Source organism: Rhodococcus sp. SJ-3 (genome assembly GCF_051918125.1).
In the GTDB taxonomy this organism is placed as follows: Bacteria; Actinomycetota; Actinomycetes; order Mycobacteriales; family Mycobacteriaceae; genus Rhodococcus.
This window is the reverse complement of sequence record NZ_CM123306.1, coordinates 4,120,257-4,177,927: the sequence shown is the minus strand read 5'-3', so window position 1 is coordinate 4,177,927 and position 57,671 is coordinate 4,120,257. Positions and strand designations below refer to the sequence as shown.

Sequence of the window (57,671 nt, the reverse complement as noted above, 5' to 3'; positions counted from 1 at the left end):
ATGGATTCGAGCCAGGTCTTGCTTGCTTCCGCAGTGCCTGCTGCAGCGATCACTCGCGCAGACTCCGCAACCGACCGGGCTTGTTCGATACTCGTGATCCGCGGCGCACCGGGGTGGATATGACGCATTTCCGTTTCGACGGCCCCGACGCGGGAGACGAGGTTGTCGACGATGCCGCGGTCGCGGTCGATGAACGCCAAGGTGCCGACAGCGCGGCTGCGCGACTCGTCGAGCGCAACATCGATACCGAGATCGCGGAGGACGATCCCCGCCACCCGAATCGCTTCGAGCGCGCGCAAGTGTTCCGCAACGATGCGTGCCGTGTGGGCGGTGGTGGCCGCGACGCCGTCGACGGTGGCGACCTCGCCAAGCGCCTCGACTGCAGATTGCTCGTCGCTCCTGCGGAAGCGCGTGAAGCCGCTGCGCCACGTGTCGCCGGCCTCGAGCTTGCGGGCCAGCGCGTCGTACGCCTCCAGCGCGAGCGGTCCTGTCACCGGCGTCTCGACCGAGCTGGCGCCGACGGCGCGGTCGGCGGACTGCGCGGACTGCACGAGTTCTGCGAGTTCAGCGGTCTTTCCCCACAGGTGCTGTGCCTTCCCGGACAGGACGTCGTCGGTCACGCGTTGAATTCGCGCGTCGAGCCGATCTGCGTCTTCCAGGGCGCCCTGTAGCTGTTCGCACAGGTCTCGGATGCGTGCGAGTGCGTCGAGGGGCGCGCCCTCGAGTATTCGCAGCACCTCGTGCAGTGCGTTGCTCCCGATGTCCTTCGGCGCTTGCGCGACTGCAGCGCACGCGTACTGCACCTCCCTCTGGGTGGGGAGGGCCAGGTCGGGGAAGAGTTGGTGCCTGCGCCGTGCACGCTCGACACTCGACCGCTGGTGGAGGCCGTGAAGGGTGACGACCTCCTCGACGGTCAGCGGTGGAGCGTCGGCGAGAAGAGGCGCGGGCAGCCACTCGTATTTCGATTCCTGTGCGCGGACTCGCCGGACGATCGACGCGGCTGTGCCCTCGTAGCCGGCGGCGACGGCGGGTTGCACGACCGTCTCCTCCGCTCTGACCTGCCGGACCTGTTCCACCAACATCGCCCGGCGGCTCAGTGCCTCATCGCGTTGCGTCGTCAGTTCATCGATGCGTTCTTGTGCACGCCGCGCGTTGAATTGCGCTTTGCGCGTGGCGATCTCGCTGACGCTGTGGGTGAGCTCCGCCGAACCGCCCTGCACCGGGTCGGTCACCGATACGCACAGCTCCTGCAGTTCGGGCGGAAGCTTGTCGCGGAGCACGCGCAGCGCCTGGGCCTTCTCACTGGTGACCAGCACCCGCTGGCCGCGAGCGAGCAGCGCGGAGACGATATTGGCGATGGTGTGGGTCTTGCCGGTGCCCGGCGGTCCTTCGACCACGACGCCACTGTCGCCGGTGAGGCGATCGACGATGTCGCGCTGCTCTTCGTTCGCGGGCAGCGGGAACATCGGGTCGCCGGTGAACAGCGCCGGTGGCCTGCCGATGTGGTCGAGCCAGGCCACACGCTCTTCCGGTTCGATCGCCTCGACGAGCTGCGCCAGACCGAGCGGCACCGGCTTCGACTCATCGGCAACGGCCTCGGCCATACGGTTGTAATACTCGATGAGCGCTGAGGCGCCGTGCTTGCGCAGCACCAGCGACGGTGACGGTGTGAGGAACATGTCGGGCGACGAGGCGTCCTCGGCGTGGTCGACGACGTCGACGGGCACGACGAGCGCGCGGTCGGCCCAGCCTTTGAGAAAACCGCGGGCTGCGGGATCCACGGGCGACGCAACCTGGGTAGCAAGGGATTCGTGGAGGTCGCGGGTGCCGGACGGGTCGAACACCTCCAGCCCGGTGAGGAGCTGAGTGTCTTCGAGCGACGGGCCGAGGTCGGGATTCAACCGCACCAGCAGGTCGCCGGTTGCCGCGTGTCGTTCGACGAAGGTGGACTGCGTGATCAGGTGCGTGCGCACCTGCTCCCCCGCGACCTCGGCCGACAGATGCAGCAGCCCCGACGCGAGGACGAGCTCGAGCGATTCGGGTTGAGATTCGAGGTCAAGCATCGCGCGCTGGAGGAAGGTGTAGAGGTGCGAGGCGGGGCGACGCTCACGGTCGACGGCCGCCCACACTCGCCATTCGGTGAGCCAGCTGTCGAAACGTTCGACGGCGTCGGTGGCGGTCGGGTCGAGAGTGGGTTCGACGGCGGAGTCGTCGATGGCTCCCTGCACATACCTCGCGACCGACGCGGGAGGTTGCGGCGGGTCTTCGAGTTGAACACGTCGTGCGCGGAGGACGACGTCGCCTGCTGCGGCGGCGGCGCTCAGTCCGATGTCGAGGTTGCCTTCCTCGAGGGACATCACGGCGCGGTGTTTGCCGAGCACTCGGACGGGGGTGCTGCGCGCTTTGACGAGCTCGGACAGGAAGGTGAGCAGGCGTTGTACTCGATCCCTCAGTTCAGGATCGTTGTCCCTCGACTCCACACCCACTCCCCTCACTCTGCGGACACCACTTCCGCCCGTCGGCGGCGCGGGCACGACCAACCTTAAGAACTCTCCCCGACATGTTCATGCCCACCCCCGCTTCGCGACAGCAGGCGCCCCGCGGATCGCTCCCCGCGACGCCCTGTTTGGACCCCTACCCTTCGGGTACCGCGTGGTCTGGGCAACGGACAGAATCGGGCAACCCTGGGGTACCCGTACCCCGTACGGTCCCGGCGAGCGGTGGCCCACCCGCGTCGATATGCACCTCGCAGAGGGAGTGACCGAAGACGAGGTCGATACGTGGGCGCAGACCGCGACGATCCTGCATTCGAACGGCGACGGGCTGGATCTCGCCGTCAAGGACGGCCGCATCGTCGGGGTGCGCGGCCGCGCTGTGGACAGCGTCAACCACGGCCGCGTCGACCCGAAGGATCTGTACGGATGGCAGGCGAATCACTCGCCCGACCGGCTAACGGCCCCGTTGATCAGGCGCAATGGCGAGCTGGTGGAAACCGACTGGGACACGGCGATGGAGGCCGTCGCCGGCCGTACGAAGGAGTTGCTCGCCGAACGTGGGCCGAGCTCGGTCGGTTTCTACACGACGGGACAGTTGTTTCTTGAGGAGTACTACACGCTCGCGCTGATCGGGCACGGCGGCATCGGCACCAACCACATGGACGGCAACACCCGCCTGTGCACTGCGACTGCCGCGGCTGCGCTGAAGGAGTCGTTCGGGTGCGACGGTCAGCCCGGTTCCTACACCGATATCGACCACGCGGATGTCATCGCCCTATATGGGCACAACATGGCCGAAACCCAGACGGTGCTCTGGATGCGCATCCTCGATCGGCTGGCCGGACCGAATCCGCCTGCGATCATCTGCGTCGACCCGCGGGAAACTCCGGTCGCGCGTGCCGCGACAGTACATCTGGCGCCACGCCCGGGCACCAACGTCATGTTGATGAACGGTCTGCTGCACGAGATCGTCCGCAACGACTGGATCGACCGCGACTACCTCGACCAGCACACCGTCGGCTTCGATGAGCTGAAGAAACAGCTCGAGAACTATCCGGTCGAAGAAGCCGCGCAGGTGTGCGATGTGCCGGTCGAGGATCTTCGCGCCGCTGCGCGCCTGATCGGCACGTCCGAGCGGTTGATGTCGACGGTATTGCAGGGTTTCTACCAGGCACATCAGGCAACTGCGGCGTCGGTTCAGGTCAACAACATTCACCTGCTGCGCGGAATGCTGGGGAAGCCAGGATGCGGCGTGTTGCAGATGAACGGGCAGCCCACCGCCGAGAACACCCGTGAGTGCGGTGCCGACGGGGATCTGCCCGCGTTCCGGAACTGGTCCAACGATGCGCACGTGGAAGAACTGGCGCGGGTGTGGAACATCGATCCGATGCGGATACCGCACTACACAGCGCCGACCCATCTGATGCAGATGATGCGCTACGTCGAGGACGGCTCCATCCGCTTCCTCTACGTCAACGGCACCAACCCGGCCGTCTCACTCCCGGAGCTGACCCGAATCCGGAGCCTGCTCACCCAGAATCGGTTGTTTCTGGTGGTGCAGGACATCTTCATGTCCGAGACGGCCCAACTCGCCGACGTGGTGCTCCCTGCCGCCACCTGGGGGGAGAAGACCGGCACGTTCACCAACACCGATCGCACCGTGCATCTGTCGGAAAAGGCGGTGGAGCCGCCGGGGCAGGCCCGCCCGGATCTGGAGATCTTCCTCGACTACGCCCACCGGCTGGATCTCCGCGACAAGGACGGTGAACCGCTGATCAAATGGTCCACCCCCGAAGGCGCCTTCGAAGGGTGGAAGCAGTGCTCTGCCGGACGCCCCTGCGACTACACCGGTATCACCTACGACAGGCTGCGCGGCGGCAGCGGTATCCAGTGGCCGTGCAACGACGAGCATCCCGACGGCACCGAGCGCCTCTACGCCGACGGCGCGTTCTGGAGTTCGCCCGAGTACTGCGAAAGTTACGGTCGCGACATGGTGACGGGTGCGCCGCTCGAACCGACCGAGTACAAGGCGATGAATCCGTTCGGGAAGGCGATCATCAAGGCCGGTGAGTATCTGCCGTCGCACGAACCCGTCTCCGACGAGTTCCCGTATTTCCTCACCACCGGGCGCACTCTCTATCACTTCCACACGCGCACCAAAACCGGGCGGGCGCCCCAGTTGCAGAATGCCGCTCCGGAAGTGTGGGTGGAGATGTCGGATTCGGATGCGGGCAGGCACGGCTGGTCCGAAGGAGACCTGCTGCGCATCACCACCACGCGTGGGCAGGTCGACGCGAAGCTGCGAGTCTGCAACATTCGTCCCGGGGTGTTGTTCCTCCCCTTCCACTACGGCTACTGGGACACCCCGTCCGGGCACGAGCCCCCGGATTCCGGCGGTAGAGCGGCGAACGAATTGACCGTCACCGACTGGGATCCCGCCTCGAAGCAACCGCTGTTCAAGACCGGCGCCGCCAAGGTCGCACGGATTTGCAGTGGAGACGGCTCTGCGTCCGCAGCCCCCACCACCACCGCATCGAAACCCACAACCGTCGGAGTTCCCGCCACCAGTGGCGGCGCGGACGCAGCGTCCTCGGAGACGTTCGTCGACGCGCGGGAAGGCACATCATGAACAAGGTCGGGCTGGCCATCCGGGAATTGCATCGCTCCGAAAGCGATCTCGCCGACCAGCTGATGCAGATCTCGGATCGCCACAAGGTGGACCACGAGATCTTCTACGTCGCCCGCGACATCGCCCGCTGGTCTGCGCAACACGTCGATGAGCTTGCTCGGGTCGGGAAGGATTACGATCTCGACCTCGACGCCGACGGCAAGGACGACAACTGGATCGTCGCCACCCTGCGCCAGAAAGGAAGCGAACTCATGGGGCGGCATCATGCTCCGTCGCTGTTGCTTCTGCGAGACCTACGCGAGGTCCACCGCATGGCGGCCGGTGTCTCCCTGGACTGGGAAATCCTGGCTCAGACCGCGCAGGCCATGGCCGACCGAGAACTGCTCTCTACCGCGAAGCGCTGTCATCCACAAACACTGCGGCAACTGCATTGGGCCAACGCCAAGCTCAAGGAGATCTCGGCCCAAGCTCTTGTCACCGATTGACCGCAGAACAGCAGCGGACAACGGTGCGCAACCTCGCTTCGGCAGGCTCATTTCTCCCGCATCGCAATGGTTGCGGCATCGCAATCGACTGCGGAAAGATGCAGGACATGAGCGCCACGCAGCGTCCACGATCCGGCCGAGGAAAAGATTTCCCGGCTCAGGTCGATGCCGTGCTGTGGGCGTCGCGTGCGCTGGTGGGAATCGCGGCGGCCTCGGTGGCCGAGGTGGAAGACGTGGTGTCGGTGCCGCACTTGCGGATTCTGGTGATGGTCGACACCTGGGGACCACTGAATCTGGCGGCGGTCGCGCAGGCACTGGAAGTCAATCCGTCCAATGCCAGCCGCGCAGTCGACCGGCTCATCAAGGCGGGCTTGATGGACCGGCGAGATGCACCGGAGGATCGGCGCAACTTGAACCTGACATTGACCGCCGAGGGAAAAGCATTGGTCGAGAAGGTGAGCGCGCATCGACGCGACTCGATCTCAGCGGTTCTGAGGCGCATGACCCCCGAAGACCGCGACTCCCTCACCGTCGCGCTACGCCGCTTCGCAGCCGCTGCGGGTGAACCGCTCGACGGAGACGTGCTCACCCTCCTGTGGCCGCCGAACCGCTGATCTCGCGGTTCCCCCAGCGGGTAGAGGATCACCGCCGGTTTCGTCCGGCGAACACGGCGACGGCGCCTGCCGCGGCCGCAAGACTCGCCGCGACACCGAGGGCACCGTGGTGCTGCGACGCCCACAGTTGTGCGCTGTGGTCGCGGGATCGATCATCGAAGATGCCGTGCGCACCGAAGTCGCGGCCGCCCGCGCCGTCGGCGGGCGTGAAGAGGTTCTCCGGCTGATCGGGATCGCGTGGGGTGTCGGTCTGCTGAGAGGCGTATCCCGTGCGGGCGAGATACCTGTCCAGCACACCGGGCGCAATTGCATTGGCAGCGAGGGTGCCCGCAGTGCTGGCACCCACCCAGTACTCGCGGCGGCGCGGATGATCGGCGGCGTAGAGGACTGCGCGCGCCGCGACCTCGGGCTGGAAGATGGGCGGCACGGGCTGTGCGTGGTGCGGCAACCTCGACCGCACCCAGGAGAACTGCGGGGTGTTGACCGCCGGCATCTGCACCATCGTCACCTGGACACCGCTGCGCTCGTGCAACAGTTCGCAACGCAGCGCTTCGTGAAACCCCTGGATGGCGTGTTTGGAACCGCAGTACGCGCTCTGCAGCGGGATACCGCGATAGGCCAGCGCGGAGCCCACCTGCACGATCACACCGCGATTCCGGGACTTCATCCGCCGCAGTGCCGACAGGGTGGCGTAGACGTAGCCGAGGTAACTCACCTCGGTGACGCGCCGGAATTCGGCGGGGCTGATTTCGCTGACGGGAGCGAAAACGGAGGTGAAAGCCACGTTCACCCAGATGTCGATGGGTCCCAGCGTCTGCTCGGCTTCTGCGGCAGCGGCCTCCACCTGGTCGGGGTCGGCGACGTCGGTGGGGATCGCGAGAGCGCGGCCTCCGGCTGCCTCGACGTCGTCGACCGCGCCCGCAAGCCCCGTCTCTCCGCGGGCGAGCAGCGCCACCTTGGCCCGGCGAGCGCCGTAAGCGCGGGCGACGGCGCGGCCGATCCCGCCCGACGCGCCGGTGACCACGACAACCTGTTCCGAATGCGGTGCATTCATCTCGGCCTCCTTGTCACGAGCGAAGTTGGGACTGTGAGTTGCTTTGGCGTAGAACGTGAGCGATCACGCTATGGCGAGGCGGTGGGCCGATTCGAGCAAGAGTGCATGAACGAACGCTTGCGGTAGATTGCCGCGCAACTGCCGTTCGACGATGTCGAACTCTTCGGTGAACAGGGCCGGCGAACCGCACGCGGCGCGGTTGCGTTCGAACCAGCGCGCTGCCGCGACATGGTGGCCCTGCTGATGTTCGGCCAGCGCCATGACGAAACCGCACAGCAGGAACGCGCCCTCGGCGTCGGCGAGAGGCTGGCCCCGATGCTGGAACCGGTATACGTATCCTTCGCGGCCGAGATCGGCGCGCACGGCATCCAGCGTGAACCGTGTGCGGGGGTCGTCGGCCGCAACACCACCGCGGATCGCAGGCAGAAGCAGCGCCGCGTCCACGCGGTCGTCGCCGGGAGCGCGCTGCCAGCGCCCGCTCGGGTGCAGCGACCGGGCATCGGTGTCGGCGACGAGAGCGTCGGCGAGGGCACCCCAGCGAACAGAGTGCGCGGCCGGAGCGACCGCACTGATGGCGCGCAGACCGGCGGCGCAGGTCAAACGCGAGTGCGCCCACTCGGCGTTGTCGAGCTCCCAGATACCGGCGTCGGGTTCGTTCCAGCGTTGTTCGATGGTTTCGGTCGCGATCTCGACGGCCTTCCAGTGCTCACTGCCGAGGTGGCCGATACGGTCGGCGGCGGCGAAGAGAAGCAGAGCTTCGCCGAACGAGTCGAGTTGGAATTGCTCGTTGACCCAGTTCCCCAGGCGTGCGTCTGCGCCGGGATATCCGGGAAGGTCGAGGGTGGATTCGTCGGGCACTCGCCCTCCACCGACGGTATAGGCGGGTTTCAGTTGCGGACCGTCGTCGAGTAGGCGTTCGGCGATGAAGGCGACGGAGGCGTCCAGAAGCGAGTCGGCGCCCCCTGCGGCAGCCGCATGACCCGCGTAGCACTGGTCGCGGATCCAGCAGTAGCGGTAGTCGTAGTTGCGGCCCTGTTCGGCACGCTCGGGTAGGGCGGTGGTCGCGGCGGCAACCATCCCGCCCGAGCTGCTGGTCATCCCCGTCAGGACCGCGCAGGCGTGGCGGGCGTCGCGGTCGGCGAGCGTCCCGTCCATGTGCGGAACACGTCGGTGCCATTCGTGTTCGGTCTGCCGCCACAGCTGGTCCGGGTCCAGGAGGTGTTCGGGTAACGGCCGGTCGCTGAGTTCGAGGACGAGGTCGTGGTGCTCGCCTTCCCGGAGCTCGAGCGCTGTCTCCAGTTGCCCGTTCCGAAGATGGGCGCCGCGGCCTCCGGTCCACCGCAGGTGGAGCGGTCCGGTGCGCAGCATCCTGACGTCTTCGCGGTGCGCGACCTGATGCATCGGGTGGGCACCGAAGTCTGCGTCGGCAGACAACGAGACCTGAACCCGCGCCTCGCCGTCCACCGCCAGGATCCGGCGAAGCACCACTGCCGTGTGCGGGTCGCCCGGAAACGCGAGTGCTTCACGGCACTCGATGATGCCGGTGGTGGTGACCCACCGGCTGCGCCAGATCAACGTCCCTTCCTCGTAATGCCCGCCCCAGGTGAAGCGCGTGGTCGCGGGGCACACGAGATATCCACCGGGTCCGCCGAGCAGTGAACTGAACACCGCGCCCGAATCCCACCGCGGTGCGCACATCCACGCGAAGTCTCCGCGCGGGCCGATCAGGGCGCCCCGCTCCCCGTCTGCGATCAGGGCGTACTCGCGAAGCACGTGTGGTGGCCAGGAGGCGCCGAAGCCGGACTCGTGGGGCGCCATGAATTTCGCCTCCCTCGGACGAGGTGGTCAATCTTAGGCCCGTATTCGCAATGATTGCGGGGTCGCAACTACATGGGTGGTGGGCAGTGTTCCCGCACGAAGATGGTTCAAACATCGAGATTCGAAATGAGAATTCACGGTTGAATGGCGCGGGGATGGGCATTCGGGCAAAGACGGACAGTCACCGAATCGACGCCGCAGGGACCTTGCGCTACCGCAACGTTTGCGCGTAATGATGGAAGAAAGACGTCTCGCCCCTGCTGCGCGTCGAACACGCACCCTGCTCCGTCACGTCGATGGCATCGTCCGGTGATCGGACAATGCCCGTGAGCCGAGGGAAGGACACAATCCGATGGCCAGTCAGAACGTTGCCGACTACCTGTTGGAACGGTTACGCGCCTGGGAAGTCGAACACGTCTTCGGCTACGCAGGAGACGGCATCAACGGAATCATGGCCGCCTGGGGCCGAGCCGATAATCAACCGCGGTTCATCCAGTCACGGCACGAGGAGATGAGCGCGTTCGAGGCAGTGGGCTACGCGAAGTTCACCGGCCGCGTCGGAGTGTGCATCGCTACCTCCGGCCCCGGCGCGATCCATCTCCTCAACGGCCTCTACGACGCCAAACTCGACCACGTCCCGGTCGTCGCGATCGTGGGGCAGACGAACCGCACCGCGATGGGCGGCTCCTACCAGCAAGAAGTCGATCTGCTCAGCCTCTACAAGGACGTGGCCAGCGACTACGTGCAGATGGTGACCGTGCCCGAGCAACTGCCGAACGTTCTCGACCGGGCGATTCGAGTGGCACTGAGCCAGCGGGCGCCGACCGCGCTGATCATCCCCGCCGATGTCCAGGAACTGGAGTACGCCGCCCCCACCCACGAGTTCAAGATGGTGCCGTCGAGCATCGGTATCGACTGGCCGACCACCACACCCGACGATGCCGCGGTCGCACGGGCCGCCGAGGTCCTCAATGCCGGGAAGAAGGTGGCCCTGCTGGTGGGGCAGGGAGCGCGCGGCGCCGACGAGGAGATCGCTCAGGTCGCGGATCTCCTCGGGGCGGGTGCCGCGAAGGCACTTCTCGGCAAGGACGTGCTCTCGGACGAATTGCCCTGGGTCACCGGTTCGATCGGCCTGCTCGGCACGCGGCCGAGCTACGAGCTGATGATGGGCTGCGACACTCTCCTCACGATCGGCTCGTCGTTCCCGTACACGCAGTTCCTGCCCGAGTACGACCAGGCCCGTGGCGTGCAGATCGACATCGACGGCCGGTTCATCGGCATGCGCTACCCCAATGAGGTCAACCTGGTCGCCGACGCGAAAAGCGCGCTTCGAGCGTTGATTCCGTTGTTGGAACGCAAGACGGACCGTGCGTGGCAGGAGGAGATCGAATCGAACGTGTCGCGGTGGTGGGAGACGATGGCGAAGGAGGCGGAAGTCGCCGCCGATCCCGTCAACCCACTGCGTTTGTTCGCTGAGCTCTCACCCCGGTTGCCCGAGAACGTCATCGTCACCGCCGACTCCGGGTCGGCCGCCAATTGGTATGCCCGTCAACTGAAGTTCCGGCCGGGCATGCGCGGTTCCCTCTCGGGAACGTTGGCCACGATGGGACCGGGTGTGCCGTACGGGATCGGCGCGAAATTCGCTCATCCTTCGCGTCCGGTGATCGTGTTCGCCGGAGACGGGGCCATGCAGATGAACGGGCTCGCCGAGCTGATCACCGTCAAACGGTACTGGCAGGAGTGGGACGACCCGCGGCTGATCATCGCGATTCTGCACAACAACGATCTCAACCAAGTGACCTGGGAGATGCGGGCGATGTCGGGGGCTCCGAAATTCGTGGAATCCCAGATGCTTCCGGATGTCGACTATGCCGGGTTCGCCGCAAGCCTCGGACTGCACGCCGAGACCATCACCGATCCAGGTCAGCTTGCCGGCGCGTGGGACAAGGCATTGTCTGCCGATCGTCCGACCGTCCTCGATGTTCACACCGATCCGAACATGCCGCCCATCCCGCCGCACGCGACCTGGGAGCAGTTCAAGTCCGTCGCTACGGCGGTTCTCTCGGGTGACGAGGACAGCTGGGGATTCACCATGGCGGGTATCAAGACCAAGGCACAGGAGTTCCTGCCGCACAGAAACGGCTGACCGGATGCTCGACGCACCGATACGGGAGGTATCCACCGCCGCCTACACCATCCCCACCGATCTGCCCGAGGCCGACGGCACCCTCGATTGGGATTCGACGACCCTCGTCCTCGTTCAGATCCGCGCAGCCGACCGGGTGGGTACCGGCTGGACCTACGCGCCTGCGGCCTCCGCCGCTGTCGTCGAGTCCGTCCTCGCCGACCGGGTAAGTGGACGCAGCGCGCTGGATATCGCCGGCACCTACGATCGCATGGGCAAGTCGGTCCGCAACGCCGGACGGCCGGGCATCGCTGCGTGCGCGATCTCCGCGGTCGACGTGGCGTTGTGGGATCTGAAAGCACGCATCCTCGACCTGCCGCTGCACCGACTCCTCGGCGCCGTGCACGAGCAGGTGCCGGTCTACGGCTCAGGCGGATTCACCACCTACGACGCCGATCAGCTCACCGCACAACTCGAACACTGGGTGCACGAGCAGTCGATTCCGCGGGTGAAGATCAAGATCGGAGAGTCCTTCGGCGCCGACGAGCACCGCGATCTCGCGCGGATCGAGCAGGCCCGCACCGTGATCGGCGACCACACCGAGCTCTACGTCGACGCCAACGGCGGTTATCAACGCAAGCAGGCCATCCGGATCATCGACCGGGCAGAGCGGTTCGACGTCCGATGGTTCGAAGAACCCGTCTCCTCCGACGACCTCGACGGCCTGCGGCAGGTCCGTGACGCCGTGCGCCCGGACGTCACTGCCGGTGAATACGGCTATGCCCTGCACTATTTCGAGCGCATGTGCTCGGCAGGCGCAGTCGACTGCCTTCAGGCCGACGTCTCCCGCTGCGGCGGTATCACCGCCTTCACCCACGTGGCCGCCGTCGCTGCCGCGCACAATCTCCAGCTGTCCGGACACTGCGCACCCCACCTGCACGCCCATGTCGCGGCAGCGACCGCCAACGTGCGTCACCTGGAATGGTTCCACGACCACGTCCGGATCGAAGGGATGTGCTTCGACGGCACCCTCGACGCCACCGGCGGATCCGTCCGCCCCGACCCCGACGCACCCGGCCACGGCTTGACCTTCCGCCACGCCGACGTCGAACGCTTTCGCGTGCAGTGAGCAGCCAGGAGGAAACGTCGTGACCGAGTCATCCACTGCTGGAACACGCTCTGCGATGTTGTTCGAGACACTCGCCCACTCGCTGCGCGACCGCGTCGACGGAGAAGTCCGGTTCGACGCCGGTTCACGCGCCGCCTACTCCACCGACGCTTCCAACTACCGGCAGATCCCCATCGGTGTCGTCGTACCCAGAACCCCGGAGGCAGCGATCGAGGCGGTGGCGGTGTGCCACGAGAACGACGTGCCCGTCCTCTCCCGCGGCGGCGGCACCAGCCTCGCCGGGCAATGCTGCAACGCGGCGGTGGTGCTGGACTGGAGCAAGTACTGCACCCGGGTCGAAAGCCTCGATGCCGACGCGGGCACGGTGATCGTGCAGCCCGGCGTCGCGCTCGATCAGCTCAACGATCAGCTCGAATCGACGGGCTGGATGGTGGGACCGAAGCCGTCGACACACGTCAGCTGCACGATCGGCGGGATGATCGGCAACAACTCGTGCGGCTCCACCGCACAGGCCTACGGAAAGATGGCCGACTGCGTCCGCCGGCTCGAAGTGCTCACCTACGACGGGCACCGCATGTGGGTACAGGACACCACCGACGACGAATTCGAGCAGATCACCGCCGCTGGTGGGTGGCGTGCCGACATCTACCGGGCACTGCGGCAATTGCGGGACGACTATACCGACGAGATCCGCGACCACTACCCGAACATTCCGCGGCGAGTGTCCGGGTACAATCTCGACGAGCTGCTGCCGGAGAACGACTTCAACATCGCCCGGCTGCTCGTCGGTTCGGAAAGCACACTGGTGACAGTGCTGCGTGCGGAAGTGTCGCTGGTGCGCGTCCCGGCGGCAAAGTCGTTGGCCCTGCTCGGATTCGACGACATCTGTGCTGCCGCCGACGCCGTCCCCCAGGCGTTGGAACACAAACCCGCCGCATTGGAAGGCATCGACCACCGGCTGGTGCAGCTCGAACACAGTCAGCATCTCGCCGCCGCAGCACTGAAGGAACTACCCGACGGCACCGCATGGCTGATGGTGCAGTTCAACGGAGACACCGAAGAAGAGGCCGACCGTAAAGCAGCCGCGATGATCGACGACCTCCACGCGCTGACACCGCACGCGCGGATCCTCGACGACCCCGATCACGAGAAGCAGGTGTGGGCCGCCCGGGAGGCCGGTCTCGGAGCAACCGCCTATCCGCCCAACGACCCCGAAACCCATGAGGGCTGGGAAGACGCCGCCGTCCCCCCGTCTCGTCTCGGCGACTATCTACGGGACTTCCGCAGGTTGCTGGACAAGTACGACTACGGGACAGCGTCGCTGTACGGGCACTTCGGACACGGCTGCGTCCACACCCGCATCCCCTTCGACCTACGCACCGCCGAGGGGATCGCCCGCTATCGCTCGTTCGCGCAGGAAGCCGCTCGTCTGGTCGTGTCGTACGGCGGGTCGCTGTCCGGTGAGCACGGCGACGGACAGTCCAAGGCCGAGTTGTTGCCGATCATGTTCGGCGAGAAGATCATCACCGCGTTCGAGGCACTCAAGGCGATCTTCGACCCGGCGGATCGGATGAATCCGGGGAAGATCGTCCATCCGTACCGCCTGGACCAGAATCTGCGCCAGGGAACCCACTATCTTCCGATCGAGCCGGCCGTCCACTTCGCCTATGCAGACGACGACCATCGGTTCAGCCGGGCTGCGGCCCGCTGCGTCGGGGTCGGCAAATGCCGCGGCCACGAATCGGGTGTGATGTGCCCGTCCTACCGCGCCACCGGTGAGGAGGAACATTCGACCCGTGGCCGCGCTCGCCTGTTGTTCGAGATGCTCGAGGGCGATGTCATCACCGACGGCTGGAAATCCACCGCTGTGCGCGACGCCCTCGATCTGTGCCTGGCCTGCAAAGGGTGCCGATCCGATTGCCCGGTGAACGTCGACATGGCCACGTACAAGGCCGAATTCCTCTCGCACCACTACCGTCACCGGCTCCGGCCGCCGTCGCATTACTCGATGGGCTGGCTCCCGCTCTGGGCACGTATGGCTTCCACCGCCCCCACCGTGATCAACGCCCTCACCCACACGCCCGGCCTGTCGGGCATGATCAAGACGGCCGGGGGTGTCGACCGGCGGCGGCCTTTCCCGCGCTTCGCCGAGCAACGATTCACCGACGGGTGGCGACGGCAACCTCCCCACCGTCAGCAGGCCGCGCATCGCGGCACCGTGCTGCTCTGGCCCGACACCTTCACCAACAACTTCGAACCCGGCATCGCGTGCGACGCCGTCGCCGTCCTCGAAGCAGCCGGATTCACCGTGCAAGTCCCGGACGGCACGCTGTGCTGCGGACTCACCTGGATCTCCACCGGCCAGCTGAACGTCGCCCGGCGCGTACTACGCCGCACCCTGCACGCCCTGCAACCCGCTCTGCGTGCAGGCACCCCGATCGTGGTCCTCGAACCGAGCTGCGCTGCGGTCTTCCGCGCGGATCTTCCCGAGCTCATGCACGGCAACGAAGATGCACACCGCCTCGCCGGCCAGACCTACACCCTCGGAGAGCTATTGCAGAAGGAGGCACCCGACTGGCATCCCCAGCACGAGGGCACCGTGAACGCCATCGTTCAGCCGCACTGCCACCACCACGCCGTCCTGCAGTACAAGGCAGATCACGAAGTACTCGACAAGGCGGGGGTGGATGCGAACGTCCTCGACGCAGGCTGTTGCGGGCTGGCCGGGAACTTCGGGTTCGAGCGCGGGCACTACGACGTCTCCGTCGCGTGCGCTGAAGACAAACTGCTGCCCGCCCTCCGGGAGAAAGCCGACGACACGGTCGTGCTGGCCGACGGATTCAGCTGCCGCACACAGATTCGCGACCTCGAACCCGGGGCGAGGTCGCTGCATGCGGCTCAGATTCTGGCCACCCAGGTCCGTGGCAACACCACCGACCACTGAGACGACGTTCCCCCAACCGCCTGCGAAGACCGCGGCGGTCCGTGTAAGCAGGCTGAAGAGGACGTACACGGGCAGAGGAGGTACCGATGCTTCGGTTCTTGTCGGTGGGGGCACTCGCCGCGGCGGTGATCGTCACCGGACTCGCCGCGGTTGTCGGAGGGTGGGCATGGATTCTGGTACTGGTCCTGCTTGCCTGCCTGCTCCTCGTCGGCGTCCACGACCTGGTGCAACGCCGACACTCGGTGCTACGTAACTACCCCATCCTCGGCCACCTCCGGTATCTGCTGGAAAGCCTGCGTCCGGAATTGCAGCAGTACTTCATCGAGCGCAATTTCGACGGGCGGCCGTACGACCGCGACGTGCGCACCATCATCTACGAACGTGCCAAGGGCATCCACGGTGAACTGTCCTTCGGTACCGAACGCGACATCGAGGAAGTCGGCTACGAGTATCTGGTCCATTCCACCGCTCCCGTCCCCGAGCCGGACGAGCCGCCACGGGTGATGATCGGTGGGCCCGAGTGCTCACAGCCGTATTCGATGTCGTTGCTCAATGTGTCGTCGATGAGCTTCGGTGCTCTCTCCGGTAATGCGCTGCGGGCGCTCAACAAGGGAGCGGCCATGGGCGGGTTCGCTCACGACACCGGCGAGGGCGGGCTCACCCCGTACCATCTCGAAGGCGGAGGCGACTTGGTGTGGGAGGTCGGATCGGGCTACTTCGGTACCCGGACGAAGGAGGGCCGGTTCGATCCCGACCAGTTCGCCGATCAGGCAGCCCACCACCAGGTCAAGGCCATCTCACTCAAGCTCAGCCAGGGTGCCAAACCGGGGGTCGGGGGTGTCCTGCCTGCCGCGAAGGTGAGCGATGAAATCGCCCGGTATCGCGGCGTGCCTGCTCACGAGAAATGCGTCAGCCCCGCGGCGCATTCCGCGTTCCATACTCCCCGTGAACTGATTCAGTTCATCTCGACGATGCGTGAACTGTCCGGCGGGAAGCCGATCGGGTTCAAACTGTGCGTCGGGTCGCGGGTTGAGGTCCTCGCGCTGTGCAAGGCGATGCTCGATCAAGGCACCGCGCCCGATTTCATCATCGTCGACGGAGCCGAAGGCGGCACCGCGGCAGCACCTTTGGAATACGAGGATCACGTCGGGCTTCCGTTGACCAGCGGATTGATCACCGTCCACAATGCGCTCGTCGGAACCGGTCTGCGCGATAAGGTCAAAATCGGCGCCAGCGGTAAGGTCGCGCTCGGAAACGACATCGTCAAACGCCTCATCCAGGGAGCCGACTACACCAACGCCGCCCGCGCAATGATGATGGCGGTGGGCTGCATCCAGGCCCAGCGGTGCCATACCAATACCTGCCCGGTCGGGGTCACGACGCAGGATCCCAAACGTGCTCGCGCCCTCGACGTCGAAGACAAGAGTGTGCGCGCGTATCGCTATCAGGACGCCACCGTACGCCAGGCCGTGCAGATCATGGCCTCGCTGGGTGTATCCGATCCCAGTGGATTGACACCGCATATGCTCCACAAGAAGCTGGGTCCCACGGAGATCCGGTCGTACGCCGATCTCTACGAGTGGTTGGCGCCGGGCGAGCTCCTGGCCGACCCTCCGCAGGAGTGGGCAGGCGACTGGGCGGCAGCGAATCCCGATACGTTCCGCCCCGTCATGCGCCGATGAGTCAGGTCGTGTCGTGGACGCACGACAGCAAAGGATCTCAGAACGGTCCTCGCAGCCTGGGTGTCGCCCGCGCCGCGTCCGCCACCCGCCGCTCGTACCACCCCTCGACAAATGCCGCATATGCTTCACGGGCCAGGTCGACGGTGCGGTCGCGGAACTCCATGAGTTCGGCACTCACCGCCGCCTGAACCCCGCGGAGGTCTCGCGGCCCGAGATTCCATGGCTCCGGCAGGATCTCCGCGGCGACCTCGTCGAGAATCCCGCGCCGATCAGCACCGTCGCCGACTACGAAATGTGCTAGCACACCGACACTTTCCGACACCAGCACCACGTCAGGAGAGTGCGGCGAACTCAACACCGCGTATGCGATCAGCCAACTCTCGTCCAGCGCACCGGACTGCGCGAGTTCGACGATCGAGTCGACGACGAATCTCGCGTTGACTTCGACCGCATCGGCCAGCGCCGCAACATGCCTCGCCGGAAGTGTGGGGAGCACTGCGCAACGCGCTTTCGCAGCCACGATGCACACCGCCAGACCCGCTAGCACGTCATCCGGCAGATCTGCTTCGTAGTGTCGGGCATAGTCGGTGATCGTCGGCAGACCGTATCGGCCGAGATCCGCATCCAGTTCCTGCTCGGTGATCCCGTCCCAGCTGTTTCTCAACCGAATCAACGCCCATGCCCCGGCAAGTGCGTCGTGATGTGGATCTTCCTGCCAGGGAGCGACAACGGCGTGATCCAGCAGGTTCAGGATATGCCGGGCAAGCAATTCGACGTCGGCACACCAGGGTTCGCACACCACCGCATCCTGGAGGAAACGCGGCGCAACCACACTCGGATATGCCTGGACCATCCGACGCCACTGGGCTGCAGTCCACCGCTGTGCGGCGACGACATCATCCAACCCAGGAATCACGCCCGAGCCTTCGCTGAGTTCGTAGAAGGCGCGCCACAGAGCGACGACTGCCAGCTCACTTCGGACCCGCGCACCTTCTCCCCGCTCGGCGAGGGCGAAGACACCTTCGGCGATGATCACGCTCAGCGTGGTGTTCACCAAGGACGGGTCTGAAGCGAAGTCGTCGAAGGTCGGCACGTCGGCCACGTTGCTGGCGATGAAGGCCAAGACGGACGGTTCGAGCCGGGATCCGAGCGGGCGGCCGACGAAGTCGAAGTGGCCGATCACGGCTGGCTGCAGATAGTCCATGCACGTCGATCGTCCGACCGGGCCTACCTCCGCGACGAGCTGCGGACCCCGAGCGTCGTCACACAGCACCGGGACCACCGCCAGTTCGAGGATCTCGCGGACGAGCTCGTCGCCGAGATCGCTCATGAGATCGGCACGGACGATCGCATCGATCGCCTGGAGCGCCGAGACCGCCACCTCTTCGATCTCGTAAGCCGTATACAGCCGGCTGCGCAGAGAGCGGAGAAGACGATCGGCTTCCGTCACCAGTTCAGGTGTCCGATCGCAGTATTCGAGTAGTGCACGATGTGCTGGGTCCGCGTTCCGGAACCACGCGCGATCGTAGAACACCCGGAACGCGAATACTCGAGCTGCAAGGGTGCACACCACGGGCGCCAACCGGCCGGCTGCGTGCCACGCACTGAAGACGCGGGCAGCCTGCGATGCCGTATCCCCGAAACTGCTGTCCACCACGTCCACGATCAACGACGCGAACTCCGACTCCATCACCGTGTCGGGGCTTTGTTCCAGCAGGACGGTCGTCGCCTCGGCCAACGAGTCGTGCAGGTCGCTGTCCGCCACCACCGCCATCGCCAACGGCCACATCGGGGACAGGTGCTCGTCGCCCGCTTTCCTCGCGATCTCGTCCTGATGCTCGAGCGTACGGGCGGCAACCGATTCGTCGACGAGGACGATCTGCGCCAACCGTGACCAGGGAGTTACCGGCACCATGTCGCCGTTGTCGACGCAATGTGGTTCTCCATCGAGTGCGCCGAGGATCGGCGATTCGTTCTCACCGAACACCACGCACCCCGGTGTGTCACCCGGAAGATCTTCGAGGGGTACCGCCACCAGATGCGCGCCGCGCGCAACGGTGTCGTCGACTGTGTGCAACCTGTCGAAGGTCGACCATCCGAAGCGCCTGCTCGTTCCCGGCGACATGAAGTGGGAAACTGCGGCGATCCATCCCGCTGCACTGTCCGAATCCGCGCAGCCGAGGACAACGGGTGACCCGCCGCGGAAGGCCTGCGCAACCGCGTCGAGCAGGACGCTGAAGATACCGATGCGCGACGTATCCGGGTCGAGGAGAAAGTCCACCGCTGCGGCACGTGACGCGACACCACTGGGACTGGGTTCCGGGGACGAGAGGATTGCGGCAGCGACGTCGCTGGGCCCGTACGGCGTGAGCCACTCGGCCGAGTACCATCGTTCGATCGGCCGCAGGGTTCCTGCCTCATCGGTGCGCCGGTCGAGAAGTGCGTGAGCGAAAACGTTCTCGATCCGACCGGAAGCGTCCATACCGGCCTGAACCGTGTGCCAATACAGGCCTGAGTTTGCTGGCCCGGGTGCGTACACCAGCCGGCGGGGACGATTCTCCACTTCCTCGGCTGTGACGAATCGGGGAAACGGCCGGACCGATTCGAACTGCGTCACGACGCCCGCGAGTAACCGTTCCTCTTCTTCCGCATCGACATCGCCGGTCGTCTGCTTGATCTGCCAATCATCGCCGCCGGCGTTGCCGGGGCGACCGAAGAACGTGTAGGTGAGTTGACCGAATCTGGGGCGCTCGGCAACGGTGGTCACGTCACTCCGTCCCCTCGCCGATCCGAACCCCGTCGAGCATCAACCGCAAGCGGATTGTGGGTCACAATGGACGACACCAGCATGACGTGCGCCGATTCTCGGACGGAACCGGGCAGGCCGAGAGTGTGTGCTTCCAAGTGCGCCCGATCGAGACCTTCCCAGGTGCGGTTTCGGTGGGATCCATGACAACCAATAGTAGTCAGCGCGAATGCGCACCACAGCCGGACCGGTCAGTCACTCCCTTCCACTTCCACCCCGTATCGCACCGCGAGCGCTGCAAGATCGTCGTCGTATCCCTGCCCCACAGCCCTCAACCGCCATTTTCCGGACCGCCGGTAGATCTCGGCCAGCACCATCGTGCGCTCGGTTGTACCTGCGTCGAGGACCGCGGTGGCGGCGGTGCCCGATTCGCTGTCCACGCTGATGGAAATCGCGCCGAGGTCGCCGAACGTGCGGTCCCCGTCGATCGCCGCCGCAATCGCGATGCGCTCGCACTCAGCCGGAATGGATGCCAGGTCGACGCGGACGGACTGCTCACTGCTGCCGTCGATGGTCAGCTCGACAACACCATCGTCGTATGCAGGGTTGTTGTAGAAGACGAAATCGACGTCGGTGTCGACTCTTTCATTACCGTCGAGTAGGAATGCGACGACATCGACGTCGAACTCGTCTCCGGTCGCTTCGGCCTTCCACGCGACATTGACCGACCACCGCGTGGTCTTTGCGGGTAGATCGATCACTTCCCCCTGCGAGAGCACCGGCGCGCTCAGGCGGGATTCGGTGCGCATGTGCGCGGGGACAACACCCTTCTCTATCGCGGCATTCACGTCGTCCGGGGTCAGCACCGGTAGTCGACGGCCTCTGACGCGCGACAATCGCTTGTCGGCATCGGCGCCTTCCAGAAGCAGGGCGTCGGTGACTGCCGCCGTGAAGTTGAGGGAAGGCCGGGCACCGAGCTGCGCTATGCGCGAGCGCATCAGGACCGCTTCGAGGTGCGTGCCGCCCAGCAGGAGGACACGACGCCCCGACCACAACTTGGGCTTCATTCCCTGGAGCGCCCAGTTCTGCGGCTCCGGCGTAGGTGCTGCCGTCACCGGGGTTTCCTGCTGCGGAACGACATCGATCACTGTTGCCGCTTTGGACTCCCCCGGAGCCACCCGCACCAGGAGTGCTTCGAGCTGCTGTTCGGTGATCACGGGGATGCCCTCGGCCATGGCTTTGCGCACCTTGGCAGTCTGCACACCTGGGTCGTTGCAGACGACAACGCTGGTCTGGCGACTTGCGCTGTTGAGTACGTCGAGTCCGGCGTCCGTCATGCGCCGGGCCAAGGTCAGTCGCGGCGTAGTGGTGGCACCACTGATCACGACCTTCATGCCCTGTACCAGCCCCGCCTCGGTGAGACGGCCGGGATTCTTCCACTGGCACGGCACCCGCTGCACCGAGTCTGGGTACACGGACTTCCGGCTGAGGCAGTTCACCACGGGCAAGGGCAGCTGCAGGCTTTCTGCCATGGTGGCACTGCGCACGAACACCTCGGAGAGCACGCGTGCGTCGTCGTACGCGTCGTGTGCTTTCAACTGCTGAACCTGCCAGTGCTGGGCGAGGGTGGACAGCTGGTAGTTGGGTACATCGAGTTCCAGGCGCCGCGACAACGCCAGAGTGCAGAGCCTCTGCTGGGCGGGGATGGGCCTGCCTGCACGCCGGAACTCGGCGTCGAGGAACCCGTAGTCGAATGACGCGTTGTGTGCAACGAGGGTTCCGCCGTCGAGGATGTCGGCAAGCTCGCCGGCGATATCCGTGAATCGGGGTGCGTCGGCGAGGCGATCGCGTGTGAGGTTGTGGATATGCACGGGCCCTGGATCGCAGTCGGCATTGACGAGCGTGGAGAATTCGCGTTCGATGGAGCCGTCTTCACGCAACACCAACGCAGCGACACTGAGCACGCGGTGCGCATTCGGACGCAGCCCTGAAGTCTCGACGTCGACCACCACCCAGCGGTGGCCTCCGGGCAGTGCCCTTGGCCCGCTCGTGTGCACGCGTGTATCGATCACGCCAACCTCCCGCTGTACCGCCGACCAGGACAACCCCGACATTCTTACCGCACGTCACCGACATGTCGGTATGCAGGTCCGAACCGAATCGAGGTGTGTAACACCGCTGCCAGCACTGCCGATAACCAGGGTCTTCCACAGCCACACGCCGGAATGGCAGTCGCTCACCGTCGACAACCGGTCGGTGACAAAGATGGTCGAGTGCGCAGTTGTTGTCGCGAATGTCGAGTACAGCCGACAACAACTGCACACCCGATGATGCTTCTCACTTCCCGACCCCTCGACGTCCACCTGAACCGCTGACACACCCGCGCCGTCGTCAACCGATGTCGCGCTGACGACGTCATCCGAGTCCCGTGAGACGCAGAATTTCACCCATCGTTTTAACCCCCCTCCGCCACCGAGAGGATCTATCCGCCGACAAAGAGTGATAGACATTTGGAAGACGTTCGAGGAGGAATTTCCAACCGATATGGGACGAAAGTCCCAAGCCAACCGTTTCCCTATCACATACGGAAATGCCATCGACGAAATAACGCGCCGGACCTCGTCGATATGCAGCAGTTGCGGAAATCGACCTGCCCTGGAAAGGCTGATAAATGTGCACTCGAGTCGTCTGGAACGAACCCTCAGGTAGCGTGCTCGTCGGCCGCAATATGGACTATCACCGCGATACCGGAACGAATCTGTGGTCGTTGCCGCGGGGCATCGAACGCAGCGACGGGGTCGGTGGAAACCTGACCTGGACCGCGAAGTACGGCAGTGTCGTGGCAGGAGCCTACGACATGATGACCGTCGACGGAATGAATGAGGCAGGATTGGCAGGACACATCCTGTGGCTCACCGAATCCACCTACGGCACATACGACAAGAGCAAACCCGCGCTCAGCATGGCCGTCTGGATGCAGTACTTCCTCGACAACTTCGCGACCGTCGACGAAGCCGTGGCGTGGATCGATCGCACGGGCGTGCAAGTAGTGCCCCTGGGTGATCCCGCCACCGGTGAGGTCCCTGCCGTGCACTTGGCGCTGGACGACGCAACCGGAGACTCTGCGGTCATCGAATACCTCGACGGCAAGGCCATCGTCTGGCACAGCCGCGACCACGTCGTCATGACCAACTCCCCCACCTACGACAAACAGATCGAGCTACTGAAGCAGATCGAGGGCTTCGGGGGCGACAAGCCGATCCCCGGCACCGACTCTGCATCAGACAGGTTCGCCCGCGCTGCACATTACGTCGGTCGCCTGCCGGAGCCGGGGAACCCTGTCGATGCCGTCGCCGGAATGTTCAGCGTCATCCGCAACACCGCGCAACCCTTCCGAACTCCAGCTCCTGGCAAACCGTATGCCTCGCAGACGATATGGCAAATCGTTGCCGATCTGACCAACAAGCGGTACGTGTTCGAGTCGACCACCCGACCCAACATCGTGTGGGTCGACCTCGACGATCTGAACTTCGACGAAGGCGCACCAGCTCGGAAGCTGGACCTGCTCGGCGACACAGCGCTCGAGGGTGGTCTCGTCGGCGAGGTGTCGAACCGCTTCGAGGAAAGCAGCCCGCTGCAATTCCTCACGCTTCCGTCGTGAGCGGTCAGGTTGAAACCGGCGCCGCCAGATTGCGCCTGACCTGGTGACGGGTACCCATCCGCGCGCATCCCCGCCATCCGCGCGTGGGATTGCTGCCGCGAACAGCTGAGATCGTCGCGGGAATCATGCCGCGGCCCGCTGTGCTACCGTCGACCCGATTTACCAGCGGATCGGGGGGTCGCGTGAGCGGGTGGGGACGTGCAGCACTGGCTGCTGCAGTGGTCGCGGGTGTATCGGCTTGCGGACCGGCGCCGGCAACAGAGGTCGACAACAGCACCACCGCGGCAGCAACCTCGACAACCCGCGCACCACGCATCACCGACGACTCGGGCCGCCCCGACGTGACCTTCGACCCCTGCCTCGACCTACCCGACGACGTCATGACCGAAGCGGGATACGACGCGGCACACAAAGAGTTCGCGGACATGCCCATGGGGTGGTACACGTTCCTGGGATGTGAATACACCAAGACTGACCGTGTCCCCGGTGTCAGGCGCGGCTACGGACTCAATGTCCTCTCCGGAAACGTCACTCTCGACGAAGAACTCGACAAGAACGGTCATATCGCGACGACGACACAAATCAACGGTCGTCCCGCGCTACGCGAGCTCGGCCCCACTGGAGATGACGAATGCACGTACGCGCTACAGACGAGCTTCGGGTTGGTCTTCTTCAATCGGCTCTACAACAAGGACCACACGGGGCCAGTACCCGAAAGCGAATGGTGCGCAGGGATGGAGGCCTTCCTCGTCACGGTCGAGCCTTATATCACCGACTGAATTCGATATACCGGTCCGCAACGTCCAGGAGACTCATGTCCGAATTCGTACGACTCGAACCGCAGGTCATCGACGAGATCGTGGCAATCTGCGAGGTGGTACTGGACGAGCTCGACAACGCTCGCAAGATCGCCGGCAGATTGGGCACAGCAGAAGGCTTCGGCGATTTCGAATCCGCCAAACAACTCGCCGCCGGCTACGCACGCAAAGGCGCAGGCACACCCGAGTCTGCCCGCGAACGCGTCGACCAGTTCATCGCAGCCTTCACCCACCTCCGCGACGCCTTCGCCACCGGCGGCGAAGCTTTCCTCGAAGCCGAGTTCGACTGGGTACGGCAGCTTCAGTCGATCGACGTCGACACGTAACCGGCCCACCCTTCCCGCGCGAACGCCGGTTTCCCACAGCAGCAATTGCTGCTGTGGGAAACCGACACCCTCGCGGGAATCATGTTGTGCTGATAACTATCCGGAAGGTCAGGTGTTGCGACCACCGTTCACGCCGATGATCTGACCGGTGATGTATCCCGCCTCCTCCGAACAGAGGAAGGAGCACGCCGCTGCGATGTCTTCGGGCTTGCCGGGTCGCCGGACGGGGGTTCGATCGGCGTGTTCGTCGACGCTGCCGCCGAGCAGGCCGTCGCGTTCCGAGCCTCGCAGCATCGGGGTGTCCACGAATCCGGGTGGGATGGTGTTGACGGTGATGCCCTCCGGGCCGAGTTCCAAAGCCAGCGACTTCGTGAACCCGACGAGCCCGGCCTTCGACGCCACATAATGCGTCATGAACTGCTGGCCGCCCTGGGCGCTGGAGGACGAGATGTTGACGATCCTCCCCCACCCCGCCTTCGCCATGTCGGGCACCACGGCCTGGCACGCGTAGAACGGGCCGGACAGGTTGGTCGCGAGGGTGCGTTCCCACACCTCGTCGGTGATGTGGCCGAACTTCTTGAAGCCGGTGATGCCCGCGTTGTTGACGAGAACGGACGGTGGGCCGAACGTCTCCCGAACAGCCTCGACCGCAGCATTCACCTGCGAGCGAACCGACACATCTACATCACCGAACGCTGCTGCAGTGTGGCCCTTCTCGAGGATCTCCTCCACAACCGTCTTTGCCGATGCGGCATTCAGATCGAGGACAGCCACCGAAAAGCCATCCGCGGCGAGCCGGTGGGAGATGGCTCGGCCGATTCCCGAGCCACCGCCCGTCACGAGTGCAACCTCGGTGGTCATTGCACAACCTCCTCACCGACAAGTGATGTACGGAGCATCAGCCGCGCCGACTGCTCGCCGTACGGGCACGCGCGATGCAGCATGCCCGTGTTGTCCCAGATGACGACATCGCCCACCCGCCACTTGTGCCGGAGAGTGAAGCGATCCTGCGTCGACCACTCCAATAGCCGCGTCAACAGGTCTTTGCTTTCGTCCTCCGATCTGCCGACGACCCGCTCGGCGGTGGACCCGAGCACCATTGATTTCTTCCCGGACCCTCGAGTCCAGACCAGCGGATGCTCGCGCGAGGGATTGCGGTCCCACGCCGCGCGTTCCTTCGGATCGGGATCGGGGTACACGAGCAGCTGAGATGCCGCGAAGCTGTGCACGACGCGCACACCCTCGAGCTTCGCCTTGTCGTCGCTCGGCAGTTCCTCGTATGCGGCGTAGGTGTTTGCGAATTCGGTGTCGCCGGTGTCGTCGTCGGACACCTGCCGTGCCATCAGAACCGTCGCTTTGTCAGGAATCTCGGCGGTGGTGCCGTCGATGTGCCAGAAGAACGTGCCTTCCCGGTAGGCGGCGAGTTTGCTCTTCGACGCGTCGCGGGTGACCTTCTGGATCTCCGGATGCTCCGAGTCGCCGCCCATCGGGAGCTCCGCCACCTTCCCGAGCAGCCGGCTGAACGCGACGAGGTCGTCATCACTCAGATTCGCCTCACGGAACACCACTACACCGCGTCGGTTCAGTGCATCCAATGCGACGTCGGCGACACCTTGATCCACGAGTTGGGCTCCGGACAAGCCGCTGATCTCGACACCCGTTGTGGGTCCGATATCGGTGACGGTGTAGGCCATGGCGTCAGACCTCGGGTTCGACGACGGTGTCGAAGAACGCAGCACCGGAATCGGGGATCTTCGGCTGACGGAAAACGTTGACCGGGTACGAGACCATGACCAGCGAATACATCAGGTGCAACAGTGTGGTCTCGGCCTCGGGCAGATCCTCGAGGTCGAACCCGTTGAGGTAGTCGATCGCCTCTTCTGCCCGCGGCGCGATCGCGTCGTAGAAGGCGTCGAGTTGATCGATCGTCCGGGCCATACGGGTGTCGTAGCGCTCCGCGCGGGTAGCCAGCGCCCACTCGTCGACAAAGGGTTCGAGGTCCCGGAATGCTTCCGGCAGAGTCGAAGTCGTCATGGGATCCGTCCTTACTTGGAGCTGAGGTTCTGGTGGGTGGTGACCGTGTCCCGGACCACCTTGTGGAAGTTGCGGATCATCAGTTCCTGATCCGACAGGTGGAACTCCCGGTTGGCCCCCGTCGCCAGGGCCGAATGTGTCGCTTCGACGGTGTTCGAGTCCTGCATCGCGAACTCGATTGTCGTCTGCGCGGTCATCTCCTGTGCGAGACGCTCGGCAGCATTGCGCGGCGGCGGGAAGTAGATGTCGAGCTCGTAGCTGTGCTCGTCGACCGCTTCGGGCCAGTACTGGTAGGTGATGTAGAAGTTGCGGGCCCAGATCTGCACCGAGAAGTTCGGGAACAGCCAGTAGGCGTCGTTACCCCAGGACTTGATGTTGCCCGGGTTGAGCACGTCGGGCAACGGGCCGATGTCCTGCACGTCGTCGGGCCCGAACAGGCCGGCGCGCAGCAACTTGTAGATCCAACGCTGATTGCGCTGGGCAGGGCCGAGTTCACCGGGCTTGCGCGGCGGCAGCTGCGGCGGTCCGGGCACCGAATTGAGCATGTGTGAGGTGAACAGGTCGTAGTAGTAGGAGTCCGGCGGCGGCACCAGCTTCTCGGCCTTCGACACGTCACGATCGATGAACCGGCCGTGCACGTACGGCGGGTGGTACCACTCGAGGATGGTGTCGATCGAGAGCTTCCAGTTGCCCTTGACCCTGGTCTTGTAGCCGTAGTGCTCCGTCATCTTCTCGAACGGGTAACTCTCGACCGCGGTGAATTTCTCCCCGAGGAACGAACGCAACGGCTGAGCGTGCTCGTCGAAGTTGACGAAGATGAAGCCGGCCCACGTGTCGCAGTGCAGCTCCGGCATGCCGAGGCTGCCCTTGTCGAGGTCGAAGAACTGTTCCTCGTTGGTGACGTGGTCGACCTTGCCGTCGAGTCCGTAGCGCCAGCCGTGATACTTGCAGGTGAATGCCTTGCAGGAGCCCTTGGTCTCCTCGGCGGGATGCTCCTGCCAGACCACTTTGTTGCCGCGGTGGGCACACACGTTGTGCAACGCCTTGACGGTGCCGTCGGCCTGCTTGACGACAACGATCGAACCGAGACCGACGAGTTCACGGGTGAAATAGCTGCCCACGCGCGGCAACTGGTCGACGCGCCCGACCTTGAGCCACGACCGCTTGAACACCGCTTCGCGCTCGGCGAGGAAGAACTCTTCGGAGACAGCGTCGTCGTAGCTGACAGGCCCTGTTCCCAGTTCCGGATATCTCGGGGTGAACTTCCCCTGCCCGGTGGCCAACTTCTCTTGGATTGCCATGGTGTGGCGCCTTTCTTCTTACAGGTTGAGTGAGTCAGATGACGCCATCTGCGCGCAGTGCCGCGATGTCGTCCGAGGTTCGAGCCAGAAGATCGTGCAGAACGGAGTCCGTATCCGCACCGAGTTCCTTTCCCAGCCAGCGGATCTCACCTGGAGTGTCGGATAGGAGCGGAATGACGTTGGGGACGGCGAGCGGACCGATTCGCGACTCGGTTGTCGCGATGGTGCCCCGGTGTCGATACTGCGGGTCTTCGACGATGTCGGCGATCGAGTACAACGGTCCCGCAGGCACATCCGCAGCGACGCATCGTTCGATCACCTCATCACGGGTGAGCGACCGGACCCACTCCGAGACCAGGGCGTTCACTTCGTCGCGTGCCGCCAGGCGCGAAGCTTTCGTGCCGAAGCGGTCGGGACTTGCCAGATCGGGATCGCCCATGGCCTTTGCAAGCCTGGCGAACATGTCGTCGTGAGAGCAGGCGATCGCGACCCACCCGCCGTCGGAGGCTTCATAGTGGCTGTGCGGCGTGACGTTGACGGTGTCGGCGCCCATCCGCTCGCGCACGAATCCGAACTGCTGGAACGCCGGGGCCAGCTCGTCGAGAGCACGAAAGATGGTTTCGTACAGCGCCAGGTCGACGACCTGCCCGCGCCCTGTGCGTTCGCGCGCCTGCAACGCAGTGAGCACCCCTATCACTCCGTACAGGCCGGTCATGTAGTCGGCGAGGGACGTCGATCCCGGCGTGACGGGTGGCCCGTCCGGTTCGCCTGCGAGCAATGCCAGGCCGGAGAAGGCGTGGGCCACCCGAGCAAAGCCGGGCAGATCGCGGTTGGGGCCGCTCTGACCGTATGCAGACACCCGCAGCATGATGGTGCGCGGGTTGAGAGCGTGGATCTCGTCGAATCCGAACCCGAAGCGCTCCATCACGCCGGGTCGGAAGTTCTCGATGACGATATCGGCCTCGGCGATCAACTCCCGCAGAATCTGTTGCCCCCGGGGGTCTGTCAGGTCCAGTGTCACCGACCGTTTGTTGCGGGCTTCGCTGAGCCACACGAGGGTGTCCCCGCAGTCGGTCTCGGTGCCGAATCGGCGCAGGTGGTCGCCCACGCCGGGGCGCTCGATCTTGATGATCTCCGCCCCGAACTCGCCGAGCACCGTCGCGCAGAACGGGCCGGCGATGAAGGTGCCCAGATCGAGGACCTTGAGTCCTTCGAGCGCGTGCATGTCTCAGTTCTCCGCGGGACCGTCGGCGCTGTCGTCCCGGTTCGTCCAGGGCTTGTCGTCCCAGGCACGATCCAGCGGCTGCATGTAGCCGCCGACCGGGAAGAACGCGCGCTGAGCGTAGGTCTCGTAGCCGATGCCCTGGTTCATCTGATCGAGGAAGGCGCGCTTGAGCTGGTGGGTGAAGAGCTGGCGGGTGTAACGGAGGGTCAGCGGTGGCTTCCGGACGAGTTCGTGGGCCAGATCCCAGGCGCGGTCGAGTAGCTTGTCCTTCGGCAGGACCTCGGCGACCACACCCCATTCCTTGGCTTCTTCCGCCGACAGCTTCTTGCCGGTGAGCAGCAGGTAGCGGCCGCGATTGTGACCGGCCAGGAAGTTCCAGATCACGTGCTGGCCGTCGCCCGGGACCTGTCCGCGCGGGAAGTGCGAGACGTCCTGGAACCAGGCGGTATCCGAGGCCAGGACGATGTCTCCCATCAGGGGCACTTCGGAGTGGATGTTGCACGGTCCATTGACAGCACTGATCATCGGGACGTCCACGTCGAGGACGTTGAACATGAGATTTCGGTTGTACCAGGCCTTCTCATCGAGCTTCCACAATCCCCGGTCGCCGGGCATCGCCTGGTAGATCGGTGTGTCGATAGGTGAGCCGTCGGGCATGTAGCCCCAGTCGGCGTTGTAGTTCTCGCCGGTGCCGGTATGGATCAGGCACTTGATCTCGCGGTCGCCCGCGACGTCGGCGAAGGCATCTGCCATGTCGTCGTGCGATTTCCAGTCCCACACGAGCGACCCGCCGTTGGTGTGGCATTGCATGAACAGAATGCCGTCTTCGGTGAGCTCGAACTTGTAGTTCGCGTACCGATCCTTGTATTCACTGAAGCGTGATCTCTTGGTCATATCGTTCCTTACTTCTAGAGCCCGGCGAGTCGTTGCGCGACGGGCGCGAACCCCTCGAAATTGTTCTGCTGGACGGAGATGTAGTTGGCGCCGAAGGTCTCACGACGTTTCAGCAGCTGGTCGGCGACTTCGTCGACATTGCCGACCAGCACGTTCGGGTGGTCTGCGAGCCCATCTGCACTGATCCGCAGACGCGACGCGATCTTGGACAGCGCCGTGTGCGGGTCGTCGGTGATCTTGACGAAGAACGGGGAGCTTTCGATGTCGAGGTCCGGGAAGCGATCGCCCGCCGCGTCGCGCACGAACTGCAGCCGCTTGATCGCCTCCTGCTGCGCGGTGCGTCCCTGCGCGTTGACCTGCTCGAACGACACGGTGCTGATGCTGGCGATGTCGGCTTCGCGTCCGGCGAGCGACAGCACCCGCTTGCGGCTTCCACCGATGATGATGGGGGGATGCGGCTTCTGCACCGGCAGGGGCAGACCCGCGTAGTCGCGGGCGGTGACGTGGCCGCCGTCCAGATCGAGTGGCTCACCCGTGCAGTGCGCCTTGTACAGCGCGACGACCTCTTCGAGTTTGGACACGCGTTCGGGGGCAGGTGCAAACGGGATACCCATGGCGTCGTACTCGGCTTCGCTCCAGCCGCAGCCGATTCCGAATTCGAATCGTCCGTCGGAGAGCATGTCGAGTGTCGCAGCTTCCTTGATGAGCACACCGGGCACGTGATAGTCGGTGCAGAACACCCGGCATCCCACGCGCAGAGTGGTGGTGACGGCCGCCGCAACGGACATCGCCGCGATCGGTGCGAGATACTGCGGTGGCCAACCCGACTTCTGCTGTGCGGGGCCTGCCCCCAGGTAGTGGTCGGACAGGAAGAGCGTGGAGTAGCCGAGATCCTCGATACGGCGGGCGGTGTCGCGCCATTCGGTGGCGGTGGTGGCGCTCGTCGCCTGGACGGCGAAGCGAAATGGTCGTGTCATTGCTGTCCGTTCATCATTCGAGTCGGGCAGGTCAGCGTGCGACGTAGCCGCCGTCCACCGGGATCGCGGTCCCGGTGACGAACGACGATTCGTCGCTGGCGAGGAACAATGCAGCGTTGGCCAATTCCAGGGGAACTCCCCACCGCTTCATGGGCTGGGGTGGCACCTTGCCTTCTCCGGTGGGCGGGGAAACGTGTCCGTCGGCAGCGGCACCGGCAAGTCCGGTCCAGGTCATTCCCGGGCAGATCGCGTTGACGCGGACACCGCTGGTTGCGTAGTCGAGGGCCGCCGACTTCGTGAGCTGGACGAGGCCCCCTTTCGCCGCGGAATACGCTGCGATGTCCTTCCAGCCGACCAGCGCCGACGCCGACGCCGTGCTGATCACCGAACCGCCGCCCGTCTCGATCATGGCTGGGATCGCGTACTTCATACCGAGGAAGGCGCCCTTGAGGTTGATGGCGACGACCATGTCGAATGCGTCCTCGTCGAGTTCGGCGATGGGTCCGCGAGGGCCACTGAGGCCGGCATTGTTGAACAGAACGTCGAGGCGACCGAAGGTATCGAGCGCGGTGGCCACCATGTTCTCGACGTCCGAGGACTGTACGACGTCGACCCGCACCGCGACCGCGGCATTGCCGATCTCGTCGGCGGTCTCCTTCTCCTGACCGCTGATGTCGGCGCACACCACCTTGGCACCTTCGCGCGCGAACAGATTGGCGCTGGCTCGTCCGATGCCGGAGCCGGCGCCGGTGATGATGGCAACCTTGCCGTCGAGACGCCCCGTCATCAGGCGGCCCCGCTGTCGGCGAGTGCGAGTTCTGCTTTTGCCAGGACATTCTCAGCGAGACGAAGGTGCCCGGCGTCGACGAGCTGGCCGCCCTGGCCGATAGCGCCGACGCCACCGGTCTGGGCCGCGCGGTAGCCGTCGACCAGGTCTCGGGCGTGCGCGATCTCCTCAGGTGTGGGTGTGAAGACCTCGTTGGCGATCGGCACCTGGCTGGGATGGATCGCCCATTTGCCGTCGAATCCGAGCATCGCGGCGTGCTGGGCGTCGGTGCGATACCCGTCCGCGTCGGCATAGTCGGGGTAGGGGGAATCGATCGCGTCGACACCCGCTGCGCGGGCTGCGGCGAGGACCTGTGCCCGTGCGTAATGCCAGAAATCTCCGGGGTAGGTCCCCGCCTCGGGCCGGAAGTTGCCGCCCACGCGGGCGTGCAGTGAGGCCGAGAGATCGCCCACGCCGAAGATGATTGCCTCGACCCGGGGGCTTGCCTTCGCGATCTCCTGGGCGTTGAGCAGGCCTTCTGCTTCTTCGATCAGTACCTCGAGGCCGATCGGCTTCGCGAGACCGAGCTTCGACTCGAGCTGGGTGAGCATGACGTCGACCCACCACACATCTTGTGCGGTGCGGGCTTTGGGCACGATGATCACGTCGAGCGTGTCGCGGGCACCGGTGACGACCTCGATCAGGTCGTCGTGGCACCAGGGTGTGTCCAGGCCGTTGATCCGGACCGCGCGGGTGGTGCGACCCCACTCCAGTTCGGTGAATGCCTTCACCGCGATGCCGCGCGCGGACTCTTTCATCGACGGCGCACAGGCGTCCTCGAGGTCGAGGAAGACCAGGTCGGCGTCGGAGCGGGCCGCGGCCGCGCACATCGATTCGTTGCTTGCCGGCGTTGCCAGCTCGGAGCGTCGTGCCCGTGTCACTTCGCATCTCCGTTCAAGTGTGAGTGCAGATGAATAGCGTTGGTGCACAGCAATATTTCAGCTTCCCGGGATCGTCGGGGATTCGCCGGGGCTGTGGCGATCGATCGACCCTCGTGCAGTTCACGTATTAGTCATATGTTTAACACTCGATTTCGATCAAGGTCAAGGGATGCCGAGGAATGCGAGTATCGATACTGGTTTTACCTGCAAATACTCGAAACATCCTCCATTGCCTCAGCATCCCATGACTCTTAATTAGGCGATCGATCAACTCAGGGGAGGACCGTGGCCAGCGACTTGAGCTCGAGGAACTCCGCCAGGCCGGCCTCACCCATTTCTCGACCGATACCGGACTGCTTGTAGCCACCGAACGGGACGTCCGGCTGAAAGTAGTTGCCACCGTTGATACCCAGCGTGCCCGTGCGGATCCTGCGCGCGACGTTCAACGCCCGCTGCTCATCGCCGCTGAACACCGCACCCGACAATCCGTACGCAGAGTTGTTGGCGATACGTACGGCGTCGTCCTCGTCGTCGTACGGAATCACCGCGAGGACCGGGCCGAAAACCTCCTCTTGAGCGATCTCACTGTCGGGATCCACACCGGCCAGCAGCGTCGGTGCGTAGAAGAAGCCCGGATCGACCTTCTCGCCACCTGTCACGAGCGTGGCACCGGCAGCAACGGCCCGCTCGACCATGCCGTGCACCTTGTCGCGCTGCTTCTCGCTGATCAGCGGACCCATATAGGTCTTCTTCTCGCGAGGATCTCCGTAGCGAACCCGCGCCATCATGGCCGCGACAGCCTCGACGATGCTGTCGTGATCTTTCCGCGGCACCAGGAGCCGTGAGTTGAGGGCACACGCCTGACCTGCATGCATCGTGATACCGAATGCTGCGAACGGCGCAATCTTTGCGTAGTCGGCGTCGTCGAGCACGATCGCCGCCGACTTGCCACCGAGCTCGAGGAACACTCGCTTCAACGTGTCGCCCGCTGCCTTCATGATCTTGCGCCCGACCACGCTGGAACCGGTGAAGGTGACGACATCGACGTCGGGATGGGTCGTCATCAACTCACCCACGGCAACGTCGGTCGACGACAGGACGTTGACGACGCCTGCCGGAATGTCGGTGTGCCGGGCGATCAGCTCTGCGATGAACAGGGTGACCAGCGGAGCTTCCGGCGCTGCCTTGAGCACCACCGTGCAGCCCGCGGCCAAGGCCGGAGCCAGCTTGGCGAGGGCCAGCTGATTGGGGAAGTTGTAGGCGACGATGGCCGAGACAACCCCTGCGGCCTCCTTCTCCACCCAACGACGATGCTGTTGGCCGAGGTATTCGACAGAGCCGAGTTCTTCACTGAAGTCGTAGGTCTTCAGCAGATCGGCGTAGTAGCGGACGATGTCGAGCGGTCCCTCGAGCTGCGCTTCCTTCGTGAGCGCGACGGTGGCGCCGACCTCCGTGATCGTCAGTTCTCGCAGTTCCTCAAGGTGGTCGAGCAATGCTCGGTGGAGCTGGTCGAGGCACCTCTGCCGCAGCGCGACGTCGGTGGCCCAGGCAGTGGTTTCGAACGCGCGGCGAGCTGCGGCGATGGCCGCGTCAGCGTCTTCGAGGGAGGCATCGGGCGCGTATCCGAACACTTCGCCGGTCGCCGGGTTGACGGACGGGTACGCGCTAGCGGCGTCGAGCAGTTCGCCGCCGATCAGCAGTTGCTGGTCGATCACTGCACCTTCGGGGACTTCTTGTTCAACAGAGGACATTCATCTACTCCTTCGTGGTTCGAATGGGGAGAGCGATGCGCATACGAGGCCGGGAGAGCACACTGCGAGTACGTGTCGGTACGAATAGGCCAGCGCTACTGAGGGTTACGTCGAGATCTACGGGCACGTTCATGCATCGAGATCGGTGCGCCGACGAGAGAGCAGGGTCGATCAGGGCACCGCATCCGGCAGCTTGTTGAGCGATCGCCTAATGATAAGCTGCGTCACATGGATAGCACCGGAATGATCAGTGCGTCAAGGTTCGGACGCGCCGGGGATACGACATGAGCGCTCCCCGCAAGCGTCGCCGCGAGGGCAGCAACGAGACGCGCGACCTCTTGATCGAAGCCACCGGCGACATCATGCTCGAAGAGGGTTACGCTGCCGCGACCTCGAGGCGCGTCGCAGCAAAAGCAGGCGTCAATCCTGCCCTCGTGTACTACTACTTCCCCACCATGGACGAGCTGTTCGTCGCCGTCCTCCGCAGGGGTGCCGAGGCGAATCTCGAGAGGCAACGCAAAGCGCTCACCTCCGAGACACCCCTACGCGCACTGTGGGAGGTGGCCACCGAGCCACGCGGGGCCGCCCTACTGATGGAATTCATGGCCCTGGCGAATCATCGCAAAGAGATCCGCGCCGAAATGTCGTCGTACGCGGAGCGGTACCGCGAGAGTCAGGTCGCCGCCCTGACCGTGATCCTCCGCAGCCGGGGTGTCGACCTCGACGCACTGCCCCCGACATTGATGTCGGTGATGATCTCGAGCCTCGGGGCAACGCTCGCCAACGAATCGACACTTGGGATCACCCTGGGCCACAAAGATCTGGCGGAGTTCGCCGAAGACTTCGTGCGAGTCTTCGAAGGGAGCCCGTGGACCCGCACACTCGGAATTCCGGAAGTCGAGGACAGCTCCGTGTAGGCACTTGCCGACCGGGTAGACCGAGCCGCGGATGCGGGGTCCGGCACCCCCTCCGTCCGGGGACTTTCGTGATGCTTCGTTGTCGCAGACTGCACACTCGAATCCGAATGCGTTGTCGGGGAACAGTTTCAGGATTTCTTCCCCAGCAGGGCCACCACCCGCTGGGCAACCGCAGCGAGTTTGACGTTTTCGCGTTGGGACGCCTCGACCAGGGTCTGGAAAGCCGCGTCCTCGTCGATCCCTCGCGAGAACATCAGGGCACCTTTGGCCTGTTCGATGACGGCACGGCTTTCCATGGCCGTCCGGAGCCCGGCAACGTCGCGACGGGCCTGGTCCAGGTCACGGGACAGATCGATGATGGTTTCCCCGACTGTGGTATAGATCTTGAGCAGCGCCGCGTCGAGGTCGCTGAAACCGTCGCCGTCAACGCTGTAGAGGTTGAGAGATCCGACGTGGTCGCCGGCCAGACGAAGGGGGGCGCAGAGATAGCTGTGCACGCCGAGACGACGGAGTGCCGCGGTGAAGCCGGGCCAGCGATCGGGAAACTCATCGAGTAGAACCCGGACTACCGTGTGGGCGGAGGCAGCCTCGAGGCAGGGCCCCTGTCCGGTCCGATATTGGTCGACGCCGATCTCCGCCACCCGCGGGTCGGTGTAGGCAGGGGTGGTCGCCGTTCCATCCGGATCGACGAGTGTGATGCCGGCCATGTGGGCACCCGGGATGGTGTCGACAGTCCACCCGCACAACTGCTCGAGAAACGCAATGGTGCTGGGTTGTCCTGCGCCGAAACGCCCTCGCAACTGGTCCAGAGCCCCCGCAACGGCGTCGACTCTGGCGATCACATCGAGATCGTCAAGCGAGGGGTTGTTGGGCATCGGCGGGCTCTTTCTCGAGGGTGCGCGCAGGCACACCTCACCTGCCGCGAAGGGGGCAGGGTTCTCTACCGCAATACTCGCGTTGATCTTACCCACGTGGTCGTCTTCGACAGACGCCGGGGAGGAGGGCTCGGTGCCATACCGCGACCATGTATGGTGCCGCTTGCCCGGGCGACCCGGAGCGCCCCGTCGAGATCAGGTCCTACTCGCTACGCGATGAACACACCTGTCGGACAGAAGCACTCACGTCGACGTCCGTTCCACACGCCGATATCGGCAGGCGGCGCGCACACGCAGCAACGTGAGCGTAGGACGGCATTGGCAACCGCAGGTTTCCGGTGTGCCGCTCCCGCCATGGGGTACACCCGGAACATGACCCTTCCAGCACACGACAGACTCGCCATCGTCACGGGCGCAGACTCCGGTATGGGCAAGGCCGCCGCCGAACTGCTCGCCTCCGACGGATACGACGTGGGCATCACATTCCATACCGATTCAGAAGGCGCCGACGACACCCGGGCTGCAGTCGAGCAACGCGGACAACGTTGCTTCGTCGCTCGCCAGGACCTGGCGACACCGGACGCCGCCGAGGCAATCGACACCCTCGCACGACAGCTCGGTGGGCTCGGCGTGCTGGTGAACAATGCCGGCACCGCAGCCATCCGAGTCGCACAGACCAACGTGGTGCTGTAGAAAGAACTCACTACCGGTGATGTGCATCACAACTGACAGCACGCGGTCTGCGCTACGAAAGGACGATCCGATGACTCTCAACGTCGCCCTGTTGCTGCTCGTTCTCCTGGTCGGACTCAGCTCCGTCGGTGTCATGCAGGCCGCATTCCATCACCCCACCGGCCCATCCGGCCATGAGCCCAGAAATCTCTGACACGGAACAGAGCAGCAACCCGCTCACCGCTCCGAGAGCCTTCCGTCCGGGCCTGCGCCTGAGGCTCCCACACCGATGAGCCTTTCTCCCAGCTCGACGCAGCGGGCTGCGAGTTCCGGAGGCTCGAGGACGTCGAACTCGTGCCCCAGCATGAGCACGTACCACAGGACGATGTCGAGATCATCTGCCCCACTGACCACTTCGCATGAATGATGGTCGCGGGGCTTCACCATCGCAGCCGACGACGAGATCTGCCTGCGTACGACATCGGCGGGTGCACGGATGAGAAAGCGCGCCTGCTTCCGATATGCCCTGCTCGCGACTCCCTCTTGCACGTACGCTGCAGCATCGGGTGCCGGTCGCGGACGGAATCGCCACGTCCGTGCCGTCACCGCAGACATCCGGTCGACGCGGAAACTGCGCCAGTCGTCGCGCGCGAGGTCGTACGCCAGCAGGTACCAGCGGCGATCCGAGGCGACGAGGCGGTAGGGCTCGATCCGTCGCGAAGCCGAGCGATACTCGAATCCGATCTCCACCTCATCCCGGCATGCGCGCGCGAGCATCATGAGCACCTCGGAGTCGACGGGGTCGCGGCCTCCACCGAATGACTCCACCGAACCCGACAAGGCGCGCACCTCGTGTCGTAACCGCGCGGGAAGCACCTGGTCGAGCTTGGTCAGGGCCCGGAGCGCCGCGTCGCCGCCGCTCGCGAGCGCGCCTCCCGCGCCGGCGAGCAGAGCGACCGCGGTGACGATGGCTTCTTCGTCGTCGAACAGCAACGGCGGCAGATCCTGGCCGGATCCGAGTTGGTAGCCGCCACCGAGGCCCCTACCGGCACGCACCGGATATCCGAGGTTGCGCAGCCGCTCGACGTCGCGCCGGACGGTGCGGGGTGTGACGCCGAGCCGCTCGGCGAGTTCGGGGCCTGACCAGACCTGCCGCTGCTGCAGGAGGCCGAGCAGGGTCAGGACTCGTTCCGTCGTGTCGTCCACAAGTTTCAGCATGCCGCACACAGCGGACAGATCCTGTCCTCTTGTGGTGCCACAGTAGGTCCATGTCCACAGAATTCGACTTGAACCACTCGCTGCTGGAGCAGTGGGAATGGCACTGGAACAATCAGATCCGGAGCCGACTCCAAGGCATGACCGACGACGAGTACTTCTTCTCACCCGTGCCGAACCCGTGGAGTGTACGGCCACGCGGTACGTCGACCGCCCCCATGCAGGCCGGCACAGGCGATTTCACCATCGAATTCGCTTTCCCACAGCCGGAGCCCGCGCCGTTCACGACGATCGCGTGGCGGCTCGGGCACGTGATCGTCGGCGTACTGGCCGCGCGCAACGCAGCGCACTTCGGCGCGTCTCCGGCGTCGTACGAATCCTGGGAGTATGCGGGCACCGCACGAGAAGCGCTCGACCAGCTCGAAACCCAGCTCGACGTGTGGGTCGAGGGTGTCCGGGGCCTGAGCCACACAGAGCTGATCACTGCGGTCGGCGACAAAGAGCCCTACCCCGAGCTTGCAATGGCCGACCTCGTGCTGCACATACACCGTGAACTGATCCACCACCTGTCCGAGGTCTCGCTTCTGCGTGACCTGTACGCACACACCCGGGGAGAATCATGATCACCCTCATCGATCCCGACGAGCTCGCCTACAGTCCCGCATTCGCCCAGGGGGTGATCGCGCCCGCAGGCAAGATGGTCTACGTCGGCGGTCAGCTCGGCACCGACAGCTCCGGCGCCATGCTCGAGGGCATCGAAGCGCAAACCGTGCGGGCCATGAAGAACGTTTTCGCTGTGCTGGCGGCTGCCGGGTCGAGCCCGGATCTCGTCGTCAAACTCAACATCTACATGGTCGACGGGGTCGATGCACAGGTCGGGTACGCGGCGTCGCGGTCGGTCTGGGGCGACCGCCGCACGGCCATCACCGTCGTGACCACCGCCGGGCACGCCCGGCCGGGTGCGCTGGTCGAGATCGACGCGATCGCGGTAGTCCCCGAGTAGACCGCTCGGAGCGATAGTCTGCTGCCGACGCCGATTTCGGAGGAGCAGCATGACAGATCTCGCCCGCACACTGTCCGAGTTGACGCTCGAGGAGAAAGCAGGCCTGACCAGCGGGTTGAACTTCTGGTTCACGAAACCCGTTTCGCGGGTGGATATTCCATCGATAATGCTGACCGATGGCCCCCACGGTATCCGCAAACAGGTCGAGGGTGGCGATCACCTCGGTCTCGCCGACTCGGTGCCCGCCACCTGCTTTCCGCCTGCCGTTGCGATGGGATGCTCGTTCGACCCCGAACTGCTCGAACGGGTCGGTGCCGCGCTCGGTGTCGAGGCCCGTGCGTCGCAGGTGAGTGTGCTGCTCGGCCCCGGAATCAACATCAAGCGGTCGCCGCTGTGTGGACGCAATTTCGAGTATCTCTCCGAGGATCCGTTGGTGTCGGGTGTCCTCGGGGCTGCGCTCGTCCGCGGGGTCCAGTCACAGGGCGTCGGCGCGTCCCTGAAGCATTTCGCCGCCAACAACCAGGAAACCGACCGGATGCGGGTCTCCGCGGACATCGACCCGCGTCCACTACGGGAGATCTACCTGCGCGGGTTCCAGCGAGTGGTCGAGGACGCTCGGCCGTGGACGGTGATGTGCTCGTACAACCGGATCAACGGCGTGTACGCGTCGCAGAATCGTTGGCTGCTCACCGACGTCCTGAGGGGCGAGTGGGGGTACGACGGAGTGGTCGTCAGCGACTGGGGTGCTGTGTCCGACCGCGTCGCAGCGCTGGAGGCAGGCCTCGACCTGGAGATGCCGTCCACGGGTGGACGGACCGATCAGGAAATCGTCGACGCGGTGCGGGCGGGAAAACTCGACGAGTCCGTGGTCGATATCGCCGCGGGGCGGGTGACCGATCTCGTCGGCAAGGCGGCGCTCGACCCCGACGCCGTATTCGATGCCGATGAACACCACGCGCTTGCCCGCCGGGTCGCCGCGGAGTGCGTGGTGCTGTTGAAGAACGACGAGGTCCTGCCGCTTGCCAGCGAGGCGAGGGTTGCCGTGATCGGTGAGCTGGCCCGCACCCCGCGGTATCAGGGTGCCGGGTCGTCACGGATCAACCCGACGCGTCTCGACAACGCCCTCGACGAGATCCGGACCTTGGCCGCGGGGGACGTCGCATTCGCTCCGGGCTACCTCGAAGACGGCACCATCACCGAGGAGCTGTGTGCCGCGGCCGTCGGCGCGGCACGGTCCGCCGAGGTCACGGTGGTCTTCCTCGGGGTACCCGCTGCGCTCGAATCCGAAGGCTTCGATCGTGCGGATATGGAACTGCCCGGCTCTCAGTTGGAGTTGCTCGACGCGGTGGTCGCGGCGAATCCGACCACCGTGGTCGTGCTGTCGAACGGCGGGGTCGTGCGTGTGTCCGGTTTCGCCGATCGTGTGCCTGCGCTGATCGAGGGCTGGCTCCTCGGGCAAGCAGGTGGAGGTGCGGTCGCCGACGTGCTGTACGGACTGGCCGATCCTGCGGGCCGGCTCGCAGAGAGCATCCCTGTGCGCCTCGAGGACACACCGTCGTACACCGATTTTCCGGGCGAGCACGGACATGTCCGCTACGGCGAAGGCCTGTTCGTCGGATACCGCGGTTTCGATGCCAGAGAAACCGACGTGTCGTTTCCCTTCGGACACGGCCTGTCGTATACGACATTCGAGTACTCAGGCGCATCTGTGACCGTCGGTGACGACCTGGCCGTGGCGGTGACCGTCACCAACACCGGTGAACGGCCGGGTTCCGACGTGGTACAGGTGTACATCGGGTTGCCCGACTCCGCCGTAGCCCGCGCGCCCCGTGAGTTGAAGGGATTCGCGAAGGTGCGTCTCGATGCCGGAGAATCACGAAAGGTCGAGGTAGCTGTTCGCCGCACAGACCTCGCGTACTGGGATACCCGCGTCGATCAGTGGGTGGTCGAAGGTGGCACCTACCGCGTCGACATCGGTGCTTCGAGTCGCGACATCCGAGCCACGTGCACCGTCGGCGTCGACGGCGACGACGTTTCCGTCCCGTTGACCCTGGAGTCGTCGATAGGCGAGATTCTCTCCAACCCTGAGGCAGCAGAAGTTCTTTCGAAGATCTTTGCCGCATCCGACGGCCAGGCTCCTGCCCTCGACCCGGCGGTCCTCGAGATGGCGGCGTCGATGCCGCTCGGGAGAGTGCTGAGCTTCGGGAACTTCGGGATCGGCGTCGAGGAGATCCAGCAGCAGCTGGATGCCGTGAACGGACGGTCGAAATGACCATGCGCATCGCAACATTCAACATCAACGGAATTCGTGCGGCCCAGCGCCGCGGATTCGAGGATTGGCTCCGCGAACGGGAACCCGACGTGGTCGCGTTGCAGGAGGTTCGTGCCCCCGCATCGGCGATTCCGGACGGCGTGTTCGGTGATCACCACGTCACCTACGAAGAGGGGACGCTGCCGGGACGCAACGGCGTCGCCGTCCTGACCCGCAAGGAGCCTACCGCGGTGCGCACGTGGAGCGGCACGGCGCTGTTGCGCCATCCGGGCGACGACCACATCGAGACGGTGGCCGCCGAACCCACTCCCCTTGCCCGGGGCCTGCGCGAATTCGCTGTCGAAGGACGGTATGTCGAAGTCGACCTCGCGGACGCGCCGATCACGGTGGCGTCGCTGTATCTGCCGAAAGGTGGCTTGCCCGCCCACCTGCAGAAACCCGGACGGATGCGGGAGGCACCGGACGGTGGTGCACGCTACGACCGCAAGATGCGCTTCCTCGACGCGTTCGCTCGTCAGCTCACCAGATCACGGCGCACAGCCCTCTCGGCGGGTCGTGAGTTGCTGTTGATGGGCGACCTCAACATCGCGCACACCCGGTACGACGTCCGGAACTGGCGCCGCAGCAATCAGGCCGAGGGTTTCCTCCCCGAGGAACGCGAGTGGTTCGATTCGATCCTTTCTCCGCGCACCCTCGTCGACGTGGTGCGCAGACATCATCCGGACGTCGACGGCCCGTATTCGTGGTGGTCGTGGCTCGGCCGGTCGTTTGCGAACGATGTGGGATGGCGTATCGATTACCACCTCGCCACTCCCGCGCTGGCGCGTTCGGCGGTGTCGGCGGCGACCGATCGCGATCCGGCTCCCGATCGCCGGATCAGCGACCACGCGCCCGTCGTCGTCGACTACGACCTTGCGGCCTTGGACAACACCCCGGGGACGCAACGCTGAGGTGACGCTCGCACCGCTGGTGGTTCACCATTGGCGTTGCGAGCCTCACCTTTGCGTTGCGGGCCTCTGGAACCTGCTCGACGCGGGCGCTCTGACCGAGTGGCATCGGGTCGATCACGCCTCGCGTGTCATCACCGAGGACAACGACATTCTCATGGCAGGCTCATCTGCATGCATGCGTACGACGAAGGGTTCGAGCCCCCGACAGCCTGTGCCGACTGGTGCCGCCTTCGCATGTACGACCTGCAGGTACTCGACGACGGCGTGACCGTCGATCTGAAGTGGTGGAACGACCATCTCAGGGACGCCGGACACGACATTCGGCTGCGTGGACGCAATCTCGACGGGCGCGTCGTCGCCAGCGGCAAGGCCGTCGTCCCCCGCAGCGATCTGCGTCTGGGCAGTGAGCTCGTCCAGAGCGATCACGACGGTCTGGGGCTGTTGTTCCTGTGCGCGGCCTGGCGCAGCGCGCACCCGCGCCGGCGCTCGGCGCGCCGACTCCCGAACGTCTTCGACGCCCATGCCCCGTCCGGACGCGACCCGCTCGCCAAGATCAAGGGCGTCCTCGACTACTGCGCGAAGACGAAGAAACTGCCCGACAACTCCCGACTCACCTGGTTGGGATGGCCCGATACTCCCGGCGTGGGAGTTCCGTTGTTCGCGACGTATCTGTGGGCCGTCGGCGTCCACACCGACACCGGTCCCGCGCAGCTGCTCGATCAGCACGGTGTCTCGACTCTCGTGCACGAGGGCTGGCTGGAGGATCCGTCGGTCGCCGATTTCACGTTGCGCCGGTACCTCCGCTACGTGGGACTCCTGCGCGGGTGGGCCGAGAAGATCCAGACCAGGCCGGAGCTGGTGGAGATGTGGCTCGTCGAACGCTGGGATGCCCGTATGACCGAGGTGCGCGACGGCTCACACGCGACCCCGCGCCTGTTCTGAGGTTGTCCACAGGGGCGCATTTCATCCACAGATTCGGCAGTATCGCGACTTTCACCGCCACACACGGCTCGTCGAGCGGGAGTATCCGCTCATGTACGAACCACGGGGACTCACCAGGAAAACACTCGCCGCGTCGGGTATGTCCGAACACCATATCGGTAAGGCGTTGCGGTCGGGCGAGCTTGTCACCATCGCTCACGGACTGTATCTGTGGCGCAAGGACTTCGATGCGATCGGGCCGGTGGGACGCCACCGCGTGCATGCACGCCATGTCGCTTCCGGCCTGGTCACCGGCGAGGCCATCAGCCATATCTCGGCCGCGGCACTCCACGGCATCGACGTCTGGGACGTTCCGCTACGTCGCGTCCACGTCTCGCGCCCTCCCCACCGCAGCGGGCGGGTGACGTCGGGCTTGCACGCACACACCACGAACTGGGACGACGGCGAGATCACACACGTGCTCGGGGTTCCGGTGACGTCGGTGGCGCGCACCGTCGTCGACCTCGCCCGTACTCTCCCCCGCGACCAGGCCATCGTCGTCGGAGATGCGGCATTACGTTTCGACCCGAGCGCAGCAACGCAGATACCCCGCGTGCTCGAGGCATCGCGCTGTCGCTACGGGCTGGTGTCGGCGTCGTCGGTATTGCAGTTCCTGGACGGCCGTAGCGAGAGCATCGGCGAGTCGCTGTCGAGGATCCGGATACACGAGTACGGCCTGCCCGCCCCCGACCTCCGACGCGAACTCGTCACTTTCGACGGACGACGTGTTCGCGTCGATTTCTACTGGGAAGACCTGGGGGTTGTCGGAGAGTTCGACGGCAACGAGAAGTTCACCGAGCCACAAGACCTCATCGAGGAAAGGCTCTGGGAGGACGGGCTGCGCGACCTGGGTCTCGAGGTTGTCCGCTGGGATGCGGAGGAGCTGGAGACCTTCGAGGTGGTTGCGCGACGGTTCGAACGTGCCGTGGCCCGGGTCCGGATGCGGGCACTCGATCGAGCGTTGTAGTGCGACCGTCCCGGCCTATGCGCTCCGGGTCATGCGAAGTCGAACATCGGTGGAACCGCGACGACCACCAGCGCGGCCCAGGCTCCGTATACGGGCAGATATTGCATCTGCCATCGTTCGACGGGGCCGAATCCGCACCGCCCACGGACGAACCGGATACCGAGCCACGCGGCGCCACACAGGTTGACCAGCAGGACCAGATTCAACCCGAGCGCAGTGATCTTGTTCGCCGTGAAACCGAACTCCACGATGCGCGTGAGCATGGCGACGAGCATCAGGACGTTGACGGCCAGCGCTGCCACCACGAGGACCATCTGAGCCACGTCGAACACATCGGGCACCGCGTGGGGATCGCGAGCGGAGATGGCATACAGCAGTAGTCCCAGAACGAGAACCAGGATCAGGTCCATGAGGATGAGCAGGTCCCGGTCGACGTCGAGAACGCTCCGAGACGAGACGAACGCGACGACGAATGCTGCGAACAACGCGAGCAGCATGAGGATCGTCAGCGGCGTGAAGACCCGGGTGAGCACGGGCGCGATGTTCTCGATCACCGCTTGCTTCGCCTCGACGAGCCACGCTGCCACCACCATCGCTCCCACCGGCGCGAACGGGAGGACCCATGCTTCGAAGAACCATTCGATGTCGACGTTCAGCGCCGCGAACGTTCCCGCCGTGAGACCCATGAGCGCTCCCCCACCGAGCGCGAGCAGCACCATGTAGACGATCCATTCGCCGGTGAAGCGTACGAAGTCCATGCGTCGGCGGTCCGAGCGCCAATCACCACCGACGTATGCAGCACCGACCACGAGCCACAACACGATCGGGACGTGGATCGCCGCGATGATCTCGGTGTCTCCCCCATCGCCGAAGGGGTAGACATTGAGCACGAGGGCAGCTGCCACGAACGGAACTGCGAGGGCCGCGATGCCCGGAAGGGTCATGCTTCGCTTCCACGCGAAGTACGCAACGAGGAACGGCAGCACCAGAATGCTCAGGCTGCGCACGAGGACCTGTTCGGGTAGCCATTCGGCGCCCGCCTTGACGACCAGCCCTGCGGCAACGGCGAGAGCGAGAACCGCACCGAGTTCACGGGGCCTGCGCCTGACACCACCGAGGGGATCGGCGGAGACCAGGACGAGTTGCTTCCACAGTCGGTCGGAGTGTTCTCGCGCGAATTCGCGGGAGATGTCGTCGACGCTGCCCATCCGCCCCACCGCGACGAGGAATGCTTCACTCGACGTGAGTCCCGCGGTGGACAGATCCGAAACCTGTTCGCGCAGGTGCTCTTCCAGTTCGTCGATATCGGCCGGTGAGATCACCCGATGCCCCGAGACATACCCTCGCCACTGCGCGATCTGAGATTCGAGCTGTGCGTCGATGTCCATCACGCCCACCCCTGGGCAGCCGGTGGCAGCACGGCGGATTCCCACACACGGTGCAGGGCATCGGCGACGACCGACCACTGGGCGGCGCGCTCGGCGAGCATCTTCCTGCCTGTGTCGGTGATCGTGTAATGCTTCCGTCGACGCCCGTTCTCGCCAGTGGACCAGGACGCCGAGACGCAGCCGGCGCGCTCGAGCCGATGCAGCAGCGGATACAGCATTCCGTCGGTCCATTGCATGCGACCGTCCGACAGTTCGTTGACACGTTTGATGATCGCGTAGCCGTACGACTCGCCCTCGGCGAGAATCCCGAGAACCAAGGGCGTGGCCGATGCGGCCACGAGGTCCTTGTCGATGAACATGACCCTCCTATACCTAGCACTTCTAGGCGTCGCACATGACCCTAGCAGATCTAGGTACATAGCTCCGCAAGGTATGCAGGCTCGGTTCAGCGCAAGCGTTCGCGACGTCCGACGGTGCTACGGAGCCCTTCGGCCGCTGCGCGCACAGCGGCGACGTGAGCCTCCGGAGTGAATCGGCCGGTCGGGCCGGTGACACTGATCGCCGCAACGACTTCGTCGTCGATCCCGAACACCGGCGCCGCCACACACGTGATGCCCAGCGCCGATTCCTCCCGCTCGAATGCGACACCGGTTTCGACGACCCGTTCGAGTTGCATGCGCAGAATGCCTGGGGCGACGATCGTGTGCGGTGTGCGCCGGACCTTGGGCATCGCCAGTGCCTCGTGGACGAGTTCGGCGTCCGCGTGCGCCAGCAGCGCTTTGCCGATTGCGGTGCAGTACCACGGATTTCGACCACCGGTCCGTGACGGCGACTTCGCCTGGCGGTGGCCGCCCAGCTTCACCACGTAGACGACGTCGAGTCCGTCGCGCACCCCCAGATGCACAGTCTCGTGAGTGCGTTCGTAGAGATCCTGCAGGAACGGCATCGCCATCTCGAGCAGGCTGCGCTCGACGGAGGCCCGCATCCCCAGTTCGAACAATCCCCCGCTGAGGCGATATCCGCCGTCGACCCGATCGAGCAATCGGTTCGCGACCAGTTCCCCGGCGAGGCGGTGCACGGTCGCCTTGTGGAGGTGAGTGCGCCGGACGATCTCGGCCAGCGCGAGCACATTGTCGTCGGGGCGGAAGGCACGAAGGATCGTCACCGCCTTGCCGAGCACGGTGTCCAGATTCGGCGTCACGAGAAACAGCGTATCGCTCAGTGAGACGAACCATTGTTGCCCGAGGCCTCGACGCAGGACAGTAGAGGTCATGAGCAACCCCACGAACACCACCGCGGTCAGCGACGCGGATATCGCCGCCGCAGCAGACCGCCTCGTGTCCGCTGCCGCGAGCGGCGCCCCGACCGCCCCGATCCGCGACCTGATCGGCGAGAGCGATCTCGTCGCGGCCTACGCGGTACAGCAGCGCTTCAACGACGGCCGCACGCAGGCCGGCGCCGTCGTCGTGGGCCGCAAGATCGGCCTGACGTCCAAGGCCGTGCAGGAACAGCTCGGCGTCGGCCAGCCCGACCTCGGGGTCCTGTTCGACAGCATGGCGTTCGACAACGGTGCCGACATCCCGATGGACCTGCTCATCCAGCCGAAGGTCGAGGGGGAGGTCGGGTTCGTGCTCGGCGCCGACCTGATCGACGGCCCGCTCGACACCGCCCAGGTGCGCGACGCCATCGAGTACGCTGTCGCCGCTCTCGAAATTTGCGACAGCCGGATCGCCAACTGGGACATCAAGTTCGGCGACACCGTCGCCGACAACGCCTCCTCCGGCGTGTACGTCCTCGGCACCGAGCGCCGCACCCTCGACGAGGTCGAACCCGTCGAGGTCACCATGTCGATGGAAATCGACGGCACCGTGGTCTCCACCGGCAACGGCGCCGCCTGCCTCGGCGACCCGATCCAAGCCGTCGTCTGGCTCGCACAGACCGCCCGCGAACTCGGCCAGCCGCTGAAGGCCGGCCAGGTCATCCTCTCGGGCGCTCTCGGCCCGATGGCGTCCGTCTCCGCAGGCAGCACCGTCTCCGTCACCGTGTCCGGCCTGGGCACCGTGACAGCCCGTTTCGTGGAAGGAAAGCAAGCATGAGCAAGACCAAGGTTGCGATCATCGGATCGGGCAATATCGGCACCGATCTCATGATCAAGGTTCTGCGCACCTCCGAGGTTCTCGAGATGGGTGCCATGGTCGGTATCGACCCCGAGTCGGACGGCCTCGCCCGGGCAGCGCGCCTGAAGGTGCCCACCACCGCAGAAGGCGTCGAAGGCCTCGTGAACCTGCCGAACTTCGACGAGATCGAGATCGTGTTCGACGCGACCTCCGCGAAGGCGCACGTCGCGAACAACGAGCGTCTCGCTCCGCTGGGCAAGCGACTGATCGATCTCACGCCCGCCGCAATCGGACCGTTCGTGGTTCCCGCCGTCAACGGCGACGAGCACCTCGATGCGCAGAACGTGAACATGGTGACGTGCGGCGGCCAGGCCACCATCCCGATGGTTGCCGCCGTGTCCCGCGTCGTGCCCGTCGCGTACGCCGAGATCGTGGCATCGATCGCGTCGAAGTCGGCCGGTCCCGGCACTCGCGCGAACATCGACGAGTTCACCGAGACCACGTCGTCGGCGATCGAGACGGTCGGTGGCGCTCGTCGCGGCAAGGCCATCATCATCCTGAACCCGGCCGAGCCGCCCCTGATCATGCGCGACACGGTGTTCTGCCTCGTGGATGCGCCGGATCCGGCCACCCACGACGAGATCCGTCAGTCGATCGAGAAGATGGTCGGCGACGTCGCGGCGTATGTGCCGGGCTACCGCCTCAAGCAGCAGGTGCAGATCACCGAGATCCCCGAGGATCAGCCGGTCGAAACACTGCTCGTCGACGGCAACCGCCCGACCCACCAGGTCTCGATCTTCCTCGAGGTGGAGGGCGCTGCCCATTACCTGCCCGCCTACGCAGGCAACCTCGACATCATGACCTCCGCCGGACTCCAGATCGCTGAGCGGATCGCACAGAAGAAGGACAACGCCTGATGAGCAACACCACCGTCTTCGTTCAGGACGTCACCCTCCGCGACGGCATGCACGCGGTGCGTCACCGGATCACCCCCGCCGACGTCAAGCGCATCGTTTCCGCACTGGAGGACGCGGGCGTCGACGCTATCGAGGTCGCCCACGGCGACGGCCTCGCCGGCGGTTCCGTGAACTACGGCCCCGGCTCGAACACCGACTGGGAGTGGATCGAGGCCGCAGCCGAGGTGCTGCAGAACGCCCGCCTGACCACACTGCTGCTGCCCGGTGTCGGTACCGTCCACGATCTGCAGCGCGCCTGGGATCTCGGTGTGCGCTCGGTGCGCATCGCGACGCACTGCACCGAAGCCGACGTCTCCGCGCAGCACATCGCGACCGCCCGCGAAATCGGCATGGATGTCTCGGGCTTCCTGATGATGAGCCATATGGCCCCGGCCGAGGAGCTCGCCAAGCAGGCCAAGATGATGGAATCGTATGGCGCCCACTGCGTCTACGTCACCGATTCCGGCGGACGCCTCACCCTCGGTGGTGTGCGCGACCGCGTCCGCGCCTACCGCGAGATCCTGAACGACGGCACCGAGATCGGTATCCACGCACACGAGAATCTGTCACTGTCGGTGGCGAACAGTGTCATCGCCGTGGAGGAGGGCGTCTACCGCGTCGATGCGTCGCTCGCCGGGCACGGCGCGGGTGCGGGCAACTGCCCGATCGAGGCGTTCATCGCGGTCGCAGACCTGTACGAGTGGAAGCACGGCTGCGATGTGTTCAAGCTGCAGGACGCAGCCGACGACATCGTCCGTCCGCTGCAGGACCGTCCGGTGCGGGTCGACCGCGAAACCCTCACCCTCGGTTACGCCGGTGTGTACTCGAGCTTCCTGCGTCACGCGGAGGCGGCGTCGGCGCGCTACGACATCGACGTGCGCACCCTGCTGCTCGAGGCGGGCAAGCGCAAGCTGGTCGGTGGTCAGGAAGACATGATCGTCGACATCGCGCTCAACCTCGTCGCCGAGCGCGAGGCCGCCAGCGCCTGACACTCCAGACATCCGTGCGCGGTTCCGGTGATCCTGACTACCGGAACCGCGCACGAGTCGTCTGCGGCCTAGACCGACAGCGGGACCTTCACCGGCTCGCTCACAGGAACGGTGGCGTCCGGAGCCGGTTGTGGCATCGGTCGGCGCACCATCGCAACACTGACGTACACCACGAGTGACATGATCGCTGCGAGAAACGTCGTCCACCCGTCGACGTCCACGGACACCAGGTCGTTGGGGATGTACAGCAAGGTGTTGTCGACGCCGTAAATGCTGGGCGTGAGGACGAAGAAACCGACGCGCACTCCGATCCCGACGATCGCAGCCGCAGCGACAGCCACTCCGTCACCGCGCGCCCAGAACAGGCCGAGGATGAACGGCACCACCAGCGACGCGAGCAGCAGGTCGAAGGTGAGAGTGAGCAGAATGCCGGTCTGCGGGACTCGCAGTGCCACGATCGCCCCGAGCGCCGCCATCGGGAGCATCGCCCAGCGAGTCGCCTTCATGACGTCCGACGACAGTGCAGCGTGCTCGCCACCTACCCCGAAAATGTTGCGCACCAGCACAGTTGCGGTGGACAGCAGGATTCCGCTGATCGTGGTCAGCGAAGCGGTGACCAGACCCGACAGGACGAGGATCGACAGCCACTTCGGCGTGTACTCGCCGAGTAGCACGTACAGGATCGGGGCATCGGCTGCACTGTCCCCCACGATGGAGACCGCGGCGAGTGCGACGAACGACAGCGGCACGCACAGCAGCAGGATGCCCGTCGCTGCGGAGAAGCAGGCGCGCTGTGCGGCATGCGGCGACTTGGCGGAGAACACGCGCTGCATCAGGTCGATCGCGACGAGGTTGCCGAGGCCGAGCGCGACGATCGTCGCCCAGTTGATCGCTGCGCCCTGCGCGGGATCGGTGAGCTGACCCAGATTTTCGATACCGAGCCCCTCGGGGCTGGAGAACCCGGGGCCGGCCACGACCCATACCAGGAGCGAGATGATTCCCACGACCATGACGCCGAACTGCACCATGCCGGTGTAGACGCTGGCGAACATTCCGCCTGCCATGGTGTAGGCGAGCACGAATGGGATGATCACCAGCACTGCGATCGTGTAGTTCAGGCCCAGGAAGTATTCGAGCAGGTAGCCCAGCGCGACCAGGTTGCCCGCAAGCAGGATCCCGAAGCTCACGACCGTCAGGACCGACGCGGTGATCTCGGTGCTGCGCCCGAACCGCTGACCGAAGTATTCGGGAAGGGTCACCACCCCGGTGGCGCGTAGCTTCTTCGCGAAGAACAGGCCCACGAGGAGCACGCTCACTGCAATGCCAAGGGGCATCGCGGCACCGGCCCAGAATCCGAATGCGGCGGACAGGTCTGCACTGCCGAGGGTTGCGTTGGAGTCGATGACCTGCGACATCAGCAGGACCGCGATGACGGGCGCGCCGAGTGAGCGGCCGGCCAGGAGGAAGTTCCCGGTATCTCCGCGAACTTTACGAGTGGAATAGAATCCGGCCCCGAGCAGAACTACGAGGCACACGGCAACACCGGTGATGATCATGACAGCTCCATCGAGAGGGTCAGACGGCAGGAGCGCTGCGTTGGGCTTCGCGTCCGAGCGAGTAGAGAGGGCGTGCATTGCCGGGAAGAGCGATCTCGCCATCGGCGAGACGGCGGCGGAGGTAGACGAAACTCTGGGCGGTCTGTGCGAACAAGTGCTCGCCCGCTCGCACACCGTCGTACCGCGGACCGTCTTCACCGACGAATCGATCCAGGGGTTCGACCCACGTGTCGTAGTCGACATTGAAGAAGAGCGGGAACGAGTACCGCTCTTCGGCTACCTTACGCACCCGATGTGACGTCGCTGTAAAGATTCCGTTGGTCCAAATCTCCAGTAGATCACCGATGTTCAGCACGAACGCGTCGTCGCGGTACGGAACGTCGATCCAGGTGCCCTCGGCGTTGACGACCTGCAGTCCCGGCGCTGTGGGCAGCAGGAGCGTGAACACCTCGTAGTCGGTGTGGGCACCGATACCCGGCCGGTCGTCGGCGCTCGGGTCGTGCGGATAGTGGATCATCCGCAGCTGTGCGGGCGGGGTGATGACATATCGATCGAAGAGATCCGGCGGCTCGCCCAAGGTTTCGGCGAAGGCGCGCAGGACGACTCGGCCCAGACCGAAGATCGCGTCGTAGTAAGCGGTGACGGGGCCGGCGAAGTTGTCGAGCGCGGGCCACTGATTGGGTCCGAGCAACGGATTGCCCGCGAGATAGTCCGGGTCGTCGGCCGGGAGATCGATCGAAAGGTCGTAGGCCTCTTTGTGGTCGGGGGTGGCTCCCGCGAACACTTCCTCCCCTGCCGGGACGTATCCGCGGTGGTTGGTGGAATTACCGATGTACACGGACATTTTCGTGCCGTCCGGTTCCGCGAAGAAGCGCTCGGCTGCGTCCTTCAGTTCGTCGATCAGGGTGCGATCGATTCCGTGACCGATGATCTGAGCGAAGCCCACCTCGCGTGCTGCTCGGCCGAGTTCGTCGACCACGGCCTCGCGTCCATCCGCGCCGACGATGAGAGCGGTGACGTCGATGACCGGGATACTGGTGAAGGTCACGTGATTCTCCTGGAGTCGGGGTCGAGTCGCTGCCAGCTCCGTACGACGGGATTCCCGTCGACGTCGTGGTCGCAAGTGACGATCCGGTCGCGGAACACCGGATCAAGGTGTGCGCCTGACCGATACGGGAGACTGGAGGCGGTGATGATCCACTGCTCGCCGCGCACAACGCCGAGCGCGATCTCACAGTCGAAGAGGTCTTGTGCCGCGCGCAGGCCGGCGGCTCCGCGGATCTGCTCGAGCAAGGGACCGTCGAGCACATGGGTACGGCCCCGGGCGAATGCGAAGTCACCGCCCACGCGCACGAGGACTCCGGGTGCACCGGTGTCGAGGTCCTCGAGCAGGTACTCGTCGATGTCCTGTGAGTTGGCCGCGATCCGCCAGTGTTCGATGTAGTCCTCGAACATGCCTTGCTCGACGAGGGTGACGTGATCGAGCGCATTCAGAGCACCGGCGTCCGGTGTCGCTCCTACCGGGTGCAGCGCGACCGTGCGGCCCCATTCGACGTGGTCGCCGTTGTCGAACAGTGGGCCGGCGAATCCGTCCTGCTCGGCCAGCACGAGGAGGTCTTCGATACCCAGGGCGCGAAGCGCGGGTGCCTCGATCTTCGGTAGCGCAGCGGGCTGTCGGAGATCGCAGTACAGTGCGCGTCCTTGTAGCCAGGTGACACGAGTCGTCGTATCGTCGGAATGCTCCGGTCTCCTCAGGAGGGTGCGCTCGAAACGGGTTCCCGACAGCGACGTAGCGACGGTCACGCGCCGCCTTCCTTCCACCGTGCACGCTCCTGCGCGAACGCCACGGACTGGATGCGCTGGAAAGTGTCGATCGACTCGGTGTTGTCCACCAGGAACTTACGGTGTTCGGCGAGGGAGAAAGTCCCGTCGGTGATCTCCACTCCCCCACCGCGACCCGCGGCGAGGTCGGCGCGCAGGTCGAGCAGTTCCTCGGGATCGACGGGGTACCAGGAGATCCGGTCGAAGAAGCGCAGAAGCCACGGTGTGCCGTCCTCGAACGGACCGGCTTGTTGTGGATGCCGGTGGTTCCACACCTGTGTGGTGCGTCCGACGAATTGGTAGCCGCCCGGGCCTTCCATTCCGTAGATGCACAGATACGCGCCGCCGATCCCGACCGCGTTCTCCGGAGTCCAGGTACGTGCGGGGTTGTACTTCGTGGTGACGAGTCGGTGCCGCGGGTCGAGCGGGGTCGCGACCGGCGCACCGAGGTAGACGTCGCCGAGCCCGAGCACCATGTACTCGGCGGCGAAGACGGTGTCGAACACGTCGGCAACACCATCGAGGCCGTTCATGCGGCGGATGAACTCGATGTTCCACGGGCACCACGGCGCATCGGAACGCACCCCGTGCATGTAGCGCTGGATGGCTTCGCGCGTCGCAGGATCGTCCCACGACAGCGGCAGCCGCACGTGCCTGCTGGGTACCTCGAGTTCATCGCTGTCGCCGAGGGTGTCCTCGACGTCCGCGAGGTGCCGGAGCAAGGCCTTCACGGGCAGCACATCAGGGTCGACCTTGACCTGCAGCGATCGGATGCCCGGGGTGAGTTCGAGCAGGCCGCGGGGGCGGTCGGCATCGAGCCGCTGGTGCAGCGCATGGATGCGGGCACGCAGACCCAGGTCGAGGGCCATGTCGCCGTATTCGACGAGCACGTTGTCGTCGCCGCTGCGCCGGTAGGTGACGGCGGTGTGGCCGTCGCGGCGGGCGAGCACGCCGTCGTCGCCATCTCCGCCACTGGAGGTGACCAGCGACAACCCTGCGCGACGCGCGGTTCCGAGTGCACGGCGCGATGCGACGCGCTCCGCCCGCACCGGCACGAACCGGATCGTGTTGCCGGGGGCGAGCTGGCCGAGCTTCCAACGGTCGGCGGACGCCACGGTCACCGGGCACACGAAGCCGCCGAGGCTCGGGCCGTCGGGCCCGAGGAGGATCGGGGTGTCACCGGTGAAATCCAGTGCACCGACGGAGTAGGCGTTGTCGTGGATGTTCGAGGGGTGCAATCCGGCCTCACCGCCGTCGGTGCGGGCCCATTCCGGTACCGGGCCGACGAGCCGGACGCCGGTGCGGTCGGAGTTGAAGTGCACCTCATAGTCGGTGGCGTAGAGGGTGTCGATGTCGGCACGGGTGAAGAACTCGGGTGCGCCGTGCGGGCCCTCCGTGACGGCGATCCGCCAGCGCGTCGCGAGGGCCGGGATGTGCTCGGAGGGCACTGCGGCGCTCTGGGCCGACGGGATGTCACCGACGACCAGCACGTCTCCGTCGCGGAGTGCGCGACCCTCGTGACCACCGAAGGTCCCGAGGGTGAAGGTAGCTGTGCTGCCGAGGAACTCGGGGACATCGAGGCCGCCGGCCACGAGTACGTAGACACGCAGGCCCGGCCCCTCGATCGTTCCGACGTCGAGCAATCCGCCCGCCGGAACCGTGACGGGCCGCCACTGTGGCACGATCTCACCGTCGATGCGCACCGTGACCGGAGCACCCGTCACGCACACCACGGTGTCCTCGGTGAAGCGCAGGGCCGGACCGGCCATTGCGGATTCGAGGCCGGATGTGCCCTCGTCGTTTCCGAGAGCGGTGTTGCCGAGGCGGAACGACAGGTCGTCCATCGGTCCGGAGGGCGGCACACCGATCTGCCAGTAGCCGGCGCGACCCGGGTAGTCCTGGACGGTGGTGAGCATTCCGGGGCGCTCGACAGTGATCTTCGTGGTCATGGCTCACACCCCCTGTGGTCGCGTGACGATCATCCGGACGGGTGTGGGATCGAAACCGTTGCACGGGTTGTTGATCTGCGGGCAGTTGGAGACGAGCACCAGCACGTCGCGGTCGGCCCTGATGGCGAGACGCTTGCCGGGGGCGGACAGGCCGTCGACGATGCCGAGCGTGCCATCTGCTTCCACCGGAACATTCATGAAGAAGTTGATGTTGGAGACCAGATCTCGCTTGCCGAGGCCCCACTCGGCGCCTTCGATCAGGAAGTTCTCGACACACGCGTGCTGATGCTTGGTGTGGTGCCCGTAGCGGAGTGTGTTGGATTCCTGCGAGCAGGCACCGCCGACGGTGTCGTGGTTGCCGACCTCGTCGCCGACGAGAGTCATGAGCGGTTCGCCCTCGGCGTCACGGAGTACCGATCCGGTGGTGAGGAACAGGTTGCCCTGCCCCGCAACGGTTGCGGCGGCGCTGTACCGCGAGGCGGTGTCGTGAGCGTCGTAGATGAGGGTGTCGACGGCCTGGTTGCCGAGGAGATCGACGATGGTCAGCACGTCACCTGCGGCAACAACCGTCGACCATGGGCCACGGAGCGCGACGGTCTCGTCGAGCACAACGCTTCCGGGGATGAGCGCAGCAGTATCGTCGGTGGTGGTCATGGGTCAGTTCTCCATTTCGGAATGAGCCGCGGCCCAGGCGTCTTCGGTGTTGAGCACCGCGCGGTGGTACTCGGGTTCGGCTGTGTCGACCGAGTCGAGTTCGCCGGCGGCGCGCCATGCGGTCACTTCGAGTGGGGTCGTGACGAACTCGGGGTTCGGGTCGAGCGGGTGTGCGGTGTTGGCGATGAGCACGACAACCGGGAGGTGGACGAGCAGGTCGACATACGCACCGGCGCCGGCGGTTCCGGTGCTGGTGAGCCCACCGTCGTCCTCGACACGGATGCCGTGGAAGAACGACAGCGACGGTGGAAGATCTCGGGGCTGCAGGTCGTGCTTGGCTGCGGCGACCTTGAACAGTTCACGTCCTGCGGGTGACGACGAATGCAGCGCCCCGGCGCCGTATCGCGCGGTGTTTCCCGCCGCGTGGCTTGTACCGCACAGTGCGTCGTGGTGTCCGGACGAGTCGGCGACGACGGTCGCGAGTACGCGTCCCTGATCCGAGAGCAGTGGATGCCCGGTGCCGAGGTAGGCCTGCCACGGCACCTTGACGGTATCGGCGACGTTGAGCCTCTCGTGGGGTGCGTCGGCACGGAAGAGCAGTAGATGAGCACATGCGGCGCCATCGAGATCACGCAGACGCAGGCGGGTGCCGCGGGCAACGACCTTGCTCGTGTAGCGGCCGCCCGGCACGGTCTCGGCCCAGGTCATCGATACACGTCGCCCGTTGGGCGGGGTGGGCCACGCCGACGCTGGCACAACAGGCATGCCGTCGGAGACGGTTCCGGCCTGAGCGCGTGCATGGGTTCGGGCGGCGTGCGTCGTGGCTGTCGCGAGGGTCTCGGTCATGGCGCTCCGATTCGTGGCGGACGGGGTAACTGTCGGTTGACAGTTTTCAAGGCCCGCATCTTCGGAGGATGTCCCCGACGTAACGAGTATGTGGCCGATGTTTCGGCTGGATGACGTAATGTTCACACACCGATCGGGTTGGGTGGCAACGTCACTCGCTGTGCCATGGTGGTGATGTGACCAGAGCAGGGCCGGGCCGACCCCGGCTGACAAACGCCAGGCGTCCCGGCAACACTGCCCGCGCAGAAATCCTCGACGCCGCCGCAGAGCTGTTCAGTACGCGAGGTTTCGCAACCACCACGACGCGACAGATCGCCGATGCCGTCGGAATGAGACAGGCCTCGCTCTACAACCATTTCGCGACGAAGAACGACATCCTCGCCACGCTCCTCGATGCCACGATTGCTCCGACCGTCGAGTTCGACGAGAGCCTCGACGACTCCACGCCGGCCGCAGTGCTGTTGTGCGCACTCGCATGGTTCGACGCCGCGCAGCTGTGCGCTGGACGGTGGAATCTCGGCGCGCTGTACATGCTTCCGGAGGTCCGCAGCGAAGTGTTCGAGACCTTCCGGCAGAGCCGTCTACGACTTGCACGTCGCTATCGCGACCTCGCCGTCGAGGTGCTGGGCGGAGGAGCTGACGTTGCCTGCGATCCACGCGCCGAGCTACCGTTCCGGCTCGTGGAGTCGGTCATCGACATCCGCGCCGACCGGCAGATGGACACGGCGATCGACGCTCAGCTTCCCGAAACTCTGGCGATCGCGGCGCTGACCGTGCTCGGGCAGCGCCCCGAGGACGTGGTGGATCAGGCGTGGGCGCTCATGATCGGTGTCGCTGCCGACTCGTTCGGCACGTGGAGTCTCCGGGAATAGCTCACTGCCGGTTGGACGAGGTGTCGGGCGGTGTGCGATCGGCGCCCTCGAGCACCGTCACGTTGTGTTTCTGCGAACCCGGACCGACATGGGACTCCGCCCGCATGCGATCCGACATGTGCGGGTAGTGCAGCTCGAACGCCGGGCGTTCCGACCGGATACGCGGCAGTTCCGTGAAGTTGTGGCGCGGCGGCGGGCACGTGGTGGCCCATTCGAGTGAATTGCCGTAACCCCACGGGTCGTCGACGGTGACGAC

The 57,671-nt window shown here is 65.2% G+C and carries 50 protein-coding genes (2 of these 50 cut by a window edge); 23 read left to right on the top strand and 27 right to left on the bottom strand.

The features are described 5' to 3' along the window. Positions 1–2,486 carry the 5' portion of an AAA domain-containing protein gene (locus ACTDXD_RS19455; RefSeq protein WP_440123908.1) on the bottom strand. Its footprint begins 1,852 nt before the window's first position, so only the first 2,486 of its 4,338 coding nucleotides appear in the window; it begins with the start codon at positions 2,484–2,486; its stop codon lies beyond the left edge, outside the window. Positions 2,487–2,739: 253 nt separating this feature from the next. On the opposite strand from ACTDXD_RS19455, the gene ACTDXD_RS19450 reads away from it, so the two are divergent. The 3 genes from ACTDXD_RS19450 (at position 2,740) to ACTDXD_RS19440 (ending at position 6,223) form a co-directional block, all read left to right on the top strand. Next, entirely contained in the window at positions 2,740–5,124 is a 2,385-nt protein-coding gene (locus tag ACTDXD_RS19450) for a molybdopterin oxidoreductase family protein (RefSeq protein ID WP_440127710.1), read from the top strand. Then, positions 5,121–5,609: a hypothetical protein gene (locus ACTDXD_RS19445; protein WP_440123907.1), complete on the top strand. Its 489-nt coding sequence runs from the start codon at positions 5,121–5,123 to the stop codon at positions 5,607–5,609. The genes ACTDXD_RS19450 and ACTDXD_RS19445 overlap by 4 nt, the downstream gene beginning before the upstream one ends. 107 nt (positions 5,610–5,716) lie before the next feature. Then, positions 5,717–6,223: a MarR family transcriptional regulator gene (locus ACTDXD_RS19440; RefSeq protein WP_440123906.1), complete on the top strand. Its 507-nt coding sequence runs from the start codon at positions 5,717–5,719 to the stop codon at positions 6,221–6,223. 28 nt (positions 6,224–6,251) lie between these two features. Here the strand turns inward: ACTDXD_RS19440 and ACTDXD_RS19435 are convergent, their stop codons facing one another. Together ACTDXD_RS19435 and ACTDXD_RS19430 are read right to left on the bottom strand one after the other, a co-directional pair. After that, the gene (locus ACTDXD_RS19435; protein WP_440123905.1) at positions 6,252–7,277 is read right to left on the bottom strand and encodes an SDR family oxidoreductase; all 1,026 of its coding nucleotides are present in this window, start codon (positions 7,275–7,277) and stop codon (positions 6,252–6,254) included. A 63-nt stretch (positions 7,278–7,340) separates the two neighbouring features. Further along, positions 7,341–9,095: a glycoside hydrolase family 15 protein gene (locus ACTDXD_RS19430; RefSeq protein WP_440123904.1), complete on the bottom strand. Its 1,755-nt coding sequence runs from the start codon at positions 9,093–9,095 to the stop codon at positions 7,341–7,343. A 352-nt stretch (positions 9,096–9,447) separates the two neighbouring features. Here ACTDXD_RS19430 and ACTDXD_RS19425 point away from each other — a divergent pair, with 352 nt between their 5' ends. From ACTDXD_RS19425 to ACTDXD_RS19410, 4 genes are all read left to right on the top strand, one after another. Then, entirely contained in the window at positions 9,448–11,241 is a 1,794-nt protein-coding gene (locus ACTDXD_RS19425) for a thiamine pyrophosphate-requiring protein (RefSeq protein WP_169689676.1), read from the top strand. A gap of 4 nt (positions 11,242–11,245) precedes the next feature. Then, positions 11,246–12,349, top strand: a complete 1,104-nt coding sequence (locus tag ACTDXD_RS19420; protein ID WP_440123903.1) for an enolase C-terminal domain-like protein — start codon at positions 11,246–11,248, stop codon at positions 12,347–12,349. A gap of 55 nt (positions 12,350–12,404) precedes the next feature. Next, positions 12,405–15,293, top strand: coding sequence for an FAD-binding and (Fe-S)-binding domain-containing protein (locus tag ACTDXD_RS19415; RefSeq protein ID WP_440127709.1), 2,889 nt, complete (start codon positions 12,405–12,407; stop codon positions 15,291–15,293). Between the two features lie 86 nt (positions 15,294–15,379). Then, on the top strand, positions 15,380–16,975 hold the full coding sequence (locus ACTDXD_RS19410; protein ID WP_440123902.1) for an FMN-binding glutamate synthase family protein: 1,596 nt from the start codon (positions 15,380–15,382) through the stop codon (positions 16,973–16,975). Positions 16,976–17,012: 37 nt separating this feature from the next. Here the strand turns inward: ACTDXD_RS19410 and ACTDXD_RS19405 are convergent, their stop codons facing one another. Further along, a complete protein-coding gene (locus ACTDXD_RS19405; protein WP_440123901.1) occupies positions 17,013–19,742 on the bottom strand; it encodes a GAP1-N2 domain-containing protein in 2,730 nt (909 codons plus the stop codon). Between the two features lie 230 nt (positions 19,743–19,972). Further along, positions 19,973–21,793 (bottom strand): TerD family protein, encoded by a 1,821-nt coding sequence (locus ACTDXD_RS19400; protein WP_440123900.1) that lies wholly within the window; start codon positions 21,791–21,793, stop codon positions 19,973–19,975. Between the two features lie 599 nt (positions 21,794–22,392). Here ACTDXD_RS19400 and ACTDXD_RS19395 point away from each other — a divergent pair. From ACTDXD_RS19395 to ACTDXD_RS19385, 3 genes are all read left to right on the top strand, one after another. Beyond that, positions 22,393–23,382 carry a linear amide C-N hydrolase gene (locus ACTDXD_RS19395; RefSeq protein ID WP_440123899.1) on the top strand — a complete coding sequence of 330 codons (990 nt, stop codon included), beginning with the start codon at positions 22,393–22,395 and terminating at the stop codon, positions 23,380–23,382. 182 nt (positions 23,383–23,564) lie between these two features. Beyond that, positions 23,565–24,161, top strand: coding sequence for a DUF3558 domain-containing protein (locus tag ACTDXD_RS19390; RefSeq protein WP_440123898.1), 597 nt, complete (start codon positions 23,565–23,567; stop codon positions 24,159–24,161). Positions 24,162–24,196: 35 nt separating this feature from the next. Then, entirely contained in the window at positions 24,197–24,526 is a 330-nt protein-coding gene (locus ACTDXD_RS19385) for a hypothetical protein (RefSeq protein ID WP_440123897.1), read from the top strand. A 108-nt stretch (positions 24,527–24,634) separates the two neighbouring features. On the opposite strand, the gene ACTDXD_RS19380 is transcribed toward ACTDXD_RS19385, so the two are convergent. From ACTDXD_RS19380 to ACTDXD_RS19335, 10 genes are all read right to left on the bottom strand, one after another. Continuing rightward, the gene (locus ACTDXD_RS19380) at positions 24,635–25,387 is read right to left on the bottom strand and encodes an SDR family NAD(P)-dependent oxidoreductase (RefSeq protein ID WP_440123896.1); all 753 of its coding nucleotides are present in this window, start codon (positions 25,385–25,387) and stop codon (positions 24,635–24,637) included. Next, complete coding sequence (locus tag ACTDXD_RS19375) at positions 25,384–26,220, bottom strand: TauD/TfdA dioxygenase family protein (RefSeq protein WP_440123895.1); 837 nt, start codon at positions 26,218–26,220, stop codon at positions 25,384–25,386. Before ACTDXD_RS19375 ends, ACTDXD_RS19380 begins: the two co-directional genes overlap by 4 nt. Positions 26,221–26,224: 4 nt before the next feature. After that, a complete protein-coding gene (locus ACTDXD_RS19370) occupies positions 26,225–26,560 on the bottom strand; it encodes a hypothetical protein (RefSeq protein WP_440123894.1) in 336 nt (111 codons plus the stop codon). An 11-nt stretch (positions 26,561–26,571) separates the two neighbouring features. Then, the gene (locus ACTDXD_RS19365) at positions 26,572–27,861 is read right to left on the bottom strand and encodes an aromatic ring-hydroxylating oxygenase subunit alpha (protein WP_440123893.1); all 1,290 of its coding nucleotides are present in this window, start codon (positions 27,859–27,861) and stop codon (positions 26,572–26,574) included. Between the two features lie 34 nt (positions 27,862–27,895). Next, complete coding sequence (locus ACTDXD_RS19360) at positions 27,896–29,086, bottom strand: CaiB/BaiF CoA transferase family protein (RefSeq protein WP_440123892.1); 1,191 nt, start codon at positions 29,084–29,086, stop codon at positions 27,896–27,898. Between the two features lie 3 nt (positions 29,087–29,089). After that, positions 29,090–29,980, bottom strand: coding sequence for an enoyl-CoA hydratase/isomerase family protein (locus tag ACTDXD_RS19355; RefSeq protein ID WP_440123891.1), 891 nt, complete (start codon positions 29,978–29,980; stop codon positions 29,090–29,092). Positions 29,981–29,994: 14 nt separating this feature from the next. Further along, complete coding sequence (locus ACTDXD_RS19350; RefSeq protein ID WP_440123890.1) at positions 29,995–30,957, bottom strand: TIGR03621 family F420-dependent LLM class oxidoreductase; 963 nt, start codon at positions 30,955–30,957, stop codon at positions 29,995–29,997. Positions 30,958–30,988: 31 nt separating this feature from the next. Continuing rightward, entirely contained in the window at positions 30,989–31,744 is a 756-nt protein-coding gene (locus ACTDXD_RS19345; protein WP_440123889.1) for an SDR family NAD(P)-dependent oxidoreductase, read from the bottom strand. Continuing rightward, positions 31,744–32,664, bottom strand: a complete 921-nt coding sequence (locus ACTDXD_RS19340) for an HpcH/HpaI aldolase/citrate lyase family protein (RefSeq protein WP_440123888.1) — start codon at positions 32,662–32,664, stop codon at positions 31,744–31,746. The genes ACTDXD_RS19345 and ACTDXD_RS19340 overlap by 1 nt, the downstream gene beginning before the upstream one ends. Positions 32,665–32,936: 272 nt before the next feature. Then, positions 32,937–34,415 carry an aldehyde dehydrogenase family protein gene (locus tag ACTDXD_RS19335; RefSeq protein ID WP_440123887.1) on the bottom strand — a complete coding sequence of 493 codons (1,479 nt, stop codon included), beginning with the start codon at positions 34,413–34,415 and terminating at the stop codon, positions 32,937–32,939. A gap of 284 nt (positions 34,416–34,699) precedes the next feature. Between ACTDXD_RS19335 and ACTDXD_RS19330 the strand changes: the two genes are divergently transcribed. Continuing rightward, a complete protein-coding gene (locus ACTDXD_RS19330) occupies positions 34,700–35,332 on the top strand; it encodes a TetR/AcrR family transcriptional regulator (protein ID WP_440123886.1) in 633 nt (210 codons plus the stop codon). Between the two features lie 128 nt (positions 35,333–35,460). On the opposite strand, the gene ACTDXD_RS19325 is transcribed toward ACTDXD_RS19330, so the two are convergent. Then, positions 35,461–36,207 carry an ANTAR domain-containing protein gene (locus tag ACTDXD_RS19325; RefSeq protein WP_440123885.1) on the bottom strand — a complete coding sequence of 249 codons (747 nt, stop codon included), beginning with the start codon at positions 36,205–36,207 and terminating at the stop codon, positions 35,461–35,463. Between the two features lie 372 nt (positions 36,208–36,579). Between ACTDXD_RS19325 and ACTDXD_RS19320 the strand changes: the two genes are divergently transcribed. Continuing rightward, positions 36,580–36,900, top strand: coding sequence for an SDR family NAD(P)-dependent oxidoreductase (locus ACTDXD_RS19320; protein WP_440123884.1), 321 nt, complete (start codon positions 36,580–36,582; stop codon positions 36,898–36,900). Positions 36,901–36,970: 70 nt separating this feature from the next. Continuing rightward, entirely contained in the window at positions 36,971–37,093 is a 123-nt protein-coding gene (locus ACTDXD_RS19315; RefSeq protein WP_440123883.1) for a hypothetical protein, read from the top strand. Positions 37,094–37,116: 23 nt separating this feature from the next. Here ACTDXD_RS19315 and ACTDXD_RS19310 read toward each other — a convergent pair whose 3' ends face one another. Beyond that, complete coding sequence (locus ACTDXD_RS19310; protein ID WP_440123882.1) at positions 37,117–38,085, bottom strand: helix-turn-helix transcriptional regulator; 969 nt, start codon at positions 38,083–38,085, stop codon at positions 37,117–37,119. 62 nt (positions 38,086–38,147) lie between these two features. Between ACTDXD_RS19310 and ACTDXD_RS19305 the strand changes: the two genes are divergently transcribed. The 6 genes from ACTDXD_RS19305 to ACTDXD_RS19280 all read left to right on the top strand — a co-directional run bounded on the left by ACTDXD_RS19305 (position 38,148) and on the right by ACTDXD_RS19280 (position 44,267). After that, the gene (locus ACTDXD_RS19305; protein ID WP_440123881.1) at positions 38,148–38,717 is read left to right on the top strand and encodes a DinB family protein; all 570 of its coding nucleotides are present in this window, start codon (positions 38,148–38,150) and stop codon (positions 38,715–38,717) included. After that, on the top strand, positions 38,714–39,097 hold the full coding sequence (locus tag ACTDXD_RS19300) for a RidA family protein (RefSeq protein ID WP_440123880.1): 384 nt from the start codon (positions 38,714–38,716) through the stop codon (positions 39,095–39,097). The genes ACTDXD_RS19305 and ACTDXD_RS19300 overlap by 4 nt, the downstream gene beginning before the upstream one ends. 49 nt (positions 39,098–39,146) lie before the next feature. Next, complete coding sequence (locus ACTDXD_RS19295; protein WP_440123879.1) at positions 39,147–41,369, top strand: glycoside hydrolase family 3 C-terminal domain-containing protein; 2,223 nt, start codon at positions 39,147–39,149, stop codon at positions 41,367–41,369. Between the two features lie 2 nt (positions 41,370–41,371). Beyond that, positions 41,372–42,319, top strand: a complete 948-nt coding sequence (locus ACTDXD_RS19290) for an exodeoxyribonuclease III (protein WP_440127708.1) — start codon at positions 41,372–41,374, stop codon at positions 42,317–42,319. Positions 42,320–42,490: 171 nt separating this feature from the next. Then, positions 42,491–43,261, top strand: coding sequence for an 8-oxoguanine DNA glycosylase OGG fold protein (locus tag ACTDXD_RS19285; RefSeq protein WP_440123878.1), 771 nt, complete (start codon positions 42,491–42,493; stop codon positions 43,259–43,261). 91 nt (positions 43,262–43,352) lie between these two features. Beyond that, complete coding sequence (locus ACTDXD_RS19280) at positions 43,353–44,267, top strand: hypothetical protein (RefSeq protein WP_440123877.1); 915 nt, start codon at positions 43,353–43,355, stop codon at positions 44,265–44,267. 29 nt (positions 44,268–44,296) lie between these two features. Here ACTDXD_RS19280 and ACTDXD_RS19275 read toward each other — a convergent pair whose 3' ends face one another. The 3 genes from ACTDXD_RS19275 to ACTDXD_RS19265 form a co-directional block, all read right to left on the bottom strand. After that, a complete protein-coding gene (locus ACTDXD_RS19275; protein ID WP_440123876.1) occupies positions 44,297–45,655 on the bottom strand; it encodes a permease prefix domain 1-containing protein in 1,359 nt (452 codons plus the stop codon). Further along, positions 45,655–46,014 carry a PadR family transcriptional regulator gene (locus tag ACTDXD_RS19270; RefSeq protein ID WP_440123875.1) on the bottom strand — a complete coding sequence of 120 codons (360 nt, stop codon included), beginning with the start codon at positions 46,012–46,014 and terminating at the stop codon, positions 45,655–45,657. The genes ACTDXD_RS19275 and ACTDXD_RS19270 overlap by 1 nt, the downstream gene beginning before the upstream one ends. An 86-nt stretch (positions 46,015–46,100) precedes the next feature. Further along, positions 46,101–46,928: an IclR family transcriptional regulator gene (locus tag ACTDXD_RS19265; protein WP_440123874.1), complete on the bottom strand. Its 828-nt coding sequence runs from the start codon at positions 46,926–46,928 to the stop codon at positions 46,101–46,103. Between ACTDXD_RS19265 and ACTDXD_RS19260 the strand changes: the two genes are divergently transcribed. Genes ACTDXD_RS19260 through dmpG form a run of 3 tightly spaced genes read left to right on the top strand, consistent with a single transcriptional unit; the run spans position 46,927 to position 49,717 of the window. Next, the gene (locus tag ACTDXD_RS19260) at positions 46,927–47,751 is read left to right on the top strand and encodes a 2-keto-4-pentenoate hydratase (RefSeq protein WP_440123873.1); all 825 of its coding nucleotides are present in this window, start codon (positions 46,927–46,929) and stop codon (positions 47,749–47,751) included. The two genes, ACTDXD_RS19265 and ACTDXD_RS19260, sit on opposite strands and share 2 nt — an antisense overlap. After that, positions 47,748–48,689 carry an acetaldehyde dehydrogenase (acetylating) gene (locus ACTDXD_RS19255; RefSeq protein WP_169687505.1) on the top strand — a complete coding sequence of 314 codons (942 nt, stop codon included), beginning with the start codon at positions 47,748–47,750 and terminating at the stop codon, positions 48,687–48,689. The genes ACTDXD_RS19260 and ACTDXD_RS19255 overlap by 4 nt, the downstream gene beginning before the upstream one ends. After that, positions 48,689–49,717, top strand: a complete 1,029-nt coding sequence (dmpG, locus tag ACTDXD_RS19250) for a 4-hydroxy-2-oxovalerate aldolase (protein WP_440123872.1) — start codon at positions 48,689–48,691, stop codon at positions 49,715–49,717. The genes ACTDXD_RS19255 and dmpG overlap by 1 nt, the downstream gene beginning before the upstream one ends. A 68-nt stretch (positions 49,718–49,785) precedes the next feature. Here the strand turns inward: dmpG and ACTDXD_RS19245 are convergent, their stop codons facing one another. Genes ACTDXD_RS19245 through ACTDXD_RS19220 form a run of 6 tightly spaced genes read right to left on the bottom strand, consistent with a single transcriptional unit; the run spans position 49,786 to position 56,543 of the window. Further along, positions 49,786–51,273, bottom strand: coding sequence for a sodium:solute symporter family protein (locus ACTDXD_RS19245; RefSeq protein WP_440123871.1), 1,488 nt, complete (start codon positions 51,271–51,273; stop codon positions 49,786–49,788). Between the two features lie 19 nt (positions 51,274–51,292). Then, complete coding sequence (locus tag ACTDXD_RS19240; protein ID WP_440123870.1) at positions 51,293–52,321, bottom strand: isopenicillin N synthase family dioxygenase; 1,029 nt, start codon at positions 52,319–52,321, stop codon at positions 51,293–51,295. Continuing rightward, a complete protein-coding gene (locus ACTDXD_RS19235) occupies positions 52,318–53,076 on the bottom strand; it encodes a hypothetical protein (RefSeq protein ID WP_440123869.1) in 759 nt (252 codons plus the stop codon). The genes ACTDXD_RS19240 and ACTDXD_RS19235 overlap by 4 nt, the downstream gene beginning before the upstream one ends. Then, positions 53,073–55,043: a 5-oxoprolinase/urea amidolyase family protein gene (locus ACTDXD_RS19230; protein ID WP_440123868.1), complete on the bottom strand. Its 1,971-nt coding sequence runs from the start codon at positions 55,041–55,043 to the stop codon at positions 53,073–53,075. Before ACTDXD_RS19230 ends, ACTDXD_RS19235 begins: the two co-directional genes overlap by 4 nt. Before the next feature lie 3 nt (positions 55,044–55,046). Further along, positions 55,047–55,697 (bottom strand): urea amidolyase associated protein UAAP2, encoded by a 651-nt coding sequence (locus tag ACTDXD_RS19225; protein WP_440123867.1) that lies wholly within the window; start codon positions 55,695–55,697, stop codon positions 55,047–55,049. Between the two features lie 3 nt (positions 55,698–55,700). Further along, positions 55,701–56,543, bottom strand: a complete 843-nt coding sequence (locus ACTDXD_RS19220; RefSeq protein WP_440123866.1) for an urea amidolyase associated protein UAAP1 — start codon at positions 56,541–56,543, stop codon at positions 55,701–55,703. A 176-nt stretch (positions 56,544–56,719) separates the two neighbouring features. Here ACTDXD_RS19220 and ACTDXD_RS19215 point away from each other — a divergent pair, with 176 nt between their 5' ends. Further along, positions 56,720–57,415 carry a TetR/AcrR family transcriptional regulator gene (locus ACTDXD_RS19215; RefSeq protein WP_440123865.1) on the top strand — a complete coding sequence of 232 codons (696 nt, stop codon included), beginning with the start codon at positions 56,720–56,722 and terminating at the stop codon, positions 57,413–57,415. A gap of 1 nt (position 57,416) precedes the next feature. On the opposite strand, the gene ctaD is transcribed toward ACTDXD_RS19215, so the two are convergent. Continuing rightward, a protein-coding gene (gene ctaD / locus ACTDXD_RS19210) for an aa3-type cytochrome oxidase subunit I (RefSeq protein ID WP_440123864.1) crosses the window boundary here: on the bottom strand, positions 57,417–57,671 show its 3' portion. The gene runs 1,500 nt beyond the window's last position; the window shows 255 of its 1,755 coding nt (coding positions 1,501–1,755); the start codon falls outside the window, past its right edge; the stop codon is at positions 57,417–57,419.

Coding starts and splice junctions, on each gene's coding strand:
- ACTDXD_RS19335 (WP_440123887.1), bottom strand. CDS start 34,415: ATGTCCTCTGTTGAACAAGAAGTCCCCGAAGGTGCAGTGATCGACCAG.
- ACTDXD_RS19435 (WP_440123905.1), bottom strand. CDS start 7,277: ATGAATGCACCGCATTCGGAACAGGTTGTCGTGGTCACCGGCGCGTCG.
- ACTDXD_RS19370 (WP_440123894.1), bottom strand. CDS start 26,560: ATGACGACTTCGACTCTGCCGGAAGCATTCCGGGACCTCGAACCCTTT.
- ACTDXD_RS19425 (WP_169689676.1), top strand. CDS start 9,448: ATGGCCAGTCAGAACGTTGCCGACTACCTGTTGGAACGGTTACGCGCC.
- ACTDXD_RS19385 (WP_440123897.1), top strand. CDS start 24,197: ATGTCCGAATTCGTACGACTCGAACCGCAGGTCATCGACGAGATCGTG.
- ACTDXD_RS19315 (WP_440123883.1), top strand. CDS start 36,971: ATGACTCTCAACGTCGCCCTGTTGCTGCTCGTTCTCCTGGTCGGACTC.
- ACTDXD_RS19420 (WP_440123903.1), top strand. CDS start 11,246: ATGCTCGACGCACCGATACGGGAGGTATCCACCGCCGCCTACACCATC.
- ACTDXD_RS19395 (WP_440123899.1), top strand. CDS start 22,393: ATGTGCACTCGAGTCGTCTGGAACGAACCCTCAGGTAGCGTGCTCGTC.
- ACTDXD_RS19265 (WP_440123874.1), bottom strand. CDS start 46,928: ATGACCTCTACTGTCCTGCGTCGAGGCCTCGGGCAACAATGGTTCGTC.
- ACTDXD_RS19445 (WP_440123907.1), top strand. CDS start 5,121: ATGAACAAGGTCGGGCTGGCCATCCGGGAATTGCATCGCTCCGAAAGC.
- ACTDXD_RS19300 (WP_440123880.1), top strand. CDS start 38,714: ATGATCACCCTCATCGATCCCGACGAGCTCGCCTACAGTCCCGCATTC.
- ACTDXD_RS19365 (WP_440123893.1), bottom strand. CDS start 27,861: ATGGCAATCCAAGAGAAGTTGGCCACCGGGCAGGGGAAGTTCACCCCG.
- ACTDXD_RS19345 (WP_440123889.1), bottom strand. CDS start 31,744: ATGACGGGGCGTCTCGACGGCAAGGTTGCCATCATCACCGGCGCCGGC.
- ACTDXD_RS19270 (WP_440123875.1), bottom strand. CDS start 46,014: ATGTTCATCGACAAGGACCTCGTGGCCGCATCGGCCACGCCCTTGGTT.
- ACTDXD_RS19415 (WP_440127709.1), top strand. CDS start 12,405: ATGTTGTTCGAGACACTCGCCCACTCGCTGCGCGACCGCGTCGACGGA.
- ACTDXD_RS19350 (WP_440123890.1), bottom strand. CDS start 30,957: ATGACACGACCATTTCGCTTCGCCGTCCAGGCGACGAGCGCCACCACC.
- ACTDXD_RS19230 (WP_440123868.1), bottom strand. CDS start 55,043: ATGACCACGAAGATCACTGTCGAGCGCCCCGGAATGCTCACCACCGTC.
- ACTDXD_RS19320 (WP_440123884.1), top strand. CDS start 36,580: ATGACCCTTCCAGCACACGACAGACTCGCCATCGTCACGGGCGCAGAC.
- ACTDXD_RS19220 (WP_440123866.1), bottom strand. CDS start 56,543: ATGACCGAGACCCTCGCGACAGCCACGACGCACGCCGCCCGAACCCAT.
- ACTDXD_RS19260 (WP_440123873.1), top strand. CDS start 46,927: ATGAGCAACCCCACGAACACCACCGCGGTCAGCGACGCGGATATCGCC.
- ACTDXD_RS19325 (WP_440123885.1), bottom strand. CDS start 36,207: ATGCCCAACAACCCCTCGCTTGACGATCTCGATGTGATCGCCAGAGTC.
- ACTDXD_RS19430 (WP_440123904.1), bottom strand. CDS start 9,095: ATGGCGCCCCACGAGTCCGGCTTCGGCGCCTCCTGGCCACCACACGTG.
- ACTDXD_RS19410 (WP_440123902.1), top strand. CDS start 15,380: ATGCTTCGGTTCTTGTCGGTGGGGGCACTCGCCGCGGCGGTGATCGTC.
- ACTDXD_RS19225 (WP_440123867.1), bottom strand. CDS start 55,697: ATGACCACCACCGACGATACTGCTGCGCTCATCCCCGGAAGCGTTGTG.
- dmpG (WP_440123872.1), top strand. CDS start 48,689: ATGAGCAACACCACCGTCTTCGTTCAGGACGTCACCCTCCGCGACGGC.
- ACTDXD_RS19280 (WP_440123877.1), top strand. CDS start 43,353: ATGTACGAACCACGGGGACTCACCAGGAAAACACTCGCCGCGTCGGGT.
- ACTDXD_RS19295 (WP_440123879.1), top strand. CDS start 39,147: ATGACAGATCTCGCCCGCACACTGTCCGAGTTGACGCTCGAGGAGAAA.
- ACTDXD_RS19440 (WP_440123906.1), top strand. CDS start 5,717: ATGAGCGCCACGCAGCGTCCACGATCCGGCCGAGGAAAAGATTTCCCG.
- ACTDXD_RS19450 (WP_440127710.1), top strand. CDS start 2,740: ATGCACCTCGCAGAGGGAGTGACCGAAGACGAGGTCGATACGTGGGCG.
- ACTDXD_RS19245 (WP_440123871.1), bottom strand. CDS start 51,273: ATGATCATCACCGGTGTTGCCGTGTGCCTCGTAGTTCTGCTCGGGGCC.
- ACTDXD_RS19285 (WP_440123878.1), top strand. CDS start 42,491: ATGCATGCGTACGACGAAGGGTTCGAGCCCCCGACAGCCTGTGCCGAC.
- ACTDXD_RS19330 (WP_440123886.1), top strand. CDS start 34,700: ATGAGCGCTCCCCGCAAGCGTCGCCGCGAGGGCAGCAACGAGACGCGC.
- ACTDXD_RS19255 (WP_169687505.1), top strand. CDS start 47,748: ATGAGCAAGACCAAGGTTGCGATCATCGGATCGGGCAATATCGGCACC.
- ACTDXD_RS19360 (WP_440123892.1), bottom strand. CDS start 29,086: ATGCACGCGCTCGAAGGACTCAAGGTCCTCGATCTGGGCACCTTCATC.
- ACTDXD_RS19380 (WP_440123896.1), bottom strand. CDS start 25,387: ATGACCACCGAGGTTGCACTCGTGACGGGCGGTGGCTCGGGAATCGGC.
- ACTDXD_RS19375 (WP_440123895.1), bottom strand. CDS start 26,220: ATGGCCTACACCGTCACCGATATCGGACCCACAACGGGTGTCGAGATC.
- ACTDXD_RS19305 (WP_440123881.1), top strand. CDS start 38,148: ATGTCCACAGAATTCGACTTGAACCACTCGCTGCTGGAGCAGTGGGAA.
- ACTDXD_RS19275 (WP_440123876.1), bottom strand. CDS start 45,655: ATGGACATCGACGCACAGCTCGAATCTCAGATCGCGCAGTGGCGAGGG.
- ACTDXD_RS19355 (WP_440123891.1), bottom strand. CDS start 29,980: ATGACCAAGAGATCACGCTTCAGTGAATACAAGGATCGGTACGCGAAC.
- ACTDXD_RS19290 (WP_440127708.1), top strand. CDS start 41,372: ATGCGCATCGCAACATTCAACATCAACGGAATTCGTGCGGCCCAGCGC.